This window comes from Pseudomonas mangrovi (assembly GCF_003052585.1).
Classification (GTDB): Bacteria; Pseudomonadota; Gammaproteobacteria; order Pseudomonadales; family Pseudomonadaceae; genus Aquipseudomonas; species Aquipseudomonas mangrovi.
Window position 1 is genome coordinate 332574 of sequence record NZ_QASN01000020.1, and the last position, 56327, is coordinate 388900.

Here is a 56327-nt window from a genome sequence, read left to right on the forward strand (position 1 = left end):
TAGCCGAAGAGGTTCCCGAAGGCAAAAGCTTTTTTCAACGGATTCATGCGTTTATCCGGGCGTCCGGGGGGCGCGTGGGTGTTGCTACAATTCGCGCCCCTGACGGAGCGCAACCTTGATGAAAGCGAGCTGGGACATCTTCTGCAGTGTGGTCGACAACTATGGCGACATTGGCGTCACCTGGCGCCTGGCGCGGCAGTTGGTGGCCGAGCACGGGCAGTCGGTGCGGTTGTGGGTGGATGATCTGCAGGCTTTCACCAGGCTCTGCCCCCAGGCGGATGCCCGGGCTGCCTCGCAATGGCATGCGGGTGTCGAGGTCTGTGCCTGGCCCCGTGTGTGGCAAGCGGTGCAGCCGGCGGACGTGGTGATCGAGGCCTTTGCCTGCGAGTTGCCGCAGGACTATCGCCAGGCGATGGCGCAGCGGCCGCGGCAGAGCCTGTGGCTGAATCTGGAATATCTCAGCGCCGAGGACTGGGTGGCCGGTTGTCATGGCCTGCCGTCGCCGCAGGCCGAAGGGCTATCCAAGTATTTCTTCTTTCCCGGGTTCTCTGCGGCCACCGGCGGCCTGTTGCGCGAGCAGGAGCTTCTTGCTGCACGCGATGCCTTCCAGGCCGATGCGCTGGCGCAGCGCGAGTTTCTCCTGCGGTTGGGCGTGGAAGTCGAAGGCACAGACCGGCTGATTTCGCTGTTCTGTTATGAGAACCCGGCGCTGGGTGAATGGCTCGATGCGCTGTCCGGCGCTGACGAGACGGTCCTGCTGCTGGTGCCCGAGGGCAGGGTGCTGGCTGATCTGCAGCGCTGGGCAGGTGGTGCGGTGCCGTTGCGGGTCGGTGAGCGGATCGAGCGCGGCGCGCTGCGCGTGCAGGTGCTGCCCTTCGTTTCCCAGCAGGACTACGACCGCCTGCTGTGGAGCTGCGACTTCAATCTGGTGCGCGGCGAGGATTCGCTGCTGCGCGGACTCTGGGCCGGCCGGCCGCTGCTCTGGGACATCTATAAGCAGGCTGATGGCGCCCATGAGGACAAGCTGGCGGCGTTTGCCGAGAGCCATCTCGCCGGTCTGCCGCCAGTCGTCGCCCAGGCACTGCTGCATTTCTGGCAGTGCTGGAATGCCGGCGCAGGCTGCGCCGAGGCCTGGCTGGCGCTGCAGCCGTGGCGGCTGCAACTCGAGGAACATGCGCGGGCGCGCAGTGCTTCGCTGGGCACGCAGACGGACCTTGCCGCGAGGCTGGTGCAATTTTGCTCGGATTGGCTATGATACGCGGCCTGTTTTTCTGTCCATCATCGAACGGATATCCCGTATGAAAACCGCACAAGAGTTCCGTGCCGGCCAAGTGGCCATCGTCAACGGCGAGCCCTGGGTCATCCAGAAAGCCGAGTTCAACAAGTCCGGCCGCAACAGTGCCGTGGTCAAGATGAAGCTGAAGAACCTGCTCAACGGTTCGGCTACCGAGACCGTGTACAAGGCCGACGACAAGCTCGAGCCGGTCATCCTCGAGCGCAAGGAAGTGACCTATTCCTACTTCGCCGACCCGCTCTACGTCTTCATGGACCCCGAGTTCAACCAGTACGAAATCGAGAAGGGTGACCTGGAAGGCGTCATGGCTTTCATCGAAGACGGCATGACTGACGTCTGCGAAGCCGTGTTCTACAACGATCGCGTGATCTCGGTTGAACTGCCGACCACCATCGTTCGTCAGATCGCCTACACCGAGCCGTCCGTCCGTGGCGACACCTCCGGCAAGGTGATGAAGACTGCGCGCCTGAACAACGGCTCCGAACTGCAGGTGTCGGCCTTCTGCGAAATCGGCGACTCGATCGAGATCGACACCCGTACCGGCGAGTACAAGTCCCGCGTCAAGGCCTGATCGCCCGCGGTACCGGAAAGCCCGGACCTTCGTGGTTCCGGGCTTTTTCTTTTCTGGGTCACCTGAAGTGAGCGGAGGCAGGCGTGGATATCTGGCAGTTGCTGCTTGATCTGCTGCTTGGCGTGGTACTGGGCGTGCTCGGCGGCCTGTTCGGCATCGGCGGCGGGATGGTTGCCATCCCGGTGCTGGGGTTGCTGTTCGGGCTTGACCAGATGCTTGCCCAGGGCACAGCGCTGGTGATGGTGGTGCCCAATGTGCTGCTGGCGCTGTGGCGTTATCACCAGCGCAATCGCATCGACTGGCGCCAGGCGCTGACGCTGGGGCTGTCCGGGCTGATCTGTGCCTGGCTGGCGGCGCAGTGGGCGCTGGGGCTGGACGCGGCAAGCATGCGCACGGGCTTTGCCGTGTTCCTGCTGCTGCTCGGGTTGTACAACCTGGCAAGGCTGATCTGGCCGCAGCGCTCGCAGAAACCGCTGCTGGCGCTGAATTGGCTGCCGCTGACGGTGCTCGGCTCACTGGCCGGCGCGCTCGGTGGCGTATTCGGCGTGGGTGGCGCAGTGCTCGCCACGCCAATTCTGACCAGCCTGTTCGGTGTCGGGCAGGTAGCGGCGCAGGGACTGTCGCTGGCACTGGCGGCACCCAGTACGGCGGTGACACTGGCCAGCTACGCCAGTCACGGCCAGGTCGACTGGCTGCTCGGGGTGCCGTTGGCCATCGGCGGGCTGCTCGGCATCGGCTGGGGCGTGCGGGCGGCACATGCCTTGCCGGAGCGGGTGCTGCGCGGGCTGTTCTCGGGCTTTCTGCTGGTCAGTGCGGCGCTGCTGTTCGGGCACTGAGCCGGCGGCCGTGTGGCCGCCGAGCAGTGTTCAGCGGCGCGCCTGCTTCAGCGTCTCGGCGATCATGAAGGCCAGTTCCAGCGACTGGTCGGCGTTCAGTCGCGGGTCGCAATGGGTGTGGTAGCGATCCGACAGGCCCGCTTCGGTGATGGGGCGGGCACCGCCGATGCACTCGGTGACGTTCTGCCCGGTCATCTCGATATGGATGCCGCCGGCATGGGTGCCTTCGGCCTTGTGCACCTGGAAGAAGTCGCGCACCTCGGACAGCACCTGGGCGAAATCGCGGGTCTTGTAGCCGCTGGAAGCCTTGATGGTGTTGCCGTGCATCGGGTCGGAACTCCAGAGCACGCGCCAGCCCTCGGACTCGACCGCCTGGATCAGCCGCGGCAGATGCTCGCCGACCTTATTCGCACCCATCCGCACGATCAGGTTGAGACGGCCCGGATCGTTGTCCGGGTTGAGCAGGGCGATCAGTCGCAGCAGCTCTTCGGGGTCCATGCTCGGGCCAACCTTGACCCCGATCGGGTTGTTCACGCCGCGCAGGAATTCGACGTGGGCGCCGTCGAGCTGGCGGGTGCGATCACCGATCCAGAGCATGTGCGCCGAACAGTCGTACCAGTCGCCGGTGAGGCTGTCTTCACGGACGAAGGCCTGCTCGTAGTTCAACAACAGCGCCTCGTGGGCGGTGAAGAAGCTGGCCTCGCGCAGTTGCGGCGCATCATCCAGGCCGCAGGCACGCATGAACGCCAGGGTCTCGTCGAGGCGCCCGGCGAGCTGGCTGTATTTTTCGGTCAGCGCCGAGTTGGCGATGAAGTCGAGGTTCCACTTGTGCACCTGGTGCACATCGGCGAAGCCGCCCTGGGCGAAGGCCCGCAGCAGGTTGAGGGTCGCGGTGGACTGGTGGTAGGCCTCGAGCAGGCGTTCCGGGTCGGGTATCCGGCTGGCGGCGTTGAAATCGATGCCGTTGACGATGTCGCCGCGGTAGGCGGGCAGGCTGATGCCGTCGATGGTCTCGTTGCCGGCCGAGCGCGGCTTGGCGAACTGGCCAGCCATGCGCCCGACCTTGACCACCGGGCAACCGGCGGCGAAGGTCATCACGATGGCCATCTGCAGCAGCACCTTGAAGGTGTCGCGGATCTTCGGTGCGGAGAATTCGGCGAAGCTCTCGGCGCAGTCGCCACCCTGCAGCAGGAAGGCGCGGCCCCGGGTGACTTCGGCAAACTGGCGCCGCAGCTCGCGCGCCTCGCCAGCGAAGACCAGTGGTGGCAGGCTGGCGAGCTTCGTCTCGACCCGTGCAAGATGCGCGGCGTCGGGGTATTCAGGTTGCTGCTGGATGGGTTTGCCTCTCCAGCTATCGGGACTCCAGGCGTGCTTCATAAGATGTGGACTCGGTTGTCGCGGGGCAGGCCGGCATGGTATCAGCTGCGCCACGACTGCCGTGATAGAGAGTCTGCATCGCCCCGCAAGGCAGTCTCTGAATCAGCGAGCCGGGTCTGGCCAGCTGGATGGGTAGGTCGTCAGCGCGAGCTTTCGGCGCATTCCTCAAGGCACTTCGTTTTCAGCATTCGCCACATGGCGAGGAGAGGGTATGGACCAGGAGGAGGAGCAGCTGCTCACCGAGGTGCACGACGAGCATGGCGTCATCCGTGTGTTGGAGGTGGGCGCCTATCGCTTTCTCGAGTTCGGTGAGGCAATCGAGCAGAGCTGCGTGTTCACCGCGGATCCGAGCTGGCTGGAGTACGACTACACCCGCGCGATGCTGCTTGGCGCGCTGGCGCATCCGGCGCCGGAGTCGGCGCTGTTTCTCGGTCTGGGCGCCGGCACACTGATGCAGGCTTGCCTGAAGTTTCTGCCACTGGATGATGTCGAGGTGATCGAGCTGCGCGCCGATGTGCCGCGCCTGGCCGCCGAGTATCTGGGCCTGGCCGATGATCCGCGCCTGTACATCCGCATCGGCGATGCGCTGGAGTTGCTCGACAGTGCGGAGCCGGCCGATCTGATCTTCGTCGACCTGTACACCGACACCGGGCCCTCTGCCGGTCACCTGGCGTGGAAATTCCTCGAAGCCTGTCAGCAGCGCCTGCAGCCCGGTGGCTGGCTGATCATCAACCAGTGGGCCGGCAATGACGGCAAACCGCTGGGCGCGGCCTTGCTGCGCGGGCTCTATCTGCGCCACTACTGGGAAATCCCGGTGAAGGAGGGCAACGTGATCCTGCTGGTCCCGGCCTCCCTGGATCAGCTGCCGGATACCACCGAACTTGCCGCCCGAGCGCAGCATCTGGCGCCGCGCCTGGGGTATTCACTGTTGCCGCTGCTGGAGGGAATGCGCCCGGCCACTTAGGTGCAAGGCGCCGCACCGATTTCGCCCCTCGATGAGCTGCTTGCATCGTAATGGTGCGTTGCTGGTGGTCGCCGAAGGCGCAAATTCGAGACTTACCGGTCATGGTCTGTAAATTGCTGTAAAGCCTCAGGTTTTCAATGATGGCGAAAATAGCGATGAGCAGATCTCAGGGTTCCTACATGCACCTTTCTGTAGCCGAGCGCGCCTGGTTGCCTTGGTCCCAGCGCCTGAGCATGGGCTGGTCGTGCTGGCTCAACCGCGATATCCGGCCTTCACTGGAGCAGACCTTCGAAGGTATCGCCCAGACCCGCGTAGGCCTGCTGCGCGAATGGGTCGCGGGCCACTGGGCGCAACTGGCGGAGCTGGCAGCGGCCAGCGGCGGCGAGATGCCCCGGCTGGATTCGGCGACCTTGGCACGCAAGCACGAGCAGCTGGCCGATCTGTCGGAGCTGTTCGTGGTCGATCTGCAGGGTCGCGTGCTTGCGTCATCCCGGCCGCAGCGGGTCGGGCGGCTGACGAGCGAGTCGCGGGCGCTGGCGCTGGGACTGAAGCAGCCATTCCTGCACGGTCCCTACCGCGATCCGGAGACCCTGGCGCTGGGGGCGTCGACCTCGCGCTTCCATGACGCGGTGACGCTGATGTTCTATCAGCCGATTCTTGCGGCCGACGGCACCCGGGGCTGCCTCTGTGCGCGGGTGCCCAACGATGTGCTGGGTGATCTGATCCAGCGCGAGGCCGGACACATCTATCCGGAGTCGGGTGACAACTACCTGTTCATGGTCGACTCGCGCTTCGATCCGACGATCAGCCAGGGTACAGCCCTGTCGCGCTCGCGTTTCGAGGACTCCACCTTCAGTCATGGCGAGAACCTCAAGAGCGGCGTGCACACCGACTGGGGCGTGGTGAGGGTGCGCGAGCACACTGAACTGGAGTTGCGCTTCACCGACCCGGCAACCGGCCAGTTGCACCCCGGCGTGCGCGAGACCATCGCTCGTGGCAGCAATCTGTTTGTCGACTATCCGGGCTATTCCGACTACCGCCACATTCCGGTCATCGGCAAGGGGCTGACCTTCGAGCTGCCCGGCTCGCCGGATCGCTGGGGGATGATGTGCGAGGCGGATCTGGCCGAGGTCTATCGGCGTCGCTCGCTGAGCGTCGGGTTGATGAAGACCTATCTGCTGACGGTGCTCTGCGTGTTTCTCTGCGGGGGTCTGCTACGCGAGTTCTCCAGCCTGTCGCAGGGCTGGATGTATCTGGTCGATGCGGTACTGCTGGCTGGCGGTGCCTGGTTCTTTGCTCGTCGCGGCCCGGGCCGGCTGGCGGCGCGGATGGGTGAGATGACCGAGCTGATTCGCACCATTGCCGAAGGCGGCGGCAATCTGCGCCAGCGACTCGATCCGACGCGACTGCAGGCCGACGAGACCGGCGACATGGGGCGCTGGATCAACAGCTTCATCGACAGTCTGGATGGCGTGGTCGGCAAGGTGATAAGGGTTTCCAGCCATGTGCGTCAGGACAACGAGCTGATGCTCGAACGCAGCGGCGAGGCAGGCCAGACCACTCGCAGCGTGGCCGATTCGGTGCACCAGCTGCTGCTCCTGGTGGAAGAGCAGCTCGGCGAGATTCAGCAGGCCTCGATGACCGCGGAGCAGATGAAGGCGGCAATGGATCAGGTGGTACTGCGTGCCAGGGAGCGCTTCGAGACTGTGCGCCAGGGCACCTGCAACATTCGCGACGTGGTCGAGCGCTCGGCGCAGAGCGTGCAACAGCTGGACAGTCGGATGGGCGAGATCGACGCGATGGTTGCGCTGATCAGCGATATCACCACCCAGACCAATCTGCTGGCGTTGAACGCGGCCATCGAGGCGGCGCGGGCGGGCGACCATGGTCGCGGCTTCGCCGTGGTGGCCGGCGAGGTGCGTTCGCTGGCGCAGCGTACCGCGAGGGCGGCGGAAGACATCCGCCGGCTGGTCGAGGGGCTGCAGCAACAGACCCGTGGCGCGGTGGCCTTCATGCAGGGTGGGGTCGCGGAGGTGGACGCCAGTCTGCGCCTGACCGAGGAGGCGTCTTCGGAGAACGTGCAGCTGCACCAGACGGTGGAGCGCATGTTCGAAGTCATCGAGCAGTTGCATCAGCGCAGCCTGGACTACGGGCAGACCATCCGCAGCGTCGATGCGGCTTCCAACAGTATGGGCCAGACCCTGGGTGTACTGCAGGACAGTGCCGAGCGGGTGCGTCACACCGCCGGCAAGCTGCAGCAGCTGGTGGGGCAGTTCCGGGTCAGCGACGCAAACGAGCTGGCGGCTTGAGCAGAGACTTTCGCAGGCACCGCGCGGTGCCTGCGAAAGATGAGCACTGGTTCTGCTTTTCCGGTATGATTCGCGCCGGCCTGACTTCGGGCCACGTTCAAGTTGGGCAATCCCCTTCGCCGGCCAGGGCTGGCGACTGAAGATCCGCAAGCCGGATCATTCTTGACGATTCATCCATCCAAGACATCTTTGCAAATCCCCGCCGACATGGCTGCCAGGGTTACCTTCGGGTTCTACACGGCACGCGCAGCTTTGGAACATGGGTCTTTGCAGATGCATAGAGGCATAGACCCATGACCCAGGAACTCGGCGGCTTCGCCGCGCTCGGACTCAACTCCAATATTGTCGCGGCGGTAGTCGATACCGGTTACGAAGAGCCGTCCCCCATTCAGTCCCAGGCGATCCCGGTGATCCTCGCCGGCCACGACATGATCGGTCAGGCGCAGACCGGCACCGGCAAGACCGCTGCCTTCGCGCTGCCGATCCTGCATCGCATCGATCCGGCCAAGCGTGAACTGCAGGCACTGATCCTGGCGCCGACTCGCGAACTCGCACTGCAGGTAGCCACCGCGTTCGAGACCTACTCCAAGCGCATCCCCGGTGTCACCGTGGTTGCCGTCTACGGCGGCGCGCCCATGGGCCCGCAGCTCAAGGCCATCCGCCAGGGCGCGCAGATCATCGTCGCCACCCCGGGGCGTCTGGTCGACCATCTGAGCCGCAATGCCAACCTGCTCGGCACCATCCAGCACCTGGTGCTGGACGAGGCCGACGAGATGCTCAAGCTCGGCTTCATGGATGACCTGGAAGTGATCTTCCAGGCCATCCCGGCCACCCGTCAGACCGTGCTGTTCTCCGCGACCCTGCCGAGCTCGATCCGCGGCATCGCCGAGAAGCATCTGCGCGATCCCCAGCACATCAAGATCGCTGCCAAGACCCAGACCGTAGCCCGCATCGACCAGGCGCACATGATGGTCCATGCCGACCAGAAGATCGCCGCCGTGCTGCGTCTGCTGGAAGTCGAGGAATTCGATGCGCTGATCGCCTTCGTGCGTACCAAGCAGGCCACCCTGGACCTGGCCGCCGCGCTGGAAGCCAAGGGCTACAAGGCCGCCGCGCTGAATGGCGACATCGCCCAGAACCAGCGTGAGCGGGTCATCGAGTCGCTCAAGGACGGTCGCCTGGACATCGTGGTCGCCACCGACGTGGCCGCTCGTGGCCTCGATGTACCGCGCATCACCCACGTCTTCAACGTCGACATGCCCTACGATCCGGAGTCCTACGTGCACCGTATCGGTCGTACCGGCCGTGCCGGTCGCGAAGGTCGCGCGCTGCTGCTGGTGACGCCGCGTGAGCGCCGCATGCTGCAGGTGATCGAGCGCGTCACCGGGCAGAAGGTTGCCGAGGTCCGTCTGCCCAACGGCCAGCAGGTACTGGATGCGCGGATCAAGAAACTCACCGCCAGCCTCGCTCCGCTGGTTGCCGACGCCGAGTCGACCCACGGCGAACTGCTTGATCGTCTGACCGCGGACATCGGCTGCAGCCCGCGCGCCCTGGCCGCAGCCCTGCTGCGCAAGGCCACCAACGGTCAGAGCCTGTCCCTGGCTGATCTGGAGCGCGAGCAGCCGCTGGTGCCGACTTCCGGTCCGCGCGAGCGCTCCAGCGAGCGTCCTGCCGGCAGCGAGCGTGGCGAGTACCGCGAGCGTCGTGCGCCGGTACCGCTGGCCGAAGGTCGCGCACGTTGCCGCACCGCACTGGGTCTGCGTGACGGCGTGGCCGCCGGTAACCTGCTCGGTGCGATCCTCAACGAGGGTGGCCTGGCGCGTGAGGCCATCGGCCGCATCCAGGTGCGTGAGAGCTTCAGCCTGGTCGAGTTGCCGGAAGACGGTCTTGACCGTCTGCTGGGCAAGCTCAAGGACACCCGTGTCGCCGGCAAGGCGCTGAAACTGCGTCGCTACCGCGAAGACTGATCAGGCGCCGCGCCTGGCGCGGCTCCGCTCGATCTAGAAAGCCCGTGTCGAAAGACACGGGCTTTTTCATGTCTGCCGTCCGCGCAGCGGTACTCAGCGCCGTCGAGCTGGGCTGCTCGCGGGCGCAAGGCGCTCTGTTTGCTGTGTCCTGTACTTGTCGAGTCGAGTGTTGCGACGGGGGAGGCGGGTTTGGCAACCGCTGCATGTCTGCCGTCCGCTGGATGCTGCAGATAAGAGTGGCGGCTGTAGTGGGGGTGGAAAATGAGTGGGGGTGGAAAATGCAGGTGTGGCGAGCCGGCTGCCTGCGCAGGCCGGCTCGGTATACGGTGTTGCTAGATCATTCCAAGCAGTACCAGGACCAGGACCACGATCAGCAGGGTGCCGAGTACGCCGGACGGGCCGTAGCCCCAGCTTCTCGAATGGGGGAATAACGGCAGACCGCCGATCAGTAGCACAATCAACACGACTATCAGGATGGTACCCAGGCCCATAATGTGTTCCCTCGCATGCTTTGGGTGAAGCCTCGGTCTAGCCGGAGGCGGGCGGAAGTGCCTGTATGTACCGACTCTGCGCTGCGACAAAGATTCATCCGCGGGCGGCGGCCGGTCGTGGGGCGAGACTGGCTTGTCGCGCGGGATCTGCCGCTCCATCGACTAGGAGGTTGCTCGATGCTGTACCGTTTTGCCGCCGATGCGCTGGTGCTGTTTCACCTGCTGTTCATTGTCTTCGTGCTGCTCGGCGGTCTGCTGGTGTTCTTCCGCCCGTGGCTTGCGCTGCTGCATCTACCTGCCGCGGCCTGGGGCATGAGTGTCGAGTTCTTTCGCTTGTACTGTCCGCTGACCCCGCTGGAGAACGAGCTGCGCCAGGCGGCCGGTCAGCAGGGCTACGACGGCGGCTTCATCGAGCACTATCTGATTCCGCTGATCTATCCCGCCGGGCTGACGCCCACTATTCAACTGTGGATGGGGGCGCTGGTGCTGCTGATCAATCTGAGCGTCTACGCCGCGCTCTTGCTGCGCAGGCGAGGAAGGACGGGGGCTTGAGCGGTGGTTTCACGAGGATTGGCGTCGCCCATTTGGCGGTTTGCTCTGGTCATTCATCAGCCTGATGCAGCGTGGTTCGGAGAATTTCCTTGGCTACACTGGCGCCAATCTCTCCTGAACTACTCATAAGGCACTCACAGTATGCAAAACCGCATGATGGTTACCGGCGCAGGTTCGGGTCTCGGTCGCGAAATCGCCCTGCGCTGGGCGCGCGAGGGCTGGCAACTGGCGCTGGCCGACATCAACGACAAGGGCCTGGCGGAAACCCTGGCGATGGTCCGTGAGGCCGGCGGCGATGGCTTCACCCAGCGTTGCGATGTGCGCGACTACAGCCAGCTGACGGCATTCGCCCAGGCCTGTGAGGTAAAGCTCGGCGGCATCGATGTGATCGTCAACAACGCCGGCGTGGCCGGCGGCGGCTTCTTCGAGGAACTGTCGCTGGAAGACTGGGACTGGCAGATCAGCATCAACCTGATGGGTGTGGTGAAAAGCGCCAAGGCCTTCCTGCCGCTGATCGAGAAAAGCCAGGGGCGCATCGTCAATATCGCTTCCATGGCTGCGCTGATGCAGGGCCCGGCGATGAGCAACTACAACGTTGCCAAGGCCGGTGTGGTGGCACTGTCGGAAAGCCTGCTGGCCGAGCTGAAGCCCAAGGGCGTCAGCGTTCATGTGGTCTGCCCGTCGTTCTTCCAGACCAATCTGCTGGACTCCTACCGCGGTCCGACCACCTCGATGAAGTCGCAGTTCAGCAAGCTGCTGGAAAGCTCGCCGATCAGCGCGGCCGACATCGCCGACTACATGTATCAGTGCATCGAGAAGGGCGACTTCATGATCCTGCCACACGAGCAGTCGCGGGCTGCCTGGGCACTCAAGCAGACCAATCCGCAGGCGCTCTACGACGAGATGGAGCAGATGGGTCTGCGCATGCGCGCCAAGATGAGCCAGAACTGATCCAGGCAGGCTCCGGGCATTTCTGTCCGGAGCCTGACGTCAGTAAAAGTTCCCCGTCACACCGCTCTCATCGGCGCAACGCCGAGACCCCGCCGAGCAATTCGCATCTTCGATCCGCATCGCTTCCCCCGGCGCGATGGCCTGTGTTAGAAGGCTGCCTTCGTTCATCAGGAGTGGCTGCGTGGAGTCGGAATCCATCGTCTACGGCTGTATTCGCGACTGGCCGGCCAGTGATACGGCCGAGGCGCGCATGCGCCGTACGCTGAATGCGCGCGAGCTGGCGGCGTTGCCCAGCGGCGACGCCTGGCCCTTCCTCGGTCGGGAGATGTTCTCCTGCTGCGACATCGCCGGTGACGGTCTGTACATGACCCAGGTGATCCACTTTGGCGCGAGCTACAGGGCGGTCGAGTACGAGTGGAGCCTGTGGGTCGAACAGTTCGAGGCGCTGCTCACGCGTTTGTACTGGTCCAGCGCCGTGGTGCATCTGGAAACCGAGCTCAACGGCATGCATACCTTTCGCTGGGAGTCCGAGCAGGGTTTCCACAGCCCCCGCGAGGGTGGCTTGCGGGTGCGCTGTGCCTGGGAACGCGAAGGCAATCTGCGCGGCTGAGTCCGGGCAATGAAAAACGCCGCCTCGATGGGCGGCGTTTTCGTTTGCGGCTGTCAGCGACTGCGCTGACGCAGCGCTTCGATACGATCGTCCAGCGGCGGGTGGGTCATGAACAGCTGGGCGAAGCCGGATTTCTTCGCCGAGTTGATGCCGAACGCGGTCAGGCTGTCCGGCATATGGACCGGCAGGCCCTGCTCTGCCTTCAGGCGCTGCAGGGCGCCGATCATCGCAGCGGTGCCGGCCAGCTGTGCGCCGGCTTCGTCGGCACGGAACTCGCGGCGGCGCGAGAACCACATGACGATGATGCTGGCGAGAATGCCCAGTACCACCTCGGCAAAGAGGGTGGCGATCCAGAAGCCGGGGCCGTGGCCGTCCTCGTTCTTGAGGATCGCCTTGTCGACGAAGTTGCCGAAGATCCGCGCGAAGAACATCACGAAGGTGTTCACCACACCCTGGATCAGCGCCAGGGTGACCATGTCGCCATTGGCGACGTGGCCGATCTCGTGGGCCAGGACGGCGCGCACCTCGTCCGGCGAAAAACGCTCCAGCAGCCCCTGGCTGACGGCGACCAGTGCATCGTTGCGGTTCCAGCCGGTGGCGAAGGCGTTGGCGGCGTGGTCGGGAAAGATGCCCACCTCGGGCATCTTGATGCCGGCCTCGCGGGACAGTTGCTCGACGGTCTGCAGCAGCCATTGCTCGTGGCGGGTCTGCGGCTGGGTGATGACCTGGGTGCGAGTGCCCATCTTCGCCATCCACTTCGACAGCAGCAGCGAAATGATCGAGCCGGCGAAGCCGAACACGGCGCAGAACACCAGCAGGCTGCCGTAGTTCTGCCCGGTGAAGCGATCGACGCCGAGCAGTTTGAGGGTGATGCTGGCGATGACCAGGATGGCCATGTTGGTGGCCAGGAATAGAAAGATGCGCATCATCAGGCGACGCTCTCCAGGAAGCGGGAAGAGGAATGATGCGGGCTATATAAGGGGGGCGCCCAGGCCTTTCAACCGAGCGACCATTTCAAGCTGTGTCGGCCGTGCCAGAGCTTCTCGGTTCGAACAGCAGGCGAGTGAGGCGGGCGATCCGCTCGCTGGAGTGGCTGGCAATGGCCTCGCGCAGCTGATAGGCCAGGGTGGCGTGCACGCGGCGCACGCTCGGAGGCAGTTCCTCGCCGGCATGGGCCAGGTGCGGAATGCTGCGGGTCAGGCGCAGGAAGCCCTTCTCGCTGAGTACCGCCTGGTCGATGGCGTCGTAGGCGATGGTCGACTCGTAGCGCAGATAGCCCTCGTCGGCCAGCCACAGCAGCGTACCCAGGCAGCTCTGGTGGCGCTTGGTCGGCAGGCCGAACTCGTCCGGCTCCTCGCGGCCGATGAGGTCTTCGACATAGATCGCCGCCTTGCGCGGAAATGCCTGGTAGAGCATCAGCAGGGCGCTGGCGGCGTCCTTGTAGAAATCGTCGATCTGCAGATCCATGTGCGCTGGGGCCGGCCTACTGGCTGTAGGTCTTGAGGAAGTTGCCGATGCGGCCGATGGCCTGCTCCAGGTCGTCGACGCGGGGCAGGGTGACTACCCGGAAGTGATCCGGCCAGGGCCAGTTGAACGCGGTGCCCTGGACCACCAGCAGCTTTTCCGAGAGCAGCAGATCGAGCACGAATTTCTCGTCGTTATGGATCGGGCAGATCTTCGGATCGATCTTCGGAAAGGCGTAGAGCGCGCCCATCGGCTTGACGCAGCTGACGCCGGGGATGTCGTTGAGCAACTCCCAGGCGCGGTTGCGCTGCTCCAGCAGGCGACCCGGTGGCAGCACCAGGTCGTTGATGCTCTGGTAGCCGCCCAGCGCCGTCTGGATCGCGTGCTGCGCCGGGACGTTGGCGCACAGGCGCATGTTGGCGAGGATGTCGATGCCTTCGATATAGCTCTGCGCCTTGTGCTTGGGCCCGGAGATGGCCACCCAGCCGGAGCGGAAGCCGGCGACGCGGTAGCTCTTGGACAGGCCGTTGAAGGTCAGACAGAGTACGTCGGGGGCCAGCGAGGCGGTGCAGATATGCACGGCCTGGTCGTAAAGAATCTTGTCGTAGATCTCGTCGGAGAACAGCACCAGGTTGTGCTGGCGCGCCAGCTCGACCATGCCTTCGAGTACTTCCTTCGAATACACGGCGCCGGTCGGGTTGTTCGGGTTGATCAGCACCAGGGCGCGGGTATTGGGGGTGATCTTGGCCTTGATGTCGGCCAGGTCGGGCCACCAGTTGGCCTGCTCGTCGCACAGGTAGTGCACCGGCTTGCCGCCGGCCAGGCTCACGGCAGCGGTCCACAGCGGGTAGTCAGGCGCCGGGATCAGTACTTCGTCGCCGTTGTTGAGCAACGCCTGCATGCACATCACGATCAGCTCGGAAACACCGTTGCCCAGGTAGATGTCTTCGATGGTGATGCCTTCCACCTGCTTCTGCTGGTAGTACTGCATCACTGCCTTGCGCGCGCTGAACAGACCCTTGGAGTCGCTGTAGCCCTGGGCGGTGGGCAGGTTGCGGATCACATCCTGGAGGATCTCTTCCGGCGCCTCGAAGCCGAACGGCGCGGGGTTGCCGATGTTCAGCTTGAGGATGCGCTGGCCTTCGTCTTCCAGGCGCTTGGCATGCTTGAGCACCGGGCCGCGAATGTCGTAACAGACGTTGGCGAGCTTGTTGGATTTGCTGATCTGCATCGATGTGATCCCGAAATGGATGTCGCCACGCGAGCCAGGGGCGGGCCTTGGCACTGATGAGACGCGGGTGACAGACTGGGGGCGAATCATACGTTGCGGCCCGAGCGACGGCCAAGGCCGCTGCGGGCTTTTTTCCTCAAGTTGGAGAGCACAATGAACAGAATCGAGAAGCCGCTGGAGCAATGGCGCGAGGAACTGCCGGACGAGTCGTTCCAGGTGTGTCGGTTGGCGGCTACCGAAAGGCCCTTTACCGGCCGCTATCACGCCACCAAGACGCCGGGCGTCTATCACTGCATCTGTTGCGATACACCGCTGTTCGACTCCCGCGCCAAGTTCGACTCCGGTTGTGGCTGGCCCAGCTACTTTGCGCCGATTGACCCGCAGGCGATTACCGAGCGTGAGGACCTCAGCCACGGGATGCGCCGGGTCGAGGTGCTCTGTGCGCGCTGCGCTGCACATCTGGGGCATGTGTTCGAGGATGGTCCGGCGCCGACCGGGCTGCGCTACTGCATCAACTCCGTGGCGCTGCGCCTGGTGCCGCGCGAGGAGTAGGGTGGATCAGTAATGGATTGTGTGCAATTTAATGTGGCGCTACTATTGCGCCTTTCCCGCAGCTGCTGAGGTGATCGCCATGAGCGACGCGCTTTTCGAAATCCCCTTCAATACCCCGCGTGGCGAGCAGAAGACCCTTGCCGACTTCGATGGCAAGGCCGTGCTGGTCGTCAACACCGCGAGCAAGTGCGGCTTCACCCCGCAGTACAAGGGGCTTGAGGAGTTGTGGAAACGCTATGGCGAGCGTGGCCTGGTGGTGCTCGGGTTTCCCTGCAATCAGTTCGGCAAGCAGGAGCCGGGTAGTGCCGAAACCATCTCCGAGTTCTGCGAGCTGAACTACGGCGTGAGTTTCCCGCTGCTGAGCAAGATCGAGGTCAACGGTTCCGACGCACACCCGCTGTTCACCGAGCTCAAGCGTCGCGCGCCGGGTCTGCTGGGTAGCAAGGGGGTGAAGTGGAACTTCACCAAGTTCCTGGTCGACGCCAACGGCAAGGTCAAGCGCTTCGCGCCGACTACCACGCCCGAGCAACTGGCCGGTGAGATCGAGGCGCTGCTGGAATGAGTCACGTGCTCGAAGGTGATGCGGCGCTGCTGCTGGACAATCAGCTGTGCTTCAAGCTCTACGCGGCCTCGCGGGCGGTGATGCGTGGCTACAAGCCGATGCTCGATGCACTGGGCCTGACCTATCCGCAGTACCTGGTCATGCTGGTGCTGTGGGAGTGGCAGCGCGAGGCGCCGGCGCAGCCCACCGTCAAGGCTCTCGGCGAACGCCTTCAGCTGGATTCCGGCACCCTGACGCCACTGCTCAAGCGCCTGGAGCAGGCGGGTTTTCTACAGCGCCGGCGCTCGCCCAAGGATGAGCGAGAAGTGCATATTGCGCTCAGCGAGGCGGGTAGTCGGCTGCGTGAGCAGGTGCCGGCGCTGCGTGAATCCCTGCTCTGCGCCCTCGGCGAAGACCCCGAAGAGCTGGCCCGCATGCGTGAAGGGCTGGATCGCCTGCTGGAACGACTGGTCTAGGGTTTTTAGCCGACGCACTGGCTCAGGGTACAGCTACCTTCAGTCCATGCCCCTGCCGTGCAGCCAGTGTTCGAGGATCGCTACCAGTTCTTCACGGCGGAACGGCTTGGCCAGGTAATCGTTCATGCCGGCGTTCTGGCAGCGCTCGCGCTCGTCGGCCAGCGCATTGGCGGTCAGCGCGACTATCGGCAGGTTCTGCCAGGCGGGGTTCTGGCGAATTCTGCGGCTCGCCTCGTAGCCATCCATGACCGGCATGTTGCAATCCATCAGTACCAGGTCGACCGCCTCGCGCTCCAGGCACTCGAGCGCTTCGCCGCCATGCCCTGCGACCAGTACGTCATACCCGAGCTTGTTCAGCATGCCCTTGGCGACCAGCTGGTTGACGTTGTTGTCCTCGACCAGCAGCACTCTGGCCAGGCGTTCCTTGCTCGCGTCGTCAGGATTCGCTGCCGCGGTCTCCGGTAATCCGGGCTGCAGCAGGCGAGTCAATGCTGCGTGAAGTGTGGCTCGGCTCAGCGGCCGAGCCAGTTGCTCGAAGGGTGCCAGCGCTGCAACCTGCTCGATGGGCAGGAAGGTGCTGTAGACACTGACCAGCAGCAGAGGCTGGGTGCCCAGCTGGCGCAGTGGCTGAAGCGCCTCGGGGGTGTCGCAGATCAGCAGATCGCAATCGCTCAGACTCTGCGAATTGGCTTCCTCGAGGTGCAGATAGTCGATGCCCCAGGCGGGCAACAGAGCATGCAGCAGCTGATTCAGTCCACTGTTTCGAGCGCATACCGCCGCGACCCGGCCGCCGATGTTCGACAGGCGTTGCGGCGGACGTTGCGCCGGCAGCGGCAATTCCGCGATGAACTCGCTGCCGTGGCCTTCCTCGGAGCTCAGCCGCAACTGGCCGTGCATCGCCTCGCACAGGCGCAGGGTCAGCGCCAGTCCCAAACCGGTGCCGCCATATTGACGGGCGATTCCCGCGCCAGCCTGGGCGAACGGCTGAAAGATGCGCTGCTGCAGGTAGCCCGGGATGCCGATGCCGGTATCGCGCACGCGCAGACGGATGCCATCGGCAGTGGTCTCGAGAAACAGGTCGACACGACCTGCGCGGGTGAACTTGAGCGCGTTGGACAGCAGGTTGATCAGAATCTGCCGGAACCGTGTCGGGTCACCCAGCACCCGTGCGGGAACATCAGCAGCGATCAGGCAGGTGAGTTCCACCTCCGCGGCGGCATTCTGCGACAGCAGGTTCGCAGTTTCTTCCACCAGTGCCGCCGGGTCGAACTCCAGTGCTTCGAGCTCCAGCTGACCGGCCTCGAACTTGGAGAGGTCGAGAATGTCGTTGAGCAGTTCGACCAGCATCTTGCCCGAGTCATGGGCGATGGCGAGCTGCTGGCGCTGTTCGCTGGTCAGCGGGCTGTCCAGCGTCAGTGAGAGCATGCCGAGCAGGCCATTGAGCGGCGTGCGGATCTCGTGACTCATGTTGGCCAGAAAGGCCGAGCGTGCCTGCGCGGTTTCCAGCGCCTGGCTGCGTGCGCGCTCCAGTTCCTCATTGGACTGGGTGAGGCTGCTGTTGGCAGCCTTGAGCTCGGAGGTGCGTGCCGAAACGATGTTTTCCAGCTCGTTGAGGTAGCGGGTCAGGCGCTCTTCGGCCTGCTCGCGTTGGTCCATCTCCGCGGCGATGCTCTCCAGTTGGCGATTGGTGACCTGTACCAGTACGCCGATTTCATCGCGTTCGTGGCCTTTGGGGCAGGGCAGGCGCCTTCTTTGCGGCAGGCGCAGATCACGCTCGCTGATCGACTGGATCACGCCCTTGAGCGGCTTGGTCAGCATGAAATAGAACAGCACCAGCAGGATCGCGGTGAGCCCGAGGGTGCGGGCGAAGCCGGCCAGCAGGGTGAGGCTGGCACGGCGCAGGAAGTTGTAGCCGAAGGCGAAGGTGTCGACCTCGATGCGCAGCCAGCCGAGGGTTTCGACAGGTACCTGGCCGACGAACAGCGCGTCTTCGAACTCCCGGCGCTCGCCGAAGAGGAAGTCGCTGACGACCCGATAGTCGCTCTGCTGGCTCGGACGGCTGGCGCTGGCGAGCTGCACGCCGGCATTGTCGACGATCTCCGCCCGGGTTACGGCCGGGGAGCGCAACAGGCCGGTGACCAGCTCGCGGGCAAGCTCCGAGTCGATGTTGTAGGCGATGCGCGCCGCCGGCTGATGGCTGATTTCCAGCAGCGCGTGGATCTCGCGGTCGATCGATGCATCCTCGCTGGCATAATCGACGCTCACCTGGATCAGGCTGAGCAGGGTGCCGAGGATGAAGGCAATCAGAACTGCGAGGCGGGCCTGTTTGAAAGACAGACGCTGAGTGGGCGAAATATCCATGTAGTGACCGGGCCGATCTCGTATCCGTGCGTCTGCGGCGTAGCATAGCCGATCCTGCCAGGCTGTCTGCCGCAAACTGTGCCGCAAACAAATTACCGAGGAGTGAAGCATGCAAGTGTCCCTGACGGCTTTTCTGGAGAGAGCCGGTTTACTTCTCGACCGTCTCGAGCCGATGTTGCCCCCGCGAGTCTGTGCAATCGACTGGCAGTCGTGCCTGGCGGCGCGCTGGCAGCGCCAGGGCGCGCATGGATGGTTGAAACCGCTGCGGGTCGATTCCGGGTTGCAGCTAGACGATCTGCTGGGTATCGAGCGCCAGCGTGACCTGCTGCTGGCCAATACCCGCCAGTTCGTCGCCGGCATGCCGGCCAATCACGCACTGCTCTGGGGCGCGCGAGGTACCGGCAAGTCTTCACTGGTCCGGGCCCTGCTGATGCGCTTTGCCGGGCAGGGATTGCGCCTGATCGAGATCGAGCGCGACCGCCTGGTGGATCTGCCGCAGGTGGTCGAAAGCCTCGGGGCCTTGCCCCAGCGCTTCGTGCTGTTCTGTGACGATCTGTCATTCGACGCCGGGGAGGCGGACTTTCGCGTGCTCAAGAGTGTGCTGGATGGCTCGCTCGAATGTGCTCCGGACAATGTCCTGCTGTATGCCACGTCGAATCGCCGGCATCTGCTGGCCGAAAAGCAGAGTGACAACGAGAACTGGCAGCGGGTCGACGAGGAGCTGCACCCCAGCGAGGCAGTCGAGGACCGCATTGCATTGTCCGACCGCTTCGGCCTCTGGCTGTCGTTCTATCCCTTCAGCCAGGACCACTATCTGGCGGTGGTGCGTCACTGGCTGGGGCAGATCGCCGAGGCTGCCAATTGCTCCTGGCAGTGGAGCGAGGAGCTGGAGAAGGCCGCGCTGCGCTGGGCGCTGGGGCGCGGCAATCGCAATGGCCGCTGCGCGCAGCAGTTCGCCCGACACTGGGTAGGCATGCAGTTGCTGCAGGCAGGTGGCTGATCAGCAGATCACCGCAGACAGCTTGGCGCATGCTGCAAATCGTCGCCGCAGCAGGTGGCGCTGTTTCCGGCGGCGCCGCTGCTACCAGTTAGCCGATGGTCTCGACCACGTTGTCGTTGGAGTCCTTGACCAGGGTCTTTTTGACCTGCAGTACCACCCCCTTGAATGTGCTCAAGCTGTAGCGGCCTTCCTTCTGCGCCAGCGTCGATTGAATCTCGGCCAGGACGTCCGGCTGGATCTGCAGCCGCAGCCTGTTCTCTTCCATCGAGTAGCTGTTCTGTGGGGCAGGCGCGAACACTACCTTGGCATCGCCACCGATGAGGGCGAATTCCTTGCCGAAGGGCAGCCGGTAGGGCAGCAGGCCGAGCACTTCCTTGACCTGCCGCGCGTCGAGCGCGATCTGCAGTTCGGGTTTTCTCAGGAGTCGCCTGTTCTCGCTCCAGGCGAGCTGATCGACGAATACGTAGCCGGTATTGGCGCCTTCGGCAGCAGCGCCGGCAGCGAGCTTGTCTCGTACATCCCGATGTTCCAGCAGGGATCCGCGATCGAGATCGGTGAGCAGTAGCGGCAGGTGTTCGCTGAAGACATTCAATACCTTCAAGGTGCTCCACTGCTTTACCGCAAGCTCCTCATCATCGGTGATGCCCACGACCTGGAGAAACTCGACATGCCCGTTCGGTGTTGCGATGGGTGGCAGCTCCGGATCATGGGCGAAAACCACGGAACGAATGAGAGTCGGTGAGCCTGATGCGATCGGGCCGTTGGCATTCATGTAGTCCCCGTTGGCAAAGATGTTGCCGCTGTTGAAGACGTAGCGCGCCAGGTTCTGCAGGAAGTTGATGGTCCAGATGGGTGGCTCTGCTGCTTCGGCCTCGGTCTTGAGTCGCATCGTCAGCTCGAATCCCCAGCCGCTTGTCTGTGCATCCTCGGACTCCTTGTCATACAGCTCGGTAAAGCCGTAGGTGACGAAGTGCCAATGCGGAACGGGATCGAGGCGCTTGTAGACGCTGATGCCTCGAAGGGGATCGGGGCCGCCTAGTTCGTAGCTGATCAGGGTGCCGAAGTGCTTCGGCTGCTGGTCCGCATAGAGGGCAGCCAAAGCCTTGTCGATTGCATCCCAGCCTGGCGCTTGCAGGTCTTCTGGTTCCATCAGTCCTCCCGGGGGCGTTGGTCGTTCTGACTACGAAAAAATGCCGGTATCCGTGCCCGTTTCTCGGGCGCCGGCGGGCTATGCGACGGGTTGAGTCTGCGTATCGGGCCGGCCGGCAGCGGTGATCCTTCGCGTCAATACTCGCATCCTGCGACGTCCAATGATTGGTGGACAAGGCTGCGCCGTTGTTCACCCTACGCAGGGCGAGACATTCGTAGGCTGGATGGCCAAGCCATCACTTCGTGGCAAGCGGGTTGCGCGTAGCCAGCCATCACGACCGAGGTAGGGGCGATATACGACAGCCAAGGGGCGCGGTGCCTGGCCCGGTGAGCGAGGCTTCTGGGCCGTCTCAGTCGTAGATGTTCTTTTTCTTCCACTCGTCGTCGCCTTCGATCGCTTCCAGGCCGTCGGCCAGTTCGCTGTGCTCGTCAGCGGAAGGTGCGGTCTGTTGCAGCACCAGTGCATTGGCGCGCTGGAGCTGGCGCTGCAGCAGCTGCATTTGCTGCTGATAGCGCTCCCGGTCGGGCTGCTTGGTCAGATACTGCACGCCGCGCTCGAACGCCAGGCGCGCTTGCCCCGGCTGATTCTGCTGCAGAAATGCCATGCCCATGTTGCTGAACAGTTCGATGTGCAGCAGGTTGAGCAGATGGCGAATTTCGCGGCTCCAGTTCTTGCTTTCCGCGGCGCCGAGAACGCCGATCTGATTGGCGTGCGCGATCTGTCCATGCAGGCCCTCGAGCTGGAAGCGCGCCTCTTTGGCCATGGCTTCATTGAGAATCTGCCGCGGTGGGTTGCCAACCTTGATCGCATCGCCCAGGCCGATCTGGGCCTGCAGCTCCTGCATGCGCGGGCGCAGCGCGGCGTTGCCCTTGTCCAGGGGTAACAGTTGTTCGAGGTAGTAGAGCTGCAGGCGGGTGAGTAGCAGTTTCAGGGGAGGCGACATCAGCTGCCCGGGAAACGCCTCGGAGAGGTTTTCGCAGCGGCGCAGCCGGTCGGACAGGTCTGCCTTGCGCCGGGCCCGTTCGAGTTTGTTGTTTTCGACGATATGGTTGAAATAGCCGATGGCGATCAGCACCACGATGCCGGCTACTACCAACAGGGTTATCAGCAGTGGAGACACCGGATTCACCTCATTGAGCACGGTAAGTCATGCGAGTGTAGTGTCTTACACGCAGGACTCCTAGCCGATCCTCCGATTTGGCCTTGAAGTCGTTGATTTGAAAAATGTTTTCGGCGAGGGTTGACGGTCGTTGAAAGCCTCCATAGAATGCGCGCCACTTCCACGGTGAACTTGAAAGAGAACACTGCGGAAGCCGGAAAAATCTGTTGTAAGTTCCGGGCCGCGTCCCCTTCGTCTAGTGGCCTAGGACACCGCCCTTTCACGGCGGTAACAGGGGTTCGAGTCCCCTAGGGGACGCCATTGCGGGAATAGCTCAGTTGGTAGAGCACGACCTTGCCAAGGTCGGGGTCGCGAGTTCGAGTCTCGTTTCCCGCTCCAGATACAGTGCCAGCATCGCGGCGTGATGCTGGACGAAAAGCCCACACGGAAACGGGTGGGCTTTTTTGTTGCCTGCGAAAAAAGTGCTTGCGGACAAGTGCAGGCGTTGCTCTTGTCCGACTGCTCCGTGCCGCCAGAGGCGACTCAGTGGGCGTGGTGCTGCATGCCTGCGCCCGCTCCAGGGGCGTCCGGGGCCTGCTTGCGCACCATCACCTCGATCTGCACTTCACCGGCTTTCTCGAACTGCAGCGTCAGTGGGAAGCGCTCGCCATCCTTCGCCTGGCGCGGCAGCTCGAACAACATCACGTGGAAGCCCATCGGCGCCAGCCTGGCTTCGCCGCCAGCGGGAATGTCGATGGCCGGCACCTGCTGCATCTTCATCACCTCGCCGACGTGCCGGTGTTCATGCAGCTCGGCCTTGCCCGCCACTGGCGTGCTGGCGCCAAGCAGGCGGTCGCCCTCGCTGCCACTGTTGTGTACGACGAAGTAGGCCGCGGCGGCAGGCGCCACTGGCGGCATCTCGCGAGACCAGGCTTGTTCGATGTGCAGGTCGCCGACACTGTAGTCCTGTGCCTGGGCAAACAGCGCAGGCAATAACAGGCTCAGACCGAGCAGGGTTTTGGTCAGGGTCATGGGGTGGTACCTCCGGTGATTGCGGATGGAAGGGGTCTTCGTGTTCTGCCGCGCAGGCGTCGCCAGCCGAGCACGCTGCCGCTGAGGCAGATGAGCAGGCCGCCGAGGCTGGCCAGCCACATCCACAGGTCCCACAGCGGGCGTTGCTGCAACAGCGGCAACCAGTCCCAGCTGTGCAGCAGGCTGAACAGCCAGCGTGAGCCGCGACGGCTTTCGTCGAGCTGGCTCAGTACCGCGCCGCTGCGCGGGTCCAGGTGCAGCCAGGTCTGTGCCGGATCGTTGAAGCGTACCCGCAGGATCGGCAGCGGTCGTTCCAGATGGCCGAGCATGCTGTGTTCGCTGCGAGCGTAATAGTAGAAATCGTACGCCGTCAGCTGCTCGACCTGCGGGGAGTCGTGCGGGCGGATGGCTTGTGCCGCGCGCAGCAGTTCGGCATCCGGCAGTCGCTGCAGGGGCGCGCTGCCATCCATTGCAAGCAGGGCGCTGGTACCCTGGGCATCGATGCCGAGCAGGTAGCCCCGTCCACCGACCAGGCGCCAGTGCAGCTCGCTTGGCTGCAGACCGTGCTGCTGGAATACCTGCAAGGCTTGGCCGGCGGGCAGGGGGAAGGCTTCGGCGCGCAGCTCGCCGCCCTGGTAGGCAGAAATGTCCAGGGGCGTGGCGTTGTCGAACAGCCGCCACGGGTTCATCGACATCAGTCCGCTGAAGATCCAGGTCAGCGCCAGCAGGCCGAACAGCAGGCCGCCGATGTGGTGCCAGCGCGCCAGTCCCCGATAAGGGCTGCGCGAGCCGCTGCGATAGGGTCGGACCAGGCGCCAGCGCAGGGTGCCGACGATGATTCCGAGCAGGGTCATCAGGGTTGCAGCCAGCGCCAGGTAGATCACCAGATCGCTCCACCAGCGATCCAGCACACCGCCGCGCAGCGGGTAGAGCCAGTGCAGCCAGGCACCGACCCAGTTCCAGGCGCGTTCCGTGGCGCTGGCATCGCGCACCACCTCGCCGCTGCGGCTGGAGATGTAGAGCAGCGTGCCGTTTTCCAGCTCGACCCGATGCAGCGGCCGCTCACCATCCAGTGCCCGCGAATGGCTCCAGGCGTCCTCGTTCACCAGGCCGCGATAGTGCATGGCCTGCTCGCCACCGAACTGCCGGGCGGCGGCCAGCGCGTCCACTTCGCCTGCCGCTTCCAGGCGCTCGCCGCTGCGCGCATCCACGGCGATGCTGCGCGGACCGTAGCGCAGCAGGTAGCGCGGCGTACCGGCCACCGTACTCAGGCGGATGGCGCTTGGCGGTTGCGCTTCGCCACTGGCTGCCAGTGCCTGCGAAAGCGGCACGCAGCAGCCCTCTGCCGACAGTGGCGGCAACTGCGCCAGGTGCTCACGCTGGGTCAGCTTGGGATAGCCGACGTAGAGCATCACCAGACCCGAGAAGAACCACAGGACCATCAGCAGGCACAGGCCGATGCCGAGCCAGCGGTGCCACAGATAGAAATGGCGTTTCATGCTCAGAACCGCAGGTCCAGTGCCACATCGAAGGCGCGCGGCGCGCCCATGTAGTACTGGCCACCATAAGCCTGCCTGGCGTAGACCTCGTCGGTGAGGTTGCGCAGCCGCGCCGTGAGCGCCGTGTGTTCATCGAAACGATAGCGGGCGAAGGCGCCGTAGAGAATGTAGGAGGGCACTCGGGTGGTGTTGGCTGTGCTCGCATAGGCCGAGGAGACGTAGCGTGAGTCCACCCCCAGTTGCACCGCCGAGGTCGGGCTGTAGGTCAGCCAGGCGTTGGCCACACTCCGCGGAACGTTGGCCGGCTGGTTGCCTTCGCGGGAGACAGCGATGCCGCCGACGTTGTCGGTAAAGTCGTCGAAGCGCGCCCGGACATGGGCATAGTTGGCCTCGGCGAGTAGCTGCGGGGTGAGCTGGAAGCGGCCGGCCAGCTCGATACCGCGTGAGGTCTGCTGGCCAGCCTGGACGAAGTTGCTCGGATTGCTGGCATCGCGCACGGCGAAGTCGCGGCGGACGATCTGGTACAGCGCGACCGTGGCCGAGCCGCGACCGTCGAGGAAGTCGAACTTGCTGCCGAGCTCCCACTGCTCACCCTTGGACAGGTCGAACAGACCGACATTGGAGTAGGTCGCCGAGGCCAGCGAGCCGGCCGGCAGGTCCGCCGAGGTGCTGTACTGCAGATAGAGGTTCGCCGCCGGGGTGAGCTCGTAGAGCAGGCCGAGGCGGCCGCTGATCGGCTCCCAACTGCGGGCGAAGAATGCCGGGCTGGTAGGGGAGACGGCGGCGTAATTGTCGACCTGCATCTGCAGGTCGTCGTAACGCAGGCCGCTGAGCAGCGCGAGGCGCTCGCTCAGTTGCAGGTGGTATTCCAGAAACAGCGCACGGCTGTCGACCTGATGCCGACGTTGCTTCTGCAGGCCGCTGGCCATGCCGGGGATGGCGTAGAAGCTGCCGGGGTCGAAATGGTCAGCGTTGACATTGTCGAAGACTCCACCGGATCGGGGATACAGCGTCTGACGCATGCGGGAAATATCCAGCCCCAGCGACCACTGGCTGGCCCGGCCGAACAGCTGATGGTCATGGCGCAGCTCCAGACGGTTGCCGAGCATGCTCTGCTGGTGCCGCTGCAGGTAGGCGGCCGATCGTTCGACCCGGGTGTTGCCGGGCAGGTAGCGATAGCCTTCCAGATTGCGGTAATCGCGCTGTCCGGCGTAGTGGTAGAGGGTGTTCTGCAGGCTGCTCTGTTCGCTCACGCGGTAATCGATGATCGAACGCGCCCAGCGCACCCGTTGCTCGTAACGGCCGTCGGCAACGTTGTAATTCTCGAAGCGGCGGCTCTTGTCGATCGTCATCGTCCGGCCCGTCCCGTTGAGGACGGGAGAGCCCCAGTAGGGACTGTCTTCCTTATCTTCCAGGTACTCCAGCGCCAGGGTGTGGCTCAGTTGCGGGGTCAGGTCGCTGAGTAGGGAAAAGCCCAGGCTGCGTGTCTCGCGCTCGTTGCGATCGATGTAGCCATTACTGTTGCCCTGGCTGAAGTCCAGGCGGGCGAAGTGGCGCGTATCGGGGCCGTCACCCAGGGGCTGGTTGATGCCGAAGGCCAGCTCGGATTCGTCGAAGCTGCCATAGCGCAGTCGACCTTCGAGCACCTGTTCGTCACGGCTGGCCACCTTGCTGATGGCGTTGATCGAGCCGCCGACGGCGCCCGCACCATAGAGAAAGGTGGAGGGCCCCCCGATCAGTTCGACGCGGTCGATCATCCAGGCGTCGATCGGTCTGGCGGCGCTGCCGTAGCCCAGGTTGATGCCGTTGAACAGCTGGGTGACCTGGTTCTGGGTAAAGCCGCGGTAGGCGATGAAACTACCGTAGCCGGGGTTGGCGGAGGCATTGATGCCGGTCATACCGTTGAGTACTTCCTGGGTATCGCGGGCGCCACGCGCCTCGATCACGGCACGGCTGGCGACGCTCACCGAGGCGGGTGTCTGACGAGCGCTCAGGCCCAGGCGCGAACCGGTGTTGATCGGCTCATCGAGGACTAGCCCCGAAGGCGCGCTGCCGACGGTGGCGGTGACGGTGCTGCTGGGCAGGTTGAGACTGTCCTGCGCCCAGGCGCAGGGTGCGCTGCCGACGAGCAGCGCCAGGGTGGTGAGGCGAATGGACATGCATGGCTTCCAGGCTGAGGTGTGGCGCCCCGGAGCGGCAGGTGAAACCGCGCCGCAAGGACGTTTTCAGTACGCAGGAAGCTGTAGCGGGGAAGCACGAGGGTTGGCGGTAGGCCAGCGATCGCGGATTGCGTCGCTCGGCAGAAGAGGCGGCAGAGGGACACTGCGGGACAGCGCCAGCAGGCCTATCAGTCCGAAGAAGGCCGCCAGGATGATTGCTGAAAACGTAGAAGTCAGAACACAGTTGCCGCCACTAACGGGGCTGGGCGGAACAATGCCTGTGCCGTTCAGATCGGCTCCGGCAGCGACGTTGCCATCGAACGAGCAGAACTGGCCATCCAGGCCGCTGAGCTGCAAGCCGGCCATCTGACCGTGACCGATGGCACAGACGAACGCGCCGAAGAGGATGCTGAAGTACAGCACCCAGGCGGTCAGTGAGCGTTGGCGGCGGTTTGGTCTCATGGGGCGCAACTCTAGATCATCCGCTTGGGGTTGCCCATGGTGCGGGTCAATCTGCTGGCTGCGTCACAGTGCCTCGCCTTCAGTGCCGACTGCCGTTTTCGGACATGGAGAGCAACTGCTTTTCCTGGTTCCAGTCGAAGGGAGCACCGTCCTGTTCGGCCTGGTGGCGACGCTCGTCGAGCTCCTGGAACAGAGAGATTTCATCGTCCGGCATGTAGTGCAGGCAGTCTCCACCGAAAAACCACAGCAGGTCGCGGGGCACCAGGTGCGCCACTTGCGGATAGCGGTGGAACACCTGACAGATGAGGTCCTGACCCAGGTGGCGCTCCTCGGGGATGTCCGGCAGAGACATCAGCAACTCATCGAAGCGCTCGAGAAAGAGTGCATGGCTTTCCTCGGAAACCTGCTCCGCTTCACCCATGGCCATGAGAATGGTGCGCAGGTGCGCGAGCATGGCGAGGTGATGATCTAGATGGGATTTGCTCATGGGATACCTACGTCTTTTTTGCGGGCGTCTGTGCGGGCGGCGGATTATAGGGGCGCCGCCGCCCATTGTCGTTCTACGGGCGTGTTCGTTACTGGTTTAGGGCCTGGCTCTGGCGGCATGGTTCCGAACCGCCGCGACCCCTGGTCGGCGCGCCCTGGCTCTGGCGCGCCGACCAGGATGAGCGGGGGCGGGAATCAGGCGCCGGGAGCCGGTTGCTTGTCGCTGCGGGCCGGCTGCAGGTCTTCCTTGGCGAAGTCGTCCACCGCGATGACCTCTGCTCTGGCGGCTTCGGTGGTGCGCAATTGGGCGATCTCCTCGCTGGTAAACAGCGTGGACGCCTCGGCGGCATCCAGCGGGTCCTGGCCGGGAGTGGGTTGTAGCTCGCCGCTGCGCAACGCCTTGCCCAGTCGCGTGAACAGGCTGCGCGAGGCGTTCAGGCTGGCGTAGGCATGGCGCAGGGCACCTTGCGGATCCTGCGGGTCATCCGAGCGATACAGGCCACCGAGCAGGCTTTCCAGTGCCGGGTCGCCGTCCGGTCGGGAGAGTATCTGGGCGACTTCGGCGTCCAGTGCATCGCTTGGACCTGCATGGCGTCGGCCGAGGGGAAATACCAGCGGGGTGAGCAGGCAGCCGACGATGCGGTTGGGGAAGTTTGCCAGCAGAGCCTGCAGGGCTTCCTCGGCGCCGCGCAGGCATTCGGCCATGGACCAGTGCAGCAGGGGTTCCTGCTCGACCGGGTTGCCCTCGTCATGGAAGCGTTTGAGTGCCGCAGAACCGAGGTACAGGTAGCTGAGAACGTCACCCAGGCGCGCCGAGAGTCGCTCACGACGCTTCAGCTCGCCGCCGAGCATCAGCATGCTGCAGTCGGCGAGCAGAGCGAAGGCTGCCGCCAGCCGGTTCAGTGCGCGGTAGTGCGGGCGGGTCACCGCGGTGCCCGGCGCCTGATCCAGATGTCCCATGCTCAACCCCAGCAGCAGCGTGCTGGCGGCGTTGCCGATGGCGAAACCGACGTGTTCGAGCAGCAGATCGTCGAACTGCTCGACGGCCTTTTCCTGATCCGGCTCATCGGCGACGCGCATCTCGCGCAGCACGAAGGGATGGCAGCGGATCGCACCCTGGCCGAAGATCATCAGATTGCGCGACAGGATGTTGGCGCCTTCCACGGTGATGAAGATCGGCGCGGCCTGCCAGGAGCGGCCCAGGTAGTTGCGCGGGCCGAGAATGATGCCCTTGCCGCCGTGGATGTCCATGGCGTGGCTGATGCACTCGCGGCCACGCTCGGTCAGGTGGTACTTGAGGATCGCCGAGAGCACCGAGGGTTTCTCGCCCAGATCGACTGCGTTGGCGGTGAGGATGCGCGCACTGTCCATCAGCCAGGCGTTGCCGGCGATGCGCGCCAGTGGCGCCTGGATGCCCTCGAAGGCCGCCAGGGGTACGCCGAACTGTTCGCGGATCTGGCTGTAACGACCGCTGGCATAGCCGCAGGCCTTGGCGGCGCTGGTACCGACTGCGGGCAGTGAAATCGAACGCCCCACCGAGAGGCAGTTCATCAGCATCATCCAGCCTTTGCCGATCATCTCCTGTCCGCCGATCACCCATTCCAACGGGATGAACACATCCTTGCCGGAGTTGGGGCCGTTCATGAAGGCTGCGCCCAGCGGCACGTGACGACGGCCGATTTCGACACCGGGGGTGTCGGTCGGAATCAGTGCCAGGGTGATGCCCAGCTCCTCTTCGGTGCCGAGCAGGCGGTCTGGATCGTAGACCTTGAATGCCAGGCCGAGGAGCGTCGCGACCGGCCCCAGGGTGATGTAGCGCTTCTCCCAGTTAAGGCGCAGGCCGAGCACTTCCTTGCCCTGCCACATGTCGCGGCAGACGATGCCGCTGTCGGTCATCGCCCCTGCGTCGGAGCCAGCATTGGGCGCGGTCAGGGCAAAGCAGGGGATGTCGTCACCACGCGCCAGGCGCGGCAGGTAATGGTTGCGCTGTTCTTCTGTGCCGTAGTGCATCAGCAGCTCGGCCGGGCCGAGCGAGTTGGGCACCATGACGGTGGTCGCCAGATCGCCGCTGCGGGTCGCCAGTTTCATCACGATCTGTGAGTGGGCATAGGCGGAAAAACCCTTGCCGCCGTATTCCTTGGGGATGATCAGGGCGAAGAAGCCTTCCTGCTTGATGTAGGCCCAGGTTTCCGGCGACAGGTCCATGCGCTGGCCGACGTCCCAGTCACTGACCATGGCGCAGAGGGTTTCGGTCGGCCCGTCAACGAAGGCCTGTTCCTCCTCGGTCAGACGCGCGCGCGGGTAGCCGTGCAAGGTGTCCCAGTTCGGTCGGCCGCTGAACAGCTCGCCGTCCCACCAGACGCTGCCTGCCTCGATGGCGTCGCGCTCGGTGGCCGACATGGGAGGCAGAACCTTGCGGAACCATGCGTACACCGGGCCGCTGATGTACTGCCGGCGCAGTTCGGGCAGCGCGAGCGGGGCGGCGGCGATTATCCACAGCAGCCAGAACAGCAGCAGCAACCAGGCCGGAACGTCCCCGGTCAGGCCTATGGCAAAAAGCAGCGCTGCGGCGCCGGCAAAGGCCGGGATGACCGGGGTGCGAAGGTGTGCGAGGAGGGTGACGCCAAGGAACAGAACCAGTAACCAGAGCAACAACATGGGGAATCTCCATCCGTGCGGCAAGAAGCGCCGCGAAGTCCGTACCATCAGAAGAATGGCTGCAGGGTCGGGGAGCATGGCCGAATCGCCATCGATAGTGGTCCGCTCGTCTCGCTAGACTGCAAATCAGCCAAGGAGGATGCAATGGACCAATACCTGCGACCCGGTCGCTTCATCGATAGTGACCACCCCACAGTAGTCGAGTTCGCCGAATGCCACCGCGGCGTGAGTCGCGAACCGCTGGAACAGGCAGTTGCCCTCTACTACGCGGTGCGCGATGGCGTCCGCTACAACCCCTACCGCTTCAGTCGAGATCCCCAGCATCTGTGCGCCAGCCATGCGCTGGCGGATGGTGAGAGCTACTGCGTACCCAAGGCGCACCTGCTCGCTGCTTGCGCGCGGCACTGCGGGATACCCGCGCGTATCGGCCTGGCAGACGTGAGAAACCATCTCTCCACCGCAAAATTGCTGGAGTTGCTGCGCAGTGACGTGTTCGCCATGCACGGTTATACCGAGCTGTTCATCGACGGGCGCTGGGTCAAGGCGACGCCGGCATTCAATGCGCTGCTGTGCCAGATGTTCGGCGTCGCGCCGCTGGAATTCGATGGTCGCAACGACAGCATCTTCCACCCGTACAACGACAGCGGTGAGCGTTACATGGAGTATCTGGTCGAGCACGGCAGTTTTGCCGAAGTGCCGGAGGCGTTGTTCTTCGGGCATCTGCGGCGGGTTTATCCGCACCTGTTCGAGGCCGAGGGTGGTCGTGGCTGAGGGCAAGTATGCAGTCCTGACGCAAATGCCTGTCCCTTGCGCTTGCATTTGCTCTTTCGCGCCCTTACCTAAAGCGCTTCATCCCTCTTCCTGCGTGCTCCCATGTCCACTGCGTTGTCCCTGCGCCAGCTGACCAAGACCTACAACAACGGATTCCAGGCCCTCAAGGGCATCGATCTCGACGTTGCCGAGGGTGATTTCTTTGCCTTGCTCGGTCCCAACGGTGCGGGCAAGTCGACCACCATCGGCATCCTCTCCACCCTGGTGAACAAGACCAGCGGCACGGTGAACGTGTTCGGCAATGATCTGGATCGAAGTCCCGCCGCGCTCAAGCGCTGCCTGGGGGTGGTACCGCAGGAGTTCAACTTCAGCCAGTTCGAGAAGGTCTTCGACATAGTCGTGACCCAGGCCGGCTACTACGGTATTCCAAGGCGCCTGGCCGGCGAGCGGGCCGAGCAGTATCTGACCCAGCTGGGTCTGTGGGACAAGCGTGACAGCGCCTCGCGCGAGTTGTCCGGCGGCATGAAGCGCCGCCTGATGATCGCCCGGGCACTGGTGCACCAGCCGCGTCTGCTGATCCTCGACGAGCCCACCGCCGGGGTCGACATCGAGCTGCGTCGTTCGATGTGGAGCTTTCTCACCGAGCTGAACGCGCAGGGCATCACCATCATCCTTACCACGCACTATCTGGAGGAAGCCGAGCAGCTGTGTCGCAACATCGGCATCATTGACCACGGCCGCATCGTCGAGAACACCAGCATGCGCGAGCTGCTGACCCAGCTGCATGTGGAAACCTTCCTGCTCGATCTGAAGGAGTCGCTGCTGATCGAGCCGCAACTGCTCGGTTACCCGGCGCGGCTGCTGGATTCGCACACGCTCGAGGTGCAGGTGGAGAAGGAACAGGGCATCACCGGGCTGTTTCAGCAACTGGCGACCCAGGGCATCGAGGTGCAGAGCCTGCGCAACAAGACCAATCGCCTGGAGGAGCTGTTCGTCTCGCTGGTCGAGAAGAACCTGCAGGAGGCCGGCCAATGAACATGGAACTGCGCTGCAATCTGGTCGCCCTGCAGACCATCGTGCGCCGCGAGGTGCGTCGCTTCCTGCGCATCTGGCCGCAGACGCTGTTGCCGCCGGCGATCACCATGGTTCTGTACTTCGTCATCTTCGGCAACCTGATCGGCCGGCAGATCGGCGACATGGGCGGCTTCACCTACATGCAGTACATCGTGCCCGGGCTGATCATGATGTCGATGATCACCAACTCCTACAGCAACGTGGTGTCGAGCTTCTTCAGCAGCAAGTTCCAGCGCTCGGTGGAGGAGCTTTTGGTGTCGCCGGTGTCGCCACACGTGATCCTGATCGGCTACGTCACCGGCGGGGTCTGCCGCGGTTTGGCGGTGGCGCTGATCGTGACCCTGCTGTCGCTGTTCTTCACCGAGATGCAGGTGCACCACCTCGGTGTGACCGTGCTGGTGATGCTGCTCACCGCGACGCTGTTTTCCCTTGGCGGCTTCGTCAATGCGGTGTACGCGCGCAACTTCGACGACATCTCGATCATCCCCAACTTCGTGCTGACGCCGCTGACCTATCTGGGTGGGGTGTTCTACTCGATCAGTCTGCTGTCACCGCTGTGGCAGACGCTGTCGATGGCCAACCCGATCCTGCACATGGTCAATGCCTTCCGCTACGGCATCCTCGGCGTCTCCGACATCCATATCGGCGTGGCGTTGAGCTTCATGCTGGTCGCCACCGTGGCCTTGTACCTGTTCGCCCTGAGACTGCTGGTCAGTGGCAGAGGCATGCGTCAGTAACCCCTGACATTCATATCCTGACACAGCCAGTGCTGTGAGCTGGGCGAGCCGCGCCGTTACACTGCCGGCTTGCTCAGATTGGGGTAGTCCATGTTCAGGTCGTTGCATCGTCTGCTGTTCTCGGTCTTGGCGCTCTCCGCGCCGGCATTCGCCAATCCACCGCTGGTGGAGGTAGTGCAGCCGGAGCTCAGGCTGGTGCGGGACGAGCTGGTGACCTTCGGTTCGCTGCGCTCGGACGAGTCGCTGATGATTCGTCCCGAAGTCGACGGCCGCGTGGCGCAATTGCATTTTCGCGAGGGCCAGGCGGTGAGTGCAGGGGATCTGCTGGTCAGTCTGGACGACGCCATCACCCGCGCCGAGCTGGCACAGGCCGAAGCCAACCTGAGCCTGGCGCAGAAGAACTACGAAAGGGCGCAGCGTCTGTTCAGCCGCGGCGCCAGCAATGCGCAGGCGCGTGACGAGGCCCAGGCCGAGGAACAGGCCGCCAGCGCCAGTCTGGCGCTGGCCCGCGCACGGCTGGACAAGACCCGCTTGCACGCACCGCACGACGGCGTGCTCGGTCTGCGCCACGTCAGTCCCGGCGACTATCTCGAGGCCGGTCAGGACATCGTCAACCTGGAAGTGCTCGATCCGCTCAAGGTCGAGTTTCGCGTGCCGCAGAAGAGTGCCGGGCGCATTCGCCCCGGCCAGCGCATCGAGATCGCTGTCGATGCCTGGCCCGATGAGCGTTTCGTCGGCGAGGTCTACGCCATCAATCCGCGGGTCGACGAGGCCGGCCGCAGTCAGGCGTTGCGGGCCCACGTCGGCAACGCCGAGAGGCGCCTGCAGCCGGGGCAGTTCGTCCGTGTCGCGGTGATCCTCGCCGAGCGGCCGGACGCCCTGGTGGTGCCGGAGGAGGCGCTGGTGCCGCGCGGCGACAAGACCCAGCTGGCGCTGGTCGAGGACGGCAAGGCGGTCTTTCGCGAGGTGCGCAGTGGTCGGCGCAAGGACGGCTGGGTCGAGATCGTTGAAGGTCTGGACGCTGCCGAGCAGGTGATCAGCGCCGGCTGGCAGAAGGTCTCCCAGGGCAGCGAGGTTCGTGTGCGGCGCGTGGAGCGCAGCGAATGACGCTGACCGACATCTGCATCCGTCGCCCGGTTTTCGCCACAGTCCTCTCGCTGGTGGTGGTGCTGCTGGGGCTGATGGCCTATCAGCGCCTGAACGTGCGCGAGTACCCGAACATCGATGTGCCGGTGGTCACGGTCAACGTGTTCTACCCCGGCGCCAGCCCCGAGATCATGGAGTCGCAGGTCGCCCAACCGATCGAGGACGTGCTCGCCGGTATCGAGGGGCTGGACTTCGTCACCTCGATCAGTCGTTCGGAAAACACCCAGATCACCGCTCAGTTCGTGCTCGGGCGCAGTCCGGATGAGGCCGCCAACGATGTCCGTGATCGACTCGGTCGGGTGCGCACGCTATTGCCCGACGAGATCGACGAACCCATGGTGCAGAAGGTCGAGGCCGACGCCCAGCCGGTGATCTGGCTGGGCTTCTTCAGCGATCGCCACAGCAGCATGGAGATCACCGACCTGCTCGAGCGGGTCATGCAGGACCGGGTGCAGACCATTCCCGGTGTTTCCGAGGTAACCATTCGTGGCGCGCGTACGCCCTCCATGCGCATCTGGCTCGACCCGGAAAGCCTCGCCGGCTACGGCCTCACGGTACAGGACATAGAAGACGCACTGCGGCGGCAGAACGTCGAGATTCCGGCCGGCCGTATCGAGTCGACCCAGCGCGAGTTCAGCGTGCTCGCCGAAACCGATCTGCGCAGTGCCGAGGCGTTCAACAACCTGATCGTCGATGACTCGCGTGGCTATCTGCTGCGCCTGTCGGATGTCGGCGAAGCGCGCATAGGACCGGCCGACGAGCGCAGCCTGGTGCGCTACATGGGCCGTCCTGCGGTGACCATGGGCCTGATCAAGCAGGCCACCGCCAACCCGCTGGAGATCTCCGCCGAGCTTGCGAAGGCGCTGCCGGAGATGCGTGCGCTGTTGCCGGAGGGAATGGAGTTGGCGGTCTCCAGCGATAACTCGCTGTTCATCCGCGAGTCGATCAACAACGTCTACATCACCATCGGTGAAGCGGTGGTGCTGGTCATCCTGATCATCTTCCTGTTCCTGCGCTCGTGGCGCGCGACCCTGATTCCGCTGGTGACCATCCCGGTGTCGCTGATCGGCGCCTGCGCGCTGATGGCGCTGATGGGCTTCACCATCAACACCCTGACGCTGCTGGCGATGGTGCTGGCGATCGGCCTGGTGGTGGATGACGCCATCGTGATGCTGGAGAACATCCACCGGCATATAGAAGAGGGCATGCAGCCGCTGGCTGCTGCGCTCAAGGGCAGCCGCGAGATCGCCTTCGCGGTGATCGCCATGACCCTGACGCTGGCGGCGGTGTTCGCGCCCATCGGTTTCATGCAGGGCACCACCGGCAAACTGTTCACCGAGTTTGCCTGGACCCTGGCCGGTGCGGTGCTGGTCTCCGGTTTCGTCGCGCTGACGCTGACGCCGATGATGTGCGCGCTGATGCTCAAGCCGCACCAGACCCGGCACAGCCGCATCTATGTGCGGATCGAGGCGCTTCTCGATGGCCTGGGCACTGGCTACCGTCGGCTGCTGGAGCGCGTACTGGGGCTTTGGCCGCTGATCCTGCTGGTTCTGTTGGGCATGCTGCTGCTCAGCGGCTGGCTGTTCACCAGCCTGCGCTCGGAGCTGGCGCCGACCGAGGACACCGGCATGATCGTCGGCGTGATCAACTCGCCCGACGGCGCCACCATCGGCTACACCAGTCGCTATGCGAAAGAGGTCGAGCAGGCCTACGCCTCGATCGAGGAGGCCAATCGCTATCTGGTGATCATCGGTTTCCCCACCGCCGGGCAGGCCATCTCGATCGTACGCCTGGATGATTGGGGCGAGCGTGAGCGCAGCCAGTTCGAGATTCGCGAAGAGCTGCTACCCAAGCTGCAGGACATTCCCGGCATTCGCGCCTTTCCGGTCAACCGGCCCCCGATGGGGCAGAGCCCACGCAACCAGCCGGTCAGCTTCGTGATCCGCTCCTCGCTCGAATACGAAGAACTGGAAACCTACGTCAGCCAGCTGATGGCGGCGGTGCGCGACTATCCGGGGCTGGAGAGCCTGGATAGCGATCTGCGCCTGAACATGCCGCAACTGAAGATCGATGTGAACCGCGAGCAGGCGGTGGCAGTCGGCACCGACGTCGCCACCATCGGCCGCACGCTGGAAAGCCTGTTCGGCAGCCGCCAGGTGACGCGCTTCAAGCAGAACGGCGAGCAGTACGACGTGCTGGTGCAGCTGGCGGAAATCGATCGCAGCAATCCGGACGACCTGACCCGGGTATACGTGCGCGGCGGCGATGGCTCGATGGTCCAGCTGTCGAACCTGATCAACGTGCGCGAGGGTGTCGCGGCGCGCGAGCTGAACCACTTCAACCAGCTGCGTGCAGTGACCCTGACGGCCAACGTCGGTCAGGGCTACACCCTCGGTGAAGCGCTGGAGCATCTGGAGCAGGCGGCGCGCGAGATACTGCCGCCAGAGACGCTGTTCGACTACACGGGCATTTCCCGTGACTTCAAGCAGTCCGGCGCGAGCATTGCGCTGATCTTCGCCCTTGCCCTGGTGTTCATCTATCTGGTGCTGGCGGCGCAGTTCGAGAGCTTCCTCGATCCACTGATCATTCTCTTCAGCGTGCCGCTGTCGATGGTTGGTGCGCTGGCGGCGCTGCAGCTGGGCGGCGGTACGCTGAACATCTACTCGCAGATCGGTCTGGTGACGCTGATCGGGCTGATCACCAAGCACGGCATCCTGATCGTCGAGTTCGCCAACAGCCTGGCACGACGCGGGGTCGAGCTGCGCGAGGCTATCCTCGACGCCTCGGTACAACGTCTGCGCCCGATCCTGATGACCACCGGCGCCATGGTGCTTGGCTCCGTCCCCCTAGCGATCGCCTCCGGGGCCGGCGCGTTGAGTCGTCAGCAGATCGGCCTGGTGATCGTCGGCGGCCTGCTGGTCGGCACGCTGTTCACCCTGGTGGTGATTCCGACCCTGTATCTCTTGCTGCGCCGCTGGCGACCGGTGCCGCAGGAGCTCGTTACCGAGCCGGTCGCCTGAGTCGCGGCGCTTGATGCGCGTCCGGCAGTCCGGCCATGCGAGGCGTGCAGCGGGGTTATACTGCGCGCCGTTTTCGCCGCCGTCAGGTCATCGTCATGCAGCATCCCGCCGAACAGTCGCCATTGGGCAAGTCGAGTGACTATGTCTTCAGCTATTCACCCGAACTGCTGTTCCCCATCCCGCGCGCGGCCAAATGGGCCGAGCTGGGCCTGACGGCAGACAGCCTGCCGTACCAGGGCGTGGATCTGTGGAACTGCTACGAGCTGTCCTGGCTGCTGCCCTCGGGCAAGCCGGTGGTGGCGGTGGGCGAGTTCGCGATTCCGGCCGACTCGCCGAACATCATCGAGTCGAAGTCGTTCAAACTCTACTTGAACTCGCTCAACCAGAGCGTCTTCGCCAGCACCGAGGCGTTGTGCGAGGCGCTGTGCCGGGATCTGTCCGCCGTGGCCGGGGCGACGGTCGAGGCGCGGGTGCGCAGCCTCGACGAGGTGGCGCTGGACGGTGTACGGACGCTGCCGGGGCGTTGTATCGACGGGCTGGATATCCAGGTCAGCGACTACAGCCATCCGCGGCCGGAGCTGCTTGTCTGCAACCGATCAAGGGTGGTGGACGAGGTACTGCACAGTCATCTGCTCAAATCCAACTGTCCGGTCACCGGTCAGCCCGACTGGGGCAGCGTGGTGGTGGAGTACCGCGGTGCCGAGCTGGACGCAGCCAGTCTGCTGGCCTATCTGGTGAGCTTCCGCCAGCATCGCGATTTTCATGAGCAGTGCGTGGAGCGGATCTTTCTCGATCTGCAGCGTTTGCTGCAGCCTGAATATCTCTGTGTCTATGCGCGCTACGTGCGTCGCGGCGGGCTGGATATCAATCCCTACCGCAGTACCGTCGCGCTGCAGCCCGACAACCGCCGGCTGGTGCGCCAGTAACGGCGCCCAGACCTGCGACGGTCAGATGCCCATGTTGGCCAGGCTCTGCAGGATGTTGCGCAGGGTGCCGGCAAGGGTAGGGTGATCGGCTTCGAAACGCTCGACTGCCAGGGTCACGCCGTCGACCAGAGAGGCATCGGGCGCTTCGGCCGCCTGGCGAGCCAGTTGGGCTTCGATGTCCTGGGTCAGCATGTACAGCGAGGCGCGCTCTTCTTCGCTCAACGGCGGGCTGTTGGCCAACTGGTCACGCAGGCTTTCCAGTTGTTGGTGCAGTTCTTGGCTGGGCATGGGCTCTCCTTGGCGAGCAGGGTTCGGTGATTCGGGACGCTGATTCGTCCGACTTCATGAGGGACAGGGTAATCCAGCCGCGCCGGCCTGTCCTGACTCGCGTCATCTGTCGCGCGATCAGGGCGATGCCGGGCCAAAGCCGAACAGCACGCGGACGTCATCGGGCACGGCGATCGAGGTATTGCTGCCATGGTCGACCCAGACCAGTTTGCAGTGGCCTTCGCCGTAAGTCGTGCGCGGGTCCTCGAGCGTACTCAGGCGGTGCTCGATGGTCAGGCTGCTGCGCCTGACGCCGCCGGCATACAGCTCGACCATCACCGTGGCCGGGTGGACGACTGGTTTCAGGTAGGTGTGCAGGGTCTGCAGGATCAGCGGGCCGGTGGGCATGTTGTTCATTCCGATACCGAGCTTCTCGAACCAGGACACCCGTGCCTCCTCCAGATACTGGATGTAGAGGGTATTGTTGACGTGGCCATAGCTGTCCATGTCGCCCCAGCGCACCGGGATATGCGCGATGTGCAGAAGAGGTTTGTTGTGCATCGATCTCGTTCGCTATGCTGCGGAAATTACCAGCGGACGCTTTATACTGCGCCGCCTCAAGGCCGTCCGGCCGCACACTACTTGCCCGTTGGGGAGACTGCAAATGGCTAAATCCGGCTCGAACTGGACCATCCCACTGCGCCGGCTGATCACTTGCGGGCTGCTTGCGATGCTGCCGAGCGGTGTGGCGCTGGCGGAGGAGGACCCCTTCGAGGGCTTCAATCGGGTAGTGTTCCGCTTCAACGACACCCTCGATACCTATGCTCTCAAGCCGATCGCTCAGGGCTATCAGGCTGTTACACCGCAGATCGTCGAGGACGGTGTACACAACGTCTTCGGCAACATCGGCGAGGTGCGCAACCTTACCCACGATCTGCTGCAGGGCAAGTTCCATGATGCCGGCGTCGATACTGGCCGCCTGCTGCTCAACACCACCTTCGGCCTGCTGGGCTTCTTCGATGTCGCCAGCGAGATGGGGCTGGTGCGCAACGATGAGGACTTCGGTCAGACACTCGGCGCCTGGGGCGTCGGTAGTGGTCCTTATCTGGTATTGCCGCTGATGGGGCCGAGTACCGTGCGTGACGGTCTGGCGGGTGTGCCGGATGGCTATCTCGGACCCTATCCGTACATGGATCACGTGCCGACCCGCAATGTGGTGCGCGGGGTCAACGTGGTCGACACGCGTGCCAGTCTGCTCAAGGTCGAGCGCATGGTGGGCGGGGACAAGTACGTGTTCGTGCGTAACGCCTATCTGCAGACGCGCGAGTTCCGGGTGCGCGACGGGCAGGTGGAAGACGACTTCTAAATGAAAAAAACGGGCGGGCCATGCGGCTCGCCCGTGGACGAATCAGAGCATCGAGAGTACCGACAGCCCCAGGGATTGGCGGCCATCTTCAAGATCCAGCGCCCGCACGACCTCGGCCTCTACGTTGAGGTCGGCCAGTTGGTCGTGCTCGGAAGGAATATGCACACCGATGCGGTCGCCTATGGCCAGGCGGGTGGCGGCCTCGACCTGCATGCCGTTGCTCGACAGGTCCAGGCACAGTGCGGGAATCTTCTGCCCGTCGTGAACCAGGGTGACGGGTGCCTCCAGACGCATGCGGATGAAGTCTCGTTTCTCACTGTAGGCGCGGTCAGACGTACTCATGAATGGCTGTCCTCTCGAGTTGTTTGCGGACGCGGCGCAAGCTCTTATAACCCCCGTGGATTTGAGGTGTAAAGCGACCTTTGGCCAGGCTGTGACGGCTTGAATCACCTGGCGGATGGGAGTACCGTCTGCGCCTTGAATGAAACCCAGTCCCCGCGCTCGGATTGATCGAGGGCGAGCAACGCCTCAAGGCGCCGATTTTCCGGTATCCCATGCACAACACCCGTGCCAAGTTGCTGATCATTGATGACGATGAGGTCGTGCGTGCAAGTGTCGCGGCCTATCTGGAAGATAGTGGGTTCACGGTGCTGCAGGCGGGTAACGGCGCTGAAGGGCTACGCTGTTTCGAGACCGACCAGCCGCAGCTGGTCATCTGTGATCTGCGCATGCCCCAGGTCGACGGGCTGGAGCTGATACGACGGGTTGCCGCGGTAGACGCCGACCTTCCGGTGATCGTCATGTCCGGCGCCGGTGTCATGTCCGATGTGGTCGAGGCTCTGCGTCTGGGCGCGGCCGACTATCTGATCAAGCCCCTGGAAGATCTGGCGGTACTCGAGCATTCGGTGAACAGGGCGTTGGACCGTTCGCGGCTGCGGCTGGAAAACACCCGTTATCGCGAAAAGCTCGAGGTGGCCAATCGCGAGCTGCAGACCAGCCTGGACCTGCTGCGCGAAGACCAGACCGCCGGGCGCCAGGTGCAGATGAACATGCTGCCGGTTACGCCCTGGACGGTGGGCGACCTGCATTTCGCTCACAAGATCATTCCCTCGCTTTATCTGTCTGGCGACTTCGTCGACTACTTTCGTATCGACGACCACCGCGTGGGCTTCTACCTCGCCGACGTATCCGGTCACGGCGCTTCTTCGGCTTTCGTCACCGTGCTGCTCAAGTTCATGACCACCCGCCTGCTGTACGAGTCGCGCAAAGGTGGCAGCCTGCCGGACTTCAATCCGTCGGAGGTGCTCGGCCACATCAACCGCGGGCTGATCAACTGCAAGCTGGGCAAACACGTGACCATGCTTGGCGGGGTAATAGATGAGCAGCGCGGTGTGCTGACCTACAGTATCGGTGGGCACTTGCCGCTGCCGGTTCTGTTTGCCGACGGTGACGCCCGGTACCTGGAGGGACGTGGGCTGCCGGTAGGCCTGTTCGATGAGGCCAGCTACGAAGACCATGAGTTGCCACTGCCCGAGGCCTTCAGCCTGACCTTGCTGTCCGACGGCATACTGGACCTTTTGCCGGGCGAAACCCTCAAAGAAAAGGAAGCGATACTTCCGCGCATGGTGGTGGAAGCCGGCGGTACCCTGGACGGTCTGCGTCAGGTGCTTGGGCTGGCAGCACTATCCGACATGCCCGATGACATCGCATTGCTGGTGTTGAGCAGGAACCTTGCATGAGTAGCGGTAAGATCCAGTTCGCGGAAATGGGCGGCACCTTCGTCCTCAAGTTCATCGGCGAAGTGCGGCTGACGCTTTGCTCTGCGCTGGACTCGACCATCGAGAAGATCTTCAGCGCCCTGAATTTCAGCGCCATCGTCATTGATCTCACCGAAACACGCAGCATCGACAGCACCACGCTGGGGCTGTTGGCCAAGTTGTCGATTCTGTCGCGACAGAAGGTCGGCCTGTTACCGACACTGGTGACCACCAATGCCGATATCACCCGGTTGCTGCAATCGATGGGCTTCGATCAGGTGTTCAATATCGTCAACAGTCCGGTCCCTTGCGCCGACTGTCTCACCGACCTGCCTTCACAGGATGAGAGTGAAGCGGTGGTGAGGGACAAGGTGCTCGAAGCCCACCGGATTCTGATGAGCCTCAACGAGAGCAACCGCGAAGCCTTCCATGACCTGGTCAGCGCGCTGGAGCGCAGCTGATTCAGCGTCGCAGCAAAGCCTCAAGCTTTTCCTGATCGCGGGCAAACAGACGGATGCCTTCCGCCAGCTTCTCGGTGGCCATGGCGTCCTCGTTCATCTGCCAGCGGAAATCCTTCTCTTCCAGATGCACGCGGGCCTCGCTACCCGCTCCTGGTGCCAGCACACGACTGAGCGTGCCTTCGTCCTGGCCCAGCTGCTGCAGCAGATCCGGACTGATGGTCAGGCGATCACAGCCGGCCAGTTGCTCGATCTGCCCCAGATTGCGGAAGCTTGCACCCATCACCACTGTCGGGTAGCCGTGAGCCTTGTAGTAGTTGTAGATCCGCGTGACCGATTGCACGCCGGGGTCTTCGCTGGCGCTGAACTCGCGCCCTTCGTTCTTCTTGTACCAGTCGTAGATGCGCCCCACGAAGGGGGAGATGAGGAAGCAGCCGGCTTCGGCACAGGCCACCGCCTGGGCGAACGAAAACAGCAGGGTGAGGTTGGTCTGGATGCCGGCCTTCTCCAGCTGTTCCGCCGCACGGATGCCTTCCCAGGTCGAGGCGATCTTGATCAGCACCCGATCACGGCCGATGCCGGCCTGCTCGTAGAGACCGATCAGGCGCTCGGCACGGGCCAGGGTGGCCTGGGTGTCGAAGGACAGGCGCGCGTCCACCTCGGTGGAGATTCGCCCAGGAATGATCTTGAGAATTTCGCTACCGACCGCAACCGCAAAACGGTCACAGACCAGGCTGATATCGCTGCCGGCGTCGGCGACGGCCTGTTCGATCAGCTCGGCATAGCGCGGCAAGGCGGCGGCCTTGAGTAGCAGGGAAGGGTTGGTGGTGGCGTCGACCGGCGTGTGGCGGGCGATGGCGTCAAGATCGCCGCTGTCGGCAACCACGGTGGTGTGCTGCTTGAGCTGCTGCAGTTTGGACATGGGAGGGCTCTGTTCTGGGCAATGGCTCGACCTTACCCGAGCGCGCGGGGCCGCTCAACGGCCGCGCTGCTCGGAGCGCAAGGCTTTGATGCAGAGCACGTTCGGACGTTCCCGTCAGCGACCTTCGAGTAGTGCGATTGCCTGCTCGAGCAGGCCGAGCGGTTTTTGGGTCTGGTGCACGTCGACGGACAGCAGTTGGCGGAAGCGGCGCGCCCCAGGGAAGCCCTGTCCCAGCCCCAGAACATGCCGGGTGATGTGATGCATGGCGCCGCCTTCGGCCAGGTGCGCCTCTATATAAGGCAGCATGCGCCTTAGGGCGTCGGCGCGAGAGAGCGGCTCAGTGCTGCAGCCGAACAGGGTGCGGTCCACGCCTGCGAGCAGGTAGGGGTTGTGATAGGCCTCGCGGCCCAGCATCACCCCATCGAAGGTTTGCAGATGCTCGGTGCACTCACCGAGCGTACGTATGCCACCGTTGAGGATGAACTGCAGGTCCGGGAAGTCCTGCTTCAGTTGCGCCGCCACTTCGTAGCGCAGAGGCGGCACCTCGCGGTTTTCCTTGGGCGACAGGCCCTCGAGGATCGCAATCCGCGCGTGCACGGTGAAGCTGCGGCAACCCGCCTCGCTGACAAGTCCCACGAAATCGCACAGCTGCGCGTAGCTGTCATGCCCGTTTATGCCGATGCGGTGCTTGACCGTCACCTCGATAGCCACCGCATCGCGCATCGCCTTGACGCAATCCGCTACCAGTTGCGGATGTGCCATCAGGCAGGCACCGATCATGTTGTTCTGTACCCGGTCGCTCGGGCAGCCGACATTCAGATTGATCTCGTCGTAACCGGCCTGCTCGCCGAGCCGCGCGCAGGCGGCCAGGTCGGCCGGTCGGCTGCCGCCCAGTTGCAGAGCCAGCGGGTGCTCGATTTCGTGATGACGTAGAAAGCGCTGTGTGTCCCCGTGCAGCAGCGCGCCGGTGGTGACCATCTCGGTGTAGAGCAGGGCATGGCGCGACAGCTGGCGGAGGAAGAACCGACAATGACGGTCAGTCCAGTCCATCATCGGCGCGACGGAGAAGCGGCGATCCGGTTTTGGCGGGCGATTGAGCATTATCTGGATGGTTCGGGAAAAGGGACGGCATTGTACATGCAGTCCGATGGGGTCGGTATTTGTGACCACTGGTGAGGGTTTTCGACAATCGGCGGCTGTGTATGTCAGGAGGCTTCGCTATACAGCTAGGGGTAACTGCGAGTCATCCGGAGCGGGCCGGCGAGCACTTTTTGACGAAATGTTGCGAGCGATTTTGTGATACTGCTATCATATTGACATCGCGTTTGGGTGTAGGCGATTATTTGACGGTCGGGCACGGATGCAGTGTTTCAGAGTCGCATGAGGCGAGTCTTTTGGCAGCAACTGCCCTGGTTTCTGAATTTTCAAGTCGTTTTCTTCAAGTGGGTTTTCAACGTGTCTGATGTCCCCATTCTGGTAACGGGTGGTGCCGGTTTCATCGGCTCGCACCTGGTCGATCTGCTGTTGTCGCGTGGTTGCGCTGTTCGTGTTCTGGATAACCTGTCCACTGGCAAGAAGAGCAATCTTGCGCTGGACAACCCCCGCCTGCAGTTCATCCAGGGTGATGTTGCCGACGCCGCTTGCGTCGATGCTGCCGTCAACGGCTGCGCCGGCGTGGCGCATCTGGCCGCAGTCGCTTCGGTACAGGCGTCGGTGGAAGACCCGCTGGGCACTCACCAGGCCAACTTCATCGGTACCCTGAATCTGTGCGACAGCATGCGTAGGCATGGCGTGCGCCGAGTCGTGTTCGCGTCAAGCGCCGCGGTGTACGGGCAGAACGGCGAGGGGCAGGCGATTGCCGAGGAGACGCCGAAAGCGCCCCTGACGCCTTATGCGATCGACAAGCTGGCCAGCGAGCATTTGCTCGATTTCTATGCCCGCCAGCACGGCCTGGAGCCGGCCATCTTCCGCTTCTTCAATATCTTCGGTCCGCGCCAGGATCCGTCGTCGCCATACTCAGGCGTCATCAGCATCTTCGTCGAGCGTGCGCTGAAGGGCGTGCCGATCAAGGTGTTCGGCGATGGCGAGCAGACCCGCGATTTCGTCTATGTGGCGGATCTGGTGGCAGTCCTCGCGCAGGCGCTGGAGGCACCTGCCGTCCTCGCCGGTGCGGTCAATCTCGGTCTTGGACGCTCCACCAGCCTCAATCTTTTGCTCGAATGCGTAGGTCAGCTGTGCGGCGGTTTGCCGGTAGTGACTCACGAGGGCTCGCGTGCGGGTGACATCCGTCATTCGCTGGCCGATAACAGCCGTTTGCTGGAGCGTTTCCAGCTGACCCAACCCACTTCGTTGAAAGACGGATTGCAGGCGCTGATCGCATCCTTCTGAAGGTGTAATTGGCAAGGAAGGTAATTCGATGGTTAGCGGTTTTCGCCACCGGCACGGACGCTGGGCTGGGCATGTGCTCAGCGTGGTGCTGCTAGGACTGTTGCTGGCTTCCTTTGCTCGCGCCGATACCTCGCGACCATCCAGTGTCGCCTTCTGGTATGCCGAGCAGCCGCCGCTCGAAGAGCTTGCCCAGTTTGACTGGGTAGTGCTCGAAACGGGTCATCTGGCCGCTGCCGATGTCTCCTTCCTCGCACGGCAGGGCGCCAGGCCGTTCGCCTATCTTTCCATCGGCGAGATCGATAGCCATCAGGCTGGCCAGGCAGATCTGTCGGCGGAGGCGGCTACAGCGATGCGCAACGAGGCCTGGGACAGCCAGGTCATGGATCTGGCCGCCCCTGCCTGGCGTGAGCATCTGCTGACGCGTGCAGGCATGCTGCGTGATCAGGGCTACCGCGGTCTGTTCCTCGATACGCTCGACAGTTTCATGCTGTTGCCCGAGGCACAGCGCCCGGCTCAGCGGGATGCGTTGATCTCGTTGCTGCGTGAGCTAAAGACGCGCTATCCAGAGCTTGCGCTGTTCTTCAATCGGGGCTTCGAAGTGCTGCCCGAACTCGATCAGGTCGCCGCAGCGGTGGCGGTCGAGTCGATTCATGCGGGCTGGGATGCCCAGCGCGGTGAGTATCGTGAGGTGCCCGCCGCCGACCGGCAGTGGCTGGAAGCCCAGCTGAAGCCGCTGCAAGAGCGCGGTCTGCCGATAGTGGCGATCGAATATCTGCCGCCGAAACAGCGTCCCGAGGCACGCAAGCTGGCCCGGCAACTGCTGGCGGAGGGCTATCTGCCTTTCATCAGCACGCCGGAGCTGGACTATCTCGGCGTTGGCGCGGTCGAGGTGCAACCGCGCCGTATCGCCCTGCTCTATGACCCGCGTGAAGGCGATGTTCCGGAAAGTCCCGGTCATGTGCATCTGGGCGGGCTGCTGGAGTATCTCGGTTATCGGGTCGACTACCTGGCGGCGGACGCCCTTCCTCGCGGCCGGGCTTTGGGCCTCTACGCCGGCGTCGTGGTCTGGATGACCAGCGGCGCGCCACTGGATAGTCAGCCATTCGACGCCTGGCTTGGGGCACGCCTGGAGGAGGGCGTGCCGTTGGCATTCATGGCCGGACTCCCGGTGGAGAATTCGGCGTTACTACAGCGTATTGGTCTGAAACGCGGCGACGGCCCGGTCCGTCCGGGGCTGCAGCTGGTGGATCATGATGCAGCGTTGCTGGGTGCTTTCGAGGCACCGCTGGTGGTTCGCTCACGCGGACTGCTCGACGTTTCGGTGCTGAAAGGCGGCCCGCAGGCTGCGCTGACCCTGGTCAGTGACTCCGGTGAGCAACTGGTCCCGGTTGCCCTGGGAGAGTGGGGCGGCATGGCGCTGGCGCCTTACGTGTTCGAGGAGAGCGCGGAAAACCGCCGTTGGATTCTCGATCCTTTCGCCTTCGTCCAGCGTGCCTTGCGCCTGCCGCCGCTGCCGGCACCGGATACCACCACCGAGAACGGGCGGCGGATCGCTACCGTGCATGTCGATGGCGACGGTTTCCCCTCGCGCGCGGAGGTGCCGGGCACGCCCTATTCGGGGCAACTGGTGCTGGATGAGTTCATCGAGCCCTATCCGCTGCTCAGTTCGATCTCGGTGGTGGAGGGCGAGGTCGGTCCGCGCGGCATGTTCCCGCACCTTGCGCGGGAGCTCGAACCCATCGCGCGGAAAATCTTTGCTCATCCGCGCGTCGAGGTCGCCAGTCACACTTTCAGTCATCCGTTCTTCTGGCAGCCGGAGAAGGTCAGCCAGCGCGAGGGCTTCAAGGCCGACTACGGTTTCAAGATGGCCATCCCGGGCTATGACCAGGTCGACTTCGAGCGCGAAATCGTCGGCACCCGCGACTACATCAATCAGCGTCTGACCACAGCGCAGAAGCCGGTGAAGATGATCTTCTGGTCCGGTGATGCCTTGCCCGACGCCGCCACCATCCGCATGGCCTACGAAGCAGGCTTGCCCAACGTCAACGGCGGGGTGACCGCGCTGACCCGGGCCAACCCCTCGCTGACCGGACTGTACCCGCTGCTGCGACCCACCGAAGGTGGCTTGCAGATCTACGCGCCGATCATCAACGAGAACGTCTACACCAATCTCTGGCAGGGCCCTTACTACGGCTTCCGCGGCGTTATCGAGACCTTCGAGTTGACCGACCAGCCACGACGCCTGCGCGGGCTGCATCTCTACTACCACTTCTATGCCGGCACCAAACAGGCGTCGATCAAGGTCATGGCCGACATCTATCGGCACATCCTCGACCAGCAGCCGATGTCGCTGTGGATGAGTGATTACCTTGAGCGGGTGCGCGGTCTGTATCACGCCAGTCTTGCGCGCACTCCGGATGGCGACTGGCAGATTCGTTCGCTGCAGGGCCTGCGTACCTTGCGTCTGGACCCTGCTCTGGGCTGGCCGGACCTGGCGCGCTCCGAAGGCGTTGCCGGTGTGCGCGATCTGCCGCAGGGCCGTTACGTGCATCTGAGCGGTGAGCGTGCCCTGCTGGCGCTGCGGCAGACCCGCGATCCGCGCCCGGCGCTGGAGCAGGCCAACCTACCGCTGCAACAGTGGCGGTATCTGGATGCGCAGCGGGTGCAGTTTTCCTTCGCTGGCGAATTTCCTCTGCAGCTGTCGGTGCGCTCGGCCACTGCCTGTCGCATCGAGGCCCAGGGCCGGCGATTTGCCGGTCGCCAGAGCGCCGGTCTCTGGCACTTCGACATTCCTTTGAAGCAGGTGAGCGATGCGCGACTCCTCTGCAACTAAGTCGGTCCGTCTGCTCAAGCCCTGGACGCTGATCCTTGCCGCCGCGGCAGTGGCCGGCCTGCTCCTTTTGACCTATCACGGCGAAGAGGTCTTCCTGCCCGACGGACAGCGCCCGGATGCCGTCTCGGCCAACTATGCCGAACTGCTTCTGGCCGCCCACCCCGAAGATGTCGGACTGCGTCAGGAGCTGATCCAGCTGCTCATCGATCTCAGCGAGTATGCGCGGGCACGTCGCCATCTGCTCGACTGGCAGCAGCCGGACCCGCTGCTGGCTGGCTACTACCAGTTGGAGATCGATGCGCTGACTGCCCTTCACGGCGGTACCGAAGAAATGCTGCAGTCCGCGCGCCAGCAGATGCTCGCCTTCGACCGCAGCAAGCTGCCGCTCGAACAACTCAAACGCCTGGCTCGTCATGCGCTGGTGCTGTCGCTGCCAGGCCTTGCCGCGGACGTCTATCTGGAGCTCGCCCAGCGCGAGCCAGATGCGCGCCGCGAGCACCTGCAGGAGGCAGGACGCTGGTATCTGGCGGGCAATCGTCCGGCCGACGCGGGAGCGGTCTATTACGAGCTGATGCTGGCCAGCGAGCGTCCGGAAGAGCGCCTGCATTACCTGCAACAGGCCTATGCCGGACTGCTGGCCGCAGGGCAGGGCGAGCGTGCCTCGCTGCTGCTGGCTGACGAGCTTGAGCGTCTCAATCAGCTGGAGCTTGACCCTGCCTGGCTCGAGTCAGGCGTCCAGGTGGCCATGGGTAGCCGGCGTTTCGATCTGGCTGAGCGCATCGTGCACCTGTGGCGTGCCGCCCAACCGAGCAATCCCAATGCCCTGCAGGCGGAGTTCCGGCTGCATCTGGCCTTCGGTGATATCCAGGGTGCCTGGGAGGTTGGTCAGCTGCTGCTGGCGGAGCGTCCGCAGGACGCCGATCTGCTGCAGCAGATGGCGCAGCTGGGTGAATGGGGCGGCCACAACGATGAGGCGCTCGGCTATTGGGTGCGCTACCTGGAGCTGCGTGCGGACCCGAAAGCCCAGGAGCACGCCTGGCGCCTGGCCCTGCAGCTGTTCGACTTCGATCGTGGCATTCCGCTGCTGACGGGACTGACGGTGCATCGTCGGCTCAGCGATCTGGAGCTGGACGCGCTGATCTACGCCCACGAGTCGCGTGGTACGCCCGAGCAGGCCGAGCTGTGGTTGCGCGATTATCTGCGTAGCTATCCGCAGCACCGACTGGCCTGGTTGCGCCTGTTGCAGAATCTGGAGAATACCCAGCAGTACCAGGCTGAAGCGCAGACCTGGGCGGCGCTGGCGAAGCATTTCCCGTTGAGCATTGCCGAGCGCGTCGACTGGGCCGAAATCCACTGGAAACTCTTCGATCCGAGCAGTGCCTGGGAGGTACTGGACGTCGATGCCAGCGACATCGACGACCCCGATTACTGGCGGGTACGCGCAGGACTGGCCTGGGAGCTGGAGCGTGATGATGAGCTGCTGTTCGCCTACGAGCAGATGGTTGCGCGCAAGATCAGCCTGACGTTCGCCGAAGAGAGCCAGCTGATCGCCCTCTATCGTCCGCTGCAGCCGCGCAGGGCGCTGGACATGCTGGTCGCCAGCTGGCAGCGAACCGGCGATCCGCAACGCCTGCTCGAAGCGCTGCCGCTGGCCGAGCAGTTGGACGACTGGACGCTGTTCCGGCAACTGGTGCAGGACGCCCTGGCCACACCGGCCACCGCGCGGCTGGCGGCGGTGCTGCTGGCCCAGGGCACCCTGGCGCAGCACGAGGGCCGCCTGAGCGACGCGGAGCGCATCTATCGCCAGGGCCTTGCGCGTTTCCCCGCAGACAGTCAGTTCCGCGAGCGACTGCTGTGGCTGTTCGTCGATCAGGGCCGCACGGCCGAATTGCCGCTGTTGCTGGAACAGTGGCGGGCACAGGCCAGACGCGATAGCCGCCTCTGGTTGCCGTTCGCCGCCGCCAGCCAGATGCTCGGGCGGCATGATGAGGCGCTTGCCTGGTATCGCCGTTACCTGCAGGGCAATGCACGGGACTGGCTGATCCAGGCTGCCTATGCCGATGCGCTCGAGGCTTCCGGGCGCTTCGAGCAGGCACAGCGCCTGCGTCGGGTGCTGGTTGGCAGCTTCCGCAAGACGCCAGGGGAGGACGCGCCGCAGCGCTATGGCACCTGGCTGCGGATGCTTGCCAGCAGCCATTCCCACCAGGCCGCCAGCCGCACCGCACTGAAATGGCAGGATGGCTCACCCGCCATGCTGCAGCTGTGGTTCGACCGGCTGATGGACCAGCTCGATGCGACCAATCAGGAAGCGCAGAAGGACGCCTGGCTGGCTTGGGCCCGTGGCCGCGGGTTGCAGGTCGAGCGTTACGACCGCATTCAGGAGGCTTTGCGCAGCTGGAACAGGGCAACCCTGGAGCAGATGCTGGCGTCACGCGAGATGGATCCGGCGCAGCGGGTCGAGGCCTTGCGCCGTCTGGGCGAGGGCGGTCAGGCGCTGGGCGAGGCGCTTTCCAGTCTGGGTAGCGGCCAGCCGCAGGCGGTGCGCGAGCAGCTCTGGCGCCAGGCGCTGGAAATGCACGAGCGTAGCCCCCAGGGCATTCGCCTGGCCTGGCAGCAGCAGGACTTCGGTGGCCTGGATCTCGACGGCCCGCAACTGACCGTGGCGCGCTATATGGGCAATGACTGGTACGCCAGCCTGGATCTGGCCAATGGTCGATACGACTCCGCGCTACTGGATTCGGCGGCGCTCGGTCGAGAGACCTCGGCGTTGCTCGAGCTACGCCGCGATCTGGCCGATGGCAGCCTGCAGCTGAGCGTCGACAGCAGTTTGCGCAGCGACCAGGACCGTCATGGTCTCGGCGTATCGAGGCTCTGGACGCTGGATTCACGCAACGAGCTGGAAGTCGGCCTCGACTGGCAGCGCGAGAGCATCAACAGCGGCCTGATGCGTGCGTTGGGTAGCCAGGACGCCCTCTGGGTAGCGGGTCGCCACAACTTCACCGCCCGTGACCAGCTCGCCTGGTCGGCGGCGCGCAGGCGCTATTCCACCCGCTACGGCGACTCGCTGGGAGACGGTTTCGCCTACGGCGTCGAGCTGAACCACGTGATGCAGTTCGAGGGGCCGACCTGGGTGCTGCGCACTGGCGTCGACTACCAGGACAACGCCCTCGGAAGTGCGCTACTGACCGACCTGCCGAGTCTGGCTGGCGGGCCGCTGCGCGCAGACGAGGCAGTGGCCGCGGATCTGCTGCAGGAAGAATACGGCCAGCTGTATCTGGGCAGCTCCTGGCGACGCGGCTTTCCCGGTGCGCTCAATCGCACGCGCGGGCAGTACACCTGGCTGGTCGATGTACTGGCTGGCTGGCAATGGACCGACAGTACCTTCAATTACGGCGTCAGCACCGGGCTGGGTCTGGAAGTGCTCGGTGATGACGAACTGGCCTTTACCGTCGGCTATCAATCGGCACCACAAGGTGGCGACGGCGAGGCGGGCGGGACGCTGGGCGTGAGTTACAGCTTGCGCTTCGGGCGCTGATCAATTTCTAGAGGAGAAAGCATGATGCAATCCATACGTTGGGTGTCCCTGGGGCTGGTGGCTCTGCTCGCCGGCTGCAGCAGCTTCATCGGCAAGGACAGTCCGCAATTGCCGCGCGAAGCGCAGTGGGGTCTGGTTCCGCTGGTCAACTACTCGCAGACGCCGCAGGCCGGTGAGCGCAGTGAGCAGATCCTGCTCAGCGTCCTGAGCCAGCGCGGCCTGCAGCCTCGCGTCTATCCGCTGGCCCAGCAGGGCGAGATGGCGCTGCTGGATGATCGCGAGCGCCTCGCGGCAGGTCTGGACTGGGCCCGTCGACAGAAGCTCGACTATGTGATCAGCGGCAGTGTCGAGGAGTGGCAGTACAAGAACGGTCTGGATGGCGAGCCTGCCGTCGGTATCAGCCTGCGCGTGCTCGAGCCCAGTACCGGCCGGGTGCTGTGGAGCAGCAGCGGCGCGCGTGCCGGCTGGTCGCGGGAAAGCCTGGCGGGTACCGCACAGAAGGTTCTCGGCAAACTGGTCGACGACCTGCGGCTCGAATGATGGCCACCGAGTCCCCGCACAAGGATTACAGCCTGTCGCCAAGCGCCAGCGGCGTCGTGTCCTGGCTGGAAACCGTCCTGCTTACCGGCATGGTCATCGGTCTCGGGCTCTGGCTGTCGCCGGAGGACCCGCTGCTGGTCAACGGTTTCCCCTGGCCACTGCTCGCGCCGCTGCTGCTGGGCGTGCGCTACGGGTTCGTCCGGGGGCTGGTGAGTGCCGGCATGCTGGTGGTGATGCTGTTCATCCTGCGTCGTTGGGGACTGCCGGCCTACGCGGAAATCCCTGCGTCCTACGTCATCGGCGTGCTGGTCAGCGGCATGCTGGTCGGTGAGTTCCGCGACCTCTGGGAACGCCGCCTGCAGCGTCTGCAGATGGCCAACGAGTACCGTCAGTACCGTCTCGACGAGTTCACCCGCGCGCATCACATCCTGCGTATATCCCATGACCGTCTCGAGCAGCGTGTAGCGGGTAGCGATCAGAGTCTGCGCAGTTCGTTGCTGACCCTGCGCGAGCGGATGCGCGAGCTGGGCTCTTCGAGCAACCCGCTGGCGGCACTGGCAGATCCGATCCTGGGGCTGCTCGGGCAGTACGGATCGCTGCGTGTGGCCGGGCTCTATGCGCTGAACCAGGATGGCAGCCTGCAGGCAGCGCCGCTGGCGACGGTCGGCGAGATGGGTGCGCTGGATGTGGATGACCTTCTGGTGCGCCTGTGCATCGAGAAGGGCGATCTGGTCAGCGTGCGCGAGGAATTGCTCGAGCGCGGCGAGCAGCGACGTCATTCCAGCCTGCAGGCCTGCGTGCCGCTGATCGACACCGATGATCGCCTGCTGGCGGTACTGGCGATTCGGCAGATGCCGTTCTTCGCCTTCAACGAGCGGATACTCAGTCTGCTGGCGCTGCTGGCCGGGCATGTCGCCGACATGCTGCAGAGTGATCCTGGAGCGCTGCGCCTGGACGATGCCGACTCGCAGAGTTTTTCCCAGCAACTGCAGCGCTCGTTGATCGACGTCGAGCAGCACGATCTGCCGGCGAGCCTGTTCGTGCTCGAAATGACCGTGGCCAACGAGGAGCTGATGCGTCTGCTCAGCGACACTCAGCGTGGTCTGGATCTGCAGCTGCGCCTTCACAACGCGCGCGATCACGACTGCCTGGTGATCCTGATGCCGCTGACTTCTGCCGAGGGCGGACGCGGGTTCATGTCGCGCCTGGACTACCTTCTCGCCGAGCGCTTCGGTCAGGGGCAGACGCTGACCGGGCTCGGCGTGCGGGTTCTGCACTACGAGCTGCTGGCAGCCGGTCAGCGTGACGGCTTGCGTTACTTTCTGTTCAACGAGTGTGCTCTGAATGATCGCCAAGTGGCTGTTTAGCGGCGCGCTGGCCTTCGAGGCCGGCAGCTGGGCAAGTCTGATGCGCAACCCGAGCATGGCCGAGGGGCTGCTCTACTGCGTCCTGCCGCATGGCATTGCCTGTGGGCTGCTGACGGTCGCCGTCTGGGGCCTGTTGCCGCGTCGCTATCGCTCGCCGATGCCCTGGTCGCCGCTGTTCATTTTCTCCCTGGCGTTCTTCATTCCGTTGCTGGGTGCCATTGGCGTGCTGGCGGCCGTGTTTCCGGCGTTGTACCTGCAGCGCCGACGTGACGAGCAGATCTGGGACTCGAGGGGCGTACCGGCGTTGCCGTTTCGCCCCCAGGAGCAGCGCCGCTCGCCGATGTTCCGTGATGGCGGTCTGCAGGACGTACTGCATCGCGCCAGCGATCCGGAACAGCGCTTGGCGGCGCTGCTGGCCACCCGGCGGATGCCCGGACACGAGTCGATACCGATTCTCAAGCTGGCCCTGCGTGATCCTGCCGATGATGTGCGCCTGCTGGCCTATTCGATGCTTGATCAGCAGGAGAGTCGCATCAACCAGCGCATCGAGAATCTGCTGAAGGAAATGGCCGAGGCACCTCCCGCACGTCACGGCCCGCTGCACGCCGGTCTCGCGCGCTGGTATTGGGAGCTCGCCTATCTGGGCCTGGCACAGGGTAGCGTGCTCGAGCACGTGCTGCGCCAGGCCAGTGAGCACGTGCAGCTGGCGCAGGACAGCGAGCAGGACCCGGAACTGGATCTGCTCGGCGGTCGGATTGCCATGGAGCAGGGGTTGTTCGAGGAGGCCCGCGAGCGCCTTCGGCGGGCGGAGCGGGCAGGGCTCGACGCCGAGAAGGTGCTGCCGTTCCAGGCGGAAGTGGCGTTTCTGGCGGGAGACTATCGCGCCGTCGTCGAGCTGCTCGGCAGGTTGCCGGCCGCCGTGCGCCAGCGGCCGCCGTTCGTCGAACTGGCGAGGTACTGGCTATGAGCAGGCGCGTTGTGGTGCCCGACGTGCCGGTCGCCGATGTCTGCCTGCTGCTCGAGGGCACCTGGCCCTACGTGCGTGGCGGGGTATCCAGCTGGATCAACCAGATGATCCTGGGCCTGCCGGAGATCACTTTCTCGGTGTTCTTCATCGGCGGTCAGCGCGAGGCCTATCCGCGCCGCAACTACGAGATACCCGCCAACGTCGTGCATATCGAGGAGGTCTTTCTCGAGGAATCCTGGAGCACCGGCGTGACCGCCAAGGGAACCGTGCGCAAGGGGCCGGCCGATGTGCTGGAAAATCTCTATCGCTATTTTCATCATCCCGATCAGCCGGATATCCAGGTGGGCGAGGCATTGCTGGATGCCTTCGCCGAGGGCCGTATCGAGCTGGCCGACGTGCTGCACAGTCGCGCCGCCTGGGAAGTGGTGAGCGAAGGCTATCGCCGGCACTGCAGCGATCCTTCGTTCATCAATTATTTCTGGACCCTGCGCACCATGCAGTCGCCGCTGCTGATGTTGGCGGCAGCAGCGCGCAGAATGCCGCGCGCGCGTTCGCTGCATGCCATATCCACCGGCTACGCGGGGCTCATGGGCTGCATCCTGAAACGCCTGTGGAACTGCTCCTTTGTGCTCAGCGAGCATGGCATCTATACCAAGGAGCGCAAGATCGACTTGGCCCAGGCCGGCTGGATCGCGGAGAACCCGGACGAAGCGCTGAGCAGCAGCCTGGACACTGGGACCGGCTACATCCGCACCCTGTGGATCCGCTTCTTCGAGCGCATCGGGCTGCTGGTGTACGGCAGCGCCGACCCGGTGATTGCGCTCTACGACGGCAATCGCCAGCGGCAGATCAAGGACGGCGCGGACCCGGCACGCACCCGGGTGATTCCCAATGGCATCGATCTGCAACGCTGGAGCGAGGTGCTGGCGGCGCGGCCGGAAGGTATCGCGCCGGTGGTCGGGTTGATCGGTCGGGTGGTGCCGATCAAGGATGTGAAGACCTTCATTCGCTCACTGCGCGGCGTGATCAGTGCCATGCCCGAGGCCGAAGGCTGGATCGTCGGGCCGGAAGATGAAGACGCCGACTACGCTGCCGAGTGCCATAGCCTGGTCAGCAGTCTGGGCCTGGAAGGCAAGGTGCACTTTCTCGGTTTCCAGCGTATCCAGGACATCTTGCCCAAGCTCGGCCTGATGGTCCTGACCTCGATCAGCGAGGCGCAGCCGCTGGTGATTCTCGAGGCCTGGTGTGCAGGCACCCCGGTGGTCAGCAGCGACGTGGGCTCCTGTCGCGAGCTGATCGAGGGCGGCGATGCCGAGGATCGGGCGCTGGGGCAGGCAGGGGAGGTGGTGGCCATTGCCGATCCGCAGGCTACCGCGCGGGCAATTCTGGAACTGCTGCGCGACCCGCAACGCTGGAAGTCGGCCCAGGCCGCAGGCTTGGCGCGAGTCCATCGCTACTACGGCGAGGCGCTGATGCTGCAGCGTTATCGCGATCTTTATCGCGCCGCCACGGAGAACAACTAGAGATGGCTGGTATCGGCTTCGAGCTGCGCAAGATCCTCTCGCGCGACTCCTACTCATCGACCCTGCGCGCTTACGTCTATGCCGGGCTGATCAGCTCGGGACCCTGGGTGCTGTCGATCATCAGCGTGATGCTGATCGGCCTGCTGAGCATCGGCGTGGTGGTGCCGGACAAACTGGTGCGCCAGTTTCTGGTGACCGTCACCTATCTGATGGCGTTCTCGCTGATCATCACCGGCGGCCTGCAGCTGTTCTTCACTCGTTTCGTCTCGGACCGGCTGTTCGAGCGGCGCTTCGACATGATCATGCCCAACCTGCTGGGCATATTGCTGATCGTGACCATCGGCGCAGGCTTGCTGGCGTTCGTGGTCCTCGGGCTGCTGTTCGATGAGCCCTTCATCTACCGGCTGCTGGTGCTGTCGAACTTCGTGGTGCTGTGCAATCTGTGGCTGGTGATCATCTTCCTGTCCGGAATGAAGGCCTACAACCGCATCCTGCTGGTGATGCTCGGCGGCTATTCGCTGATGGTCGCGAGTGCCTTCCTGCTGCGGCATTGGGGAATGGAAGGGCTGCTGCTGGCGCTGCTGATCGGTCACGCCAGCCTGCTGTTCATGTTTCTCTACGACATCCTGCGCGAGTAC

Annotated in this window: 49 protein-coding genes and 2 tRNA genes (1 of these 51 only partly in view); 32 read left to right on the forward strand and 19 right to left on the reverse strand. The window is 64.1% G+C overall.

The window, feature by feature from the left end; genetic code table 11:
• Nucleotides 1–118 precede the first annotated feature (118 nt).
• From earP to DBO85_RS14290, 3 genes are all read left to right on the forward strand, one after another.
• Nucleotides 119–1255 (forward strand): elongation factor P maturation arginine rhamnosyltransferase EarP, encoded by a 1137-nt coding sequence (gene earP, locus DBO85_RS14280; RefSeq protein WP_108107938.1) that lies wholly within the window; start codon nt 119–121, stop codon nt 1253–1255.
• 43 nt (nt 1256–1298) lie between these two features.
• Nucleotides 1299–1865, forward strand: a complete 567-nt coding sequence (gene efp / locus DBO85_RS14285) for an elongation factor P (RefSeq protein WP_108107939.1) — start codon at nt 1299–1301, stop codon at nt 1863–1865.
• A gap of 89 nt (nt 1866–1954) precedes the next feature.
• Nucleotides 1955–2701: a sulfite exporter TauE/SafE family protein gene (locus tag DBO85_RS14290; protein ID WP_108108356.1), complete on the forward strand. Its 747-nt coding sequence runs from the start codon at nt 1955–1957 to the stop codon at nt 2699–2701.
• Nucleotides 2702–2731: 30 nt separating this feature from the next.
• Here the strand turns inward: DBO85_RS14290 and DBO85_RS14295 are convergent, their stop codons facing one another.
• A complete protein-coding gene (locus DBO85_RS14295; protein ID WP_108107940.1) occupies nt 2732–4078 on the reverse strand; it encodes a class II 3-deoxy-7-phosphoheptulonate synthase in 1347 nt (448 codons plus the stop codon).
• 211 nt (nt 4079–4289) lie between these two features.
• On the opposite strand from DBO85_RS14295, the gene DBO85_RS14300 reads away from it, so the two are divergent.
• The 3 genes from DBO85_RS14300 (at nt 4290) to DBO85_RS14310 (ending at nt 9318) form a co-directional block, all read left to right on the forward strand.
• Nucleotides 4290–5042 carry a spermidine synthase gene (locus DBO85_RS14300; protein WP_108107941.1) on the forward strand — a complete coding sequence of 251 codons (753 nt, stop codon included), beginning with the start codon at nt 4290–4292 and terminating at the stop codon, nt 5040–5042.
• Between the two features lie 1664 nt (nt 5043–6706).
• Nucleotides 6707–7351 carry a methyl-accepting chemotaxis protein gene (locus tag DBO85_RS19740; RefSeq protein ID WP_407681478.1) on the forward strand — a complete coding sequence of 215 codons (645 nt, stop codon included), beginning with the start codon at nt 6707–6709 and terminating at the stop codon, nt 7349–7351.
• 293 nt (nt 7352–7644) lie between these two features.
• Nucleotides 7645–9318, forward strand: coding sequence for a DEAD/DEAH box helicase (locus tag DBO85_RS14310; RefSeq protein WP_108107943.1), 1674 nt, complete (start codon nt 7645–7647; stop codon nt 9316–9318).
• A 332-nt stretch (nt 9319–9650) separates the two neighbouring features.
• On the opposite strand, the gene DBO85_RS14315 is transcribed toward DBO85_RS14310, so the two are convergent.
• Entirely contained in the window at nt 9651–9809 is a 159-nt protein-coding gene (locus DBO85_RS14315) for a DUF3309 family protein (RefSeq protein WP_108107944.1), read from the reverse strand.
• Between the two features lie 177 nt (nt 9810–9986).
• Here DBO85_RS14315 and DBO85_RS14320 point away from each other — a divergent pair, with 177 nt between their 5' ends.
• The 3 genes from DBO85_RS14320 to DBO85_RS14330 all read left to right on the forward strand — a co-directional run bounded on the left by DBO85_RS14320 (nt 9987) and on the right by DBO85_RS14330 (nt 11922).
• Complete coding sequence (locus tag DBO85_RS14320) at nt 9987–10361, forward strand: DUF2784 domain-containing protein (RefSeq protein WP_108107945.1); 375 nt, start codon at nt 9987–9989, stop codon at nt 10359–10361.
• A 141-nt stretch (nt 10362–10502) separates the two neighbouring features.
• A complete protein-coding gene (locus DBO85_RS14325) occupies nt 10503–11312 on the forward strand; it encodes an SDR family oxidoreductase (protein ID WP_108107946.1) in 810 nt (269 codons plus the stop codon).
• Between the two features lie 181 nt (nt 11313–11493).
• A complete protein-coding gene (locus tag DBO85_RS14330) occupies nt 11494–11922 on the forward strand; it encodes a hypothetical protein (RefSeq protein ID WP_108107947.1) in 429 nt (142 codons plus the stop codon).
• A gap of 53 nt (nt 11923–11975) precedes the next feature.
• Here the strand turns inward: DBO85_RS14330 and htpX are convergent, their stop codons facing one another.
• The 3 genes from htpX to DBO85_RS14345 form a co-directional block, all read right to left on the reverse strand.
• Entirely contained in the window at nt 11976–12851 is an 876-nt protein-coding gene (gene htpX / locus DBO85_RS14335; protein ID WP_108107948.1) for a protease HtpX, read from the reverse strand.
• A gap of 85 nt (nt 12852–12936) precedes the next feature.
• Nucleotides 12937–13389 carry a hypothetical protein gene (locus DBO85_RS14340; RefSeq protein WP_108107949.1) on the reverse strand — a complete coding sequence of 151 codons (453 nt, stop codon included), beginning with the start codon at nt 13387–13389 and terminating at the stop codon, nt 12937–12939.
• A gap of 16 nt (nt 13390–13405) precedes the next feature.
• Nucleotides 13406–14617, reverse strand: a complete 1212-nt coding sequence (locus DBO85_RS14345; RefSeq protein WP_108107950.1) for a pyridoxal phosphate-dependent aminotransferase — start codon at nt 14615–14617, stop codon at nt 13406–13408.
• Between the two features lie 153 nt (nt 14618–14770).
• Between DBO85_RS14345 and msrB the strand changes: the two genes are divergently transcribed.
• From msrB to DBO85_RS14360, 3 genes are all read left to right on the forward strand, one after another.
• Nucleotides 14771–15169: a peptide-methionine (R)-S-oxide reductase MsrB gene (gene msrB / locus DBO85_RS14350; RefSeq protein WP_108107951.1), complete on the forward strand. Its 399-nt coding sequence runs from the start codon at nt 14771–14773 to the stop codon at nt 15167–15169.
• 79 nt (nt 15170–15248) lie between these two features.
• Nucleotides 15249–15731, forward strand: a complete 483-nt coding sequence (locus DBO85_RS14355; protein ID WP_108108358.1) for a glutathione peroxidase — start codon at nt 15249–15251, stop codon at nt 15729–15731.
• A complete protein-coding gene (locus DBO85_RS14360) occupies nt 15728–16186 on the forward strand; it encodes a MarR family winged helix-turn-helix transcriptional regulator (RefSeq protein WP_108107952.1) in 459 nt (152 codons plus the stop codon). The genes DBO85_RS14355 and DBO85_RS14360 overlap by 4 nt, the downstream gene beginning before the upstream one ends.
• 39 nt (nt 16187–16225) lie before the next feature.
• Here the strand turns inward: DBO85_RS14360 and DBO85_RS14365 are convergent, their stop codons facing one another.
• Entirely contained in the window at nt 16226–18547 is a 2322-nt protein-coding gene (locus DBO85_RS14365) for a response regulator (protein ID WP_108107953.1), read from the reverse strand.
• A gap of 109 nt (nt 18548–18656) precedes the next feature.
• Here DBO85_RS14365 and DBO85_RS14370 point away from each other — a divergent pair, with 109 nt between their 5' ends.
• The gene (locus DBO85_RS14370) at nt 18657–19547 is read left to right on the forward strand and encodes an ATP-binding protein (protein WP_108107954.1); all 891 of its coding nucleotides are present in this window, start codon (nt 18657–18659) and stop codon (nt 19545–19547) included.
• Nucleotides 19548–19635: 88 nt separating this feature from the next.
• Here the strand turns inward: DBO85_RS14370 and DBO85_RS14375 are convergent, their stop codons facing one another.
• Nucleotides 19636–20697, reverse strand: coding sequence for a suppressor of fused domain protein (locus tag DBO85_RS14375; RefSeq protein WP_108107955.1), 1062 nt, complete (start codon nt 20695–20697; stop codon nt 19636–19638).
• A gap of 349 nt (nt 20698–21046) precedes the next feature.
• Nucleotides 21047–21817, reverse strand: a complete 771-nt coding sequence (locus DBO85_RS14380; RefSeq protein ID WP_108108360.1) for a hypothetical protein — start codon at nt 21815–21817, stop codon at nt 21047–21049.
• Nucleotides 21818–22041: 224 nt separating this feature from the next.
• Here DBO85_RS14380 and DBO85_RS14385 point away from each other — a divergent pair.
• Nucleotides 22042–22117: transfer RNA gene (locus DBO85_RS14385), tRNA-Glu, on the forward strand.
• Between the two features lie 2 nt (nt 22118–22119).
• Nucleotides 22120–22195: transfer RNA gene (locus DBO85_RS14390), tRNA-Gly, on the forward strand.
• Nucleotides 22196–22339: 144 nt separating this feature from the next.
• Here the strand turns inward: DBO85_RS14390 and DBO85_RS14395 are convergent.
• The 6 genes from DBO85_RS14395 to DBO85_RS14420 form a co-directional block, all read right to left on the reverse strand.
• On the reverse strand, nt 22340–22828 hold the full coding sequence (locus DBO85_RS14395) for a copper chaperone PCu(A)C (protein WP_108107956.1): 489 nt from the start codon (nt 22826–22828) through the stop codon (nt 22340–22342).
• Nucleotides 22825–24327: a PepSY domain-containing protein gene (locus DBO85_RS14400; protein WP_108107957.1), complete on the reverse strand. Its 1503-nt coding sequence runs from the start codon at nt 24325–24327 to the stop codon at nt 22825–22827. The genes DBO85_RS14395 and DBO85_RS14400 overlap by 4 nt, the downstream gene beginning before the upstream one ends.
• A 2-nt stretch (nt 24328–24329) precedes the next feature.
• Nucleotides 24330–26486, reverse strand: coding sequence for a TonB-dependent receptor (locus DBO85_RS14405; RefSeq protein WP_108107958.1), 2157 nt, complete (start codon nt 26484–26486; stop codon nt 24330–24332).
• Between the two features lie 66 nt (nt 26487–26552).
• A complete protein-coding gene (locus DBO85_RS14410) occupies nt 26553–26948 on the reverse strand; it encodes a DUF2946 domain-containing protein (protein WP_108107959.1) in 396 nt (131 codons plus the stop codon).
• Between the two features lie 79 nt (nt 26949–27027).
• Entirely contained in the window at nt 27028–27435 is a 408-nt protein-coding gene (locus DBO85_RS14415) for a PA2817 family protein (protein ID WP_108107960.1), read from the reverse strand.
• A 194-nt stretch (nt 27436–27629) separates the two neighbouring features.
• The gene (locus tag DBO85_RS14420; protein WP_108107961.1) at nt 27630–30092 is read right to left on the reverse strand and encodes an acyl-CoA dehydrogenase; all 2463 of its coding nucleotides are present in this window, start codon (nt 30090–30092) and stop codon (nt 27630–27632) included.
• A gap of 144 nt (nt 30093–30236) precedes the next feature.
• Between DBO85_RS14420 and DBO85_RS14425 the strand changes: the two genes are divergently transcribed.
• The 6 genes from DBO85_RS14425 (at nt 30237) to queF (ending at nt 37766) form a co-directional block, all read left to right on the forward strand.
• Entirely contained in the window at nt 30237–30863 is a 627-nt protein-coding gene (locus DBO85_RS14425; RefSeq protein WP_108107962.1) for a transglutaminase-like domain-containing protein, read from the forward strand.
• A 102-nt stretch (nt 30864–30965) separates the two neighbouring features.
• Nucleotides 30966–31898 (forward strand): ABC transporter ATP-binding protein, encoded by a 933-nt coding sequence (locus DBO85_RS14430; protein ID WP_108107963.1) that lies wholly within the window; start codon nt 30966–30968, stop codon nt 31896–31898.
• Nucleotides 31895–32674: an ABC transporter permease gene (locus DBO85_RS14435; protein WP_108107964.1), complete on the forward strand. Its 780-nt coding sequence runs from the start codon at nt 31895–31897 to the stop codon at nt 32672–32674. Before DBO85_RS14430 ends, DBO85_RS14435 begins: the two co-directional genes overlap by 4 nt.
• Nucleotides 32675–32764: 90 nt before the next feature.
• Nucleotides 32765–33781: an efflux RND transporter periplasmic adaptor subunit gene (locus DBO85_RS14440; protein WP_108107965.1), complete on the forward strand. Its 1017-nt coding sequence runs from the start codon at nt 32765–32767 to the stop codon at nt 33779–33781.
• Nucleotides 33778–36840 carry an efflux RND transporter permease subunit gene (locus tag DBO85_RS14445; RefSeq protein WP_108107966.1) on the forward strand — a complete coding sequence of 1021 codons (3063 nt, stop codon included), beginning with the start codon at nt 33778–33780 and terminating at the stop codon, nt 36838–36840. The genes DBO85_RS14440 and DBO85_RS14445 overlap by 4 nt, the downstream gene beginning before the upstream one ends.
• Nucleotides 36841–36935: 95 nt before the next feature.
• Entirely contained in the window at nt 36936–37766 is an 831-nt protein-coding gene (gene queF, locus DBO85_RS14450; protein WP_108108362.1) for an NADPH-dependent 7-cyano-7-deazaguanine reductase QueF, read from the forward strand.
• Nucleotides 37767–37787: 21 nt separating this feature from the next.
• On the opposite strand, the gene DBO85_RS14455 is transcribed toward queF, so the two are convergent.
• Nucleotides 37788–38054 carry a DUF4404 family protein gene (locus DBO85_RS14455; RefSeq protein WP_108107967.1) on the reverse strand — a complete coding sequence of 89 codons (267 nt, stop codon included), beginning with the start codon at nt 38052–38054 and terminating at the stop codon, nt 37788–37790.
• 117 nt (nt 38055–38171) lie between these two features.
• Complete coding sequence (locus DBO85_RS14460; RefSeq protein WP_108107968.1) at nt 38172–38594, reverse strand: acyl-CoA thioesterase; 423 nt, start codon at nt 38592–38594, stop codon at nt 38172–38174.
• A gap of 103 nt (nt 38595–38697) precedes the next feature.
• On the opposite strand from DBO85_RS14460, the gene DBO85_RS14465 reads away from it, so the two are divergent.
• On the forward strand, nt 38698–39399 hold the full coding sequence (locus DBO85_RS14465) for an MlaA family lipoprotein (RefSeq protein ID WP_108107969.1): 702 nt from the start codon (nt 38698–38700) through the stop codon (nt 39397–39399).
• A 42-nt stretch (nt 39400–39441) separates the two neighbouring features.
• On the opposite strand, the gene DBO85_RS14470 is transcribed toward DBO85_RS14465, so the two are convergent.
• Nucleotides 39442–39741, reverse strand: coding sequence for a PilZ domain-containing protein (locus DBO85_RS14470; protein WP_108107970.1), 300 nt, complete (start codon nt 39739–39741; stop codon nt 39442–39444).
• A gap of 212 nt (nt 39742–39953) precedes the next feature.
• Between DBO85_RS14470 and rssB the strand changes: the two genes are divergently transcribed.
• Complete coding sequence (rssB, locus tag DBO85_RS14475; protein WP_108108364.1) at nt 39954–41138, forward strand: two-component system response regulator RssB; 1185 nt, start codon at nt 39954–39956, stop codon at nt 41136–41138.
• On the forward strand, nt 41135–41617 hold the full coding sequence (gene rssC / locus DBO85_RS14480; protein ID WP_108107971.1) for an anti-sigma factor antagonist RssC: 483 nt from the start codon (nt 41135–41137) through the stop codon (nt 41615–41617). The genes rssB and rssC overlap by 4 nt, the downstream gene beginning before the upstream one ends.
• A 1-nt stretch (nt 41618) precedes the next feature.
• Here the strand turns inward: rssC and tal are convergent, their stop codons facing one another.
• Both tal and dusA read right to left on the reverse strand, forming a co-directional pair.
• Complete coding sequence (gene tal, locus DBO85_RS14485) at nt 41619–42536, reverse strand: transaldolase (protein ID WP_108107972.1); 918 nt, start codon at nt 42534–42536, stop codon at nt 41619–41621.
• A 114-nt stretch (nt 42537–42650) separates the two neighbouring features.
• Entirely contained in the window at nt 42651–43637 is a 987-nt protein-coding gene (gene dusA, locus DBO85_RS14490; RefSeq protein ID WP_108107973.1) for a tRNA dihydrouridine(20/20a) synthase DusA, read from the reverse strand.
• 354 nt (nt 43638–43991) lie between these two features.
• Between dusA and DBO85_RS14495 the strand changes: the two genes are divergently transcribed.
• The 8 genes in view from DBO85_RS14495 to pelG are tightly spaced (at most 28 nt apart) and all read left to right on the forward strand, a layout consistent with a single transcriptional unit that may run on beyond the window.
• Nucleotides 43992–44924 carry an NAD-dependent epimerase/dehydratase family protein gene (locus DBO85_RS14495; RefSeq protein WP_108108365.1) on the forward strand — a complete coding sequence of 311 codons (933 nt, stop codon included), beginning with the start codon at nt 43992–43994 and terminating at the stop codon, nt 44922–44924.
• Nucleotides 44925–44952: 28 nt separating this feature from the next.
• Nucleotides 44953–47757, forward strand: coding sequence for a bifunctional glycoside hydrolase 114/ polysaccharide deacetylase family protein (locus DBO85_RS14500; protein ID WP_108107974.1), 2805 nt, complete (start codon nt 44953–44955; stop codon nt 47755–47757).
• Nucleotides 47735–51292, forward strand: a complete 3558-nt coding sequence (locus DBO85_RS14505; protein ID WP_108107975.1) for a tetratricopeptide repeat protein — start codon at nt 47735–47737, stop codon at nt 51290–51292. Before DBO85_RS14500 ends, DBO85_RS14505 begins: the two co-directional genes overlap by 23 nt.
• 24 nt (nt 51293–51316) lie before the next feature.
• Nucleotides 51317–51832, forward strand: coding sequence for a penicillin-binding protein activator LpoB (locus DBO85_RS14510; protein WP_108108367.1), 516 nt, complete (start codon nt 51317–51319; stop codon nt 51830–51832).
• Nucleotides 51832–53199, forward strand: a complete 1368-nt coding sequence (locus tag DBO85_RS14515; RefSeq protein WP_108107976.1) for a PelD GGDEF domain-containing protein — start codon at nt 51832–51834, stop codon at nt 53197–53199. Before DBO85_RS14510 ends, DBO85_RS14515 begins: the two co-directional genes overlap by 1 nt.
• Nucleotides 53177–54166: a transporter gene (locus DBO85_RS14520; protein WP_108107977.1), complete on the forward strand. Its 990-nt coding sequence runs from the start codon at nt 53177–53179 to the stop codon at nt 54164–54166. The genes DBO85_RS14515 and DBO85_RS14520 overlap by 23 nt, the downstream gene beginning before the upstream one ends.
• Nucleotides 54163–55689 carry a GT4 family glycosyltransferase PelF gene (pelF, locus tag DBO85_RS14525; RefSeq protein ID WP_108107978.1) on the forward strand — a complete coding sequence of 509 codons (1527 nt, stop codon included), beginning with the start codon at nt 54163–54165 and terminating at the stop codon, nt 55687–55689. The genes DBO85_RS14520 and pelF overlap by 4 nt, the downstream gene beginning before the upstream one ends.
• A gap of 2 nt (nt 55690–55691) precedes the next feature.
• A protein-coding gene (gene pelG, locus DBO85_RS14530; RefSeq protein WP_108107979.1) for an exopolysaccharide Pel transporter PelG crosses the window boundary here: on the forward strand, nt 55692–56327 show its start. 735 nt of this gene lie beyond the right edge of the window; only the first 636 of its 1371 coding nucleotides appear in the window; it begins with the start codon at nt 55692–55694; its stop codon lies off the right edge, out of view.

Excerpts from the sequence above, each read along its gene's own strand:
- earP (WP_108107938.1), top strand. The coding sequence starts at position 119 with ATGAAAGCGAGCTGGGACATCTTCTGCAGTGTGGTCGACAACTATGGC.
- efp (WP_108107939.1), top strand. The coding sequence starts at position 1,299 with ATGAAAACCGCACAAGAGTTCCGTGCCGGCCAAGTGGCCATCGTCAAC.
- DBO85_RS14295 (WP_108107940.1), bottom strand. The coding sequence starts at position 4,078 with ATGAAGCACGCCTGGAGTCCCGATAGCTGGAGAGGCAAACCCATCCAG.
- DBO85_RS14300 (WP_108107941.1), top strand. The coding sequence starts at position 4,290 with ATGGACCAGGAGGAGGAGCAGCTGCTCACCGAGGTGCACGACGAGCAT.
- DBO85_RS19740 (WP_407681478.1), top strand. The coding sequence starts at position 6,707 with ATGGATCAGGTGGTACTGCGTGCCAGGGAGCGCTTCGAGACTGTGCGC.
- DBO85_RS14310 (WP_108107943.1), top strand. The coding sequence starts at position 7,645 with ATGACCCAGGAACTCGGCGGCTTCGCCGCGCTCGGACTCAACTCCAAT.
- DBO85_RS14315 (WP_108107944.1), bottom strand. The coding sequence starts at position 9,809 with ATGGGCCTGGGTACCATCCTGATAGTCGTGTTGATTGTGCTACTGATC.
- DBO85_RS14320 (WP_108107945.1), top strand. The coding sequence starts at position 9,987 with ATGCTGTACCGTTTTGCCGCCGATGCGCTGGTGCTGTTTCACCTGCTG.
- DBO85_RS14325 (WP_108107946.1), top strand. The coding sequence starts at position 10,503 with ATGCAAAACCGCATGATGGTTACCGGCGCAGGTTCGGGTCTCGGTCGC.
- htpX (WP_108107948.1), bottom strand. The coding sequence starts at position 12,851 with ATGATGCGCATCTTTCTATTCCTGGCCACCAACATGGCCATCCTGGTC.
- DBO85_RS14340 (WP_108107949.1), bottom strand. The coding sequence starts at position 13,389 with ATGGATCTGCAGATCGACGATTTCTACAAGGACGCCGCCAGCGCCCTG.
- DBO85_RS14345 (WP_108107950.1), bottom strand. The coding sequence starts at position 14,617 with ATGCAGATCAGCAAATCCAACAAGCTCGCCAACGTCTGTTACGACATT.
- msrB (WP_108107951.1), top strand. The coding sequence starts at position 14,771 with ATGAACAGAATCGAGAAGCCGCTGGAGCAATGGCGCGAGGAACTGCCG.
- DBO85_RS14355 (WP_108108358.1), top strand. The coding sequence starts at position 15,249 with ATGAGCGACGCGCTTTTCGAAATCCCCTTCAATACCCCGCGTGGCGAG.
- DBO85_RS14360 (WP_108107952.1), top strand. The coding sequence starts at position 15,728 with ATGAGTCACGTGCTCGAAGGTGATGCGGCGCTGCTGCTGGACAATCAG.
- DBO85_RS14365 (WP_108107953.1), bottom strand. The coding sequence starts at position 18,547 with ATGGATATTTCGCCCACTCAGCGTCTGTCTTTCAAACAGGCCCGCCTC.
- DBO85_RS14370 (WP_108107954.1), top strand. The coding sequence starts at position 18,657 with ATGCAAGTGTCCCTGACGGCTTTTCTGGAGAGAGCCGGTTTACTTCTC.
- DBO85_RS14375 (WP_108107955.1), bottom strand. The coding sequence starts at position 20,697 with ATGGAACCAGAAGACCTGCAAGCGCCAGGCTGGGATGCAATCGACAAG.
- DBO85_RS14395 (WP_108107956.1), bottom strand. The coding sequence starts at position 22,828 with ATGACCCTGACCAAAACCCTGCTCGGTCTGAGCCTGTTATTGCCTGCG.
- DBO85_RS14400 (WP_108107957.1), bottom strand. The coding sequence starts at position 24,327 with ATGAAACGCCATTTCTATCTGTGGCACCGCTGGCTCGGCATCGGCCTG.
- DBO85_RS14405 (WP_108107958.1), bottom strand. The coding sequence starts at position 26,486 with ATGTCCATTCGCCTCACCACCCTGGCGCTGCTCGTCGGCAGCGCACCC.
- DBO85_RS14410 (WP_108107959.1), bottom strand. The coding sequence starts at position 26,948 with ATGAGACCAAACCGCCGCCAACGCTCACTGACCGCCTGGGTGCTGTAC.
- DBO85_RS14415 (WP_108107960.1), bottom strand. The coding sequence starts at position 27,435 with ATGAGCAAATCCCATCTAGATCATCACCTCGCCATGCTCGCGCACCTG.
- DBO85_RS14420 (WP_108107961.1), bottom strand. The coding sequence starts at position 30,092 with ATGTTGTTGCTCTGGTTACTGGTTCTGTTCCTTGGCGTCACCCTCCTC.
- DBO85_RS14425 (WP_108107962.1), top strand. The coding sequence starts at position 30,237 with ATGGACCAATACCTGCGACCCGGTCGCTTCATCGATAGTGACCACCCC.
- DBO85_RS14430 (WP_108107963.1), top strand. The coding sequence starts at position 30,966 with ATGTCCACTGCGTTGTCCCTGCGCCAGCTGACCAAGACCTACAACAAC.
- DBO85_RS14435 (WP_108107964.1), top strand. The coding sequence starts at position 31,895 with ATGAACATGGAACTGCGCTGCAATCTGGTCGCCCTGCAGACCATCGTG.
- DBO85_RS14440 (WP_108107965.1), top strand. The coding sequence starts at position 32,765 with ATGTTCAGGTCGTTGCATCGTCTGCTGTTCTCGGTCTTGGCGCTCTCC.
- DBO85_RS14445 (WP_108107966.1), top strand. The coding sequence starts at position 33,778 with ATGACGCTGACCGACATCTGCATCCGTCGCCCGGTTTTCGCCACAGTC.
- queF (WP_108108362.1), top strand. The coding sequence starts at position 36,936 with ATGCAGCATCCCGCCGAACAGTCGCCATTGGGCAAGTCGAGTGACTAT.
- DBO85_RS14455 (WP_108107967.1), bottom strand. The coding sequence starts at position 38,054 with ATGCCCAGCCAAGAACTGCACCAACAACTGGAAAGCCTGCGTGACCAG.
- DBO85_RS14460 (WP_108107968.1), bottom strand. The coding sequence starts at position 38,594 with ATGCACAACAAACCTCTTCTGCACATCGCGCATATCCCGGTGCGCTGG.
- DBO85_RS14465 (WP_108107969.1), top strand. The coding sequence starts at position 38,698 with ATGGCTAAATCCGGCTCGAACTGGACCATCCCACTGCGCCGGCTGATC.
- DBO85_RS14470 (WP_108107970.1), bottom strand. The coding sequence starts at position 39,741 with ATGAGTACGTCTGACCGCGCCTACAGTGAGAAACGAGACTTCATCCGC.
- rssB (WP_108108364.1), top strand. The coding sequence starts at position 39,954 with ATGCACAACACCCGTGCCAAGTTGCTGATCATTGATGACGATGAGGTC.
- rssC (WP_108107971.1), top strand. The coding sequence starts at position 41,135 with ATGAGTAGCGGTAAGATCCAGTTCGCGGAAATGGGCGGCACCTTCGTC.
- tal (WP_108107972.1), bottom strand. The coding sequence starts at position 42,536 with ATGTCCAAACTGCAGCAGCTCAAGCAGCACACCACCGTGGTTGCCGAC.
- dusA (WP_108107973.1), bottom strand. The coding sequence starts at position 43,637 with ATGCTCAATCGCCCGCCAAAACCGGATCGCCGCTTCTCCGTCGCGCCG.
- DBO85_RS14500 (WP_108107974.1), top strand. The coding sequence starts at position 44,953 with ATGGTTAGCGGTTTTCGCCACCGGCACGGACGCTGGGCTGGGCATGTG.
- DBO85_RS14505 (WP_108107975.1), top strand. The coding sequence starts at position 47,735 with ATGCGCGACTCCTCTGCAACTAAGTCGGTCCGTCTGCTCAAGCCCTGG.
- DBO85_RS14510 (WP_108108367.1), top strand. The coding sequence starts at position 51,317 with ATGCAATCCATACGTTGGGTGTCCCTGGGGCTGGTGGCTCTGCTCGCC.
- DBO85_RS14515 (WP_108107976.1), top strand. The coding sequence starts at position 51,832 with ATGGCCACCGAGTCCCCGCACAAGGATTACAGCCTGTCGCCAAGCGCC.
- DBO85_RS14520 (WP_108107977.1), top strand. The coding sequence starts at position 53,177 with ATGATCGCCAAGTGGCTGTTTAGCGGCGCGCTGGCCTTCGAGGCCGGC.
- pelF (WP_108107978.1), top strand. The coding sequence starts at position 54,163 with ATGAGCAGGCGCGTTGTGGTGCCCGACGTGCCGGTCGCCGATGTCTGC.